Annotated in this window: 54 protein-coding genes, 2 tRNA genes and 3 pseudogenes (1 of these 59 cut by a window edge); 30 read left to right on the top strand and 29 right to left on the bottom strand. The window is 72.1% G+C overall.

Translation table 11 applies throughout. The features are described 5' to 3' along the window. Positions 1 to 32 precede the first annotated feature (32 nt). Positions 33 to 1,244, top strand: a complete 1,212-nt coding sequence (locus tag D0D15_RS03190; protein ID WP_094006140.1) for a cytochrome P450 — start codon at positions 33 to 35, stop codon at positions 1,242 to 1,244. Here the strand turns inward: D0D15_RS03190 and D0D15_RS03185 are convergent. Further along, positions 1,228 to 3,549, bottom strand: coding sequence for an ATP-binding protein (locus tag D0D15_RS03185; protein ID WP_094006141.1), 2,322 nt, complete (start codon positions 3,547 to 3,549; stop codon positions 1,228 to 1,230). The genes D0D15_RS03190 and D0D15_RS03185 overlap by 17 nt on opposite strands. A 183-nt stretch (positions 3,550 to 3,732) precedes the next feature. Here D0D15_RS03185 and D0D15_RS03180 point away from each other — a divergent pair, with 183 nt between their 5' ends. After that, a complete protein-coding gene (locus D0D15_RS03180) occupies positions 3,733 to 5,157 on the top strand; it encodes an FAD-binding protein (protein WP_094006142.1) in 1,425 nt (474 codons plus the stop codon). Beyond that, on the top strand, positions 5,154 to 5,741 hold the full coding sequence (locus D0D15_RS03175) for a TetR/AcrR family transcriptional regulator (RefSeq protein WP_094006143.1): 588 nt from the start codon (positions 5,154 to 5,156) through the stop codon (positions 5,739 to 5,741). The genes D0D15_RS03180 and D0D15_RS03175 overlap by 4 nt, the downstream gene beginning before the upstream one ends. Before the next feature lie 83 nt (positions 5,742 to 5,824). Here D0D15_RS03175 and D0D15_RS03170 read toward each other — a convergent pair whose 3' ends face one another. Beyond that, on the bottom strand, positions 5,825 to 6,433 hold the full coding sequence (locus D0D15_RS03170) for a helix-turn-helix domain-containing protein (protein WP_094006144.1): 609 nt from the start codon (positions 6,431 to 6,433) through the stop codon (positions 5,825 to 5,827). Between the two features lie 91 nt (positions 6,434 to 6,524). On the opposite strand from D0D15_RS03170, the gene D0D15_RS03165 reads away from it, so the two are divergent. The 4 genes and pseudogenes from D0D15_RS03165 (at position 6,525) to D0D15_RS37735 (ending at position 9,512) form a co-directional block, all read left to right on the top strand. Further along, positions 6,525 to 7,343: an MBL fold metallo-hydrolase gene (locus D0D15_RS03165; protein WP_094006145.1), complete on the top strand. Its 819-nt coding sequence runs from the start codon at positions 6,525 to 6,527 to the stop codon at positions 7,341 to 7,343. Positions 7,344 to 8,095: 752 nt separating this feature from the next. Further along, complete coding sequence (locus D0D15_RS03155) at positions 8,096 to 8,512, top strand: hypothetical protein (RefSeq protein WP_094006146.1); 417 nt, start codon at positions 8,096 to 8,098, stop codon at positions 8,510 to 8,512. A 67-nt stretch (positions 8,513 to 8,579) separates the two neighbouring features. Beyond that, a pseudogene (locus tag D0D15_RS37740) lies at positions 8,580 to 8,996 on the top strand (E3 binding domain-containing protein); the annotation flags it as partial. Positions 8,997 to 9,194: 198 nt separating this feature from the next. Continuing rightward, complete coding sequence (locus D0D15_RS37735; protein WP_233157320.1) at positions 9,195 to 9,512, top strand: 2-oxo acid dehydrogenase subunit E2; 318 nt, start codon at positions 9,195 to 9,197, stop codon at positions 9,510 to 9,512. A 308-nt stretch (positions 9,513 to 9,820) separates the two neighbouring features. Here the strand turns inward: D0D15_RS37735 and D0D15_RS03140 are convergent. Next, positions 9,821 to 9,893, bottom strand: a tRNA-Lys gene (locus D0D15_RS03140). A 173-nt stretch (positions 9,894 to 10,066) separates the two neighbouring features. On the opposite strand from D0D15_RS03140, the gene D0D15_RS03135 reads away from it, so the two are divergent. Then, the gene (locus D0D15_RS03135; protein WP_094006147.1) at positions 10,067 to 11,266 is read left to right on the top strand and encodes a L,D-transpeptidase; all 1,200 of its coding nucleotides are present in this window, start codon (positions 10,067 to 10,069) and stop codon (positions 11,264 to 11,266) included. A gap of 518 nt (positions 11,267 to 11,784) precedes the next feature. Here the strand turns inward: D0D15_RS03135 and D0D15_RS03130 are convergent. The 4 genes from D0D15_RS03130 to D0D15_RS03115 form a co-directional block, all read right to left on the bottom strand. Further along, positions 11,785 to 11,860: transfer RNA gene (locus tag D0D15_RS03130), tRNA-His, on the bottom strand. Positions 11,861 to 11,932: 72 nt separating this feature from the next. Then, positions 11,933 to 12,541, bottom strand: coding sequence for an oligoribonuclease (gene orn, locus D0D15_RS03125; RefSeq protein ID WP_094006148.1), 609 nt, complete (start codon positions 12,539 to 12,541; stop codon positions 11,933 to 11,935). 84 nt (positions 12,542 to 12,625) lie between these two features. Continuing rightward, positions 12,626 to 13,546, bottom strand: coding sequence for a S1C family serine protease (locus tag D0D15_RS03120; RefSeq protein WP_425266770.1), 921 nt, complete (start codon positions 13,544 to 13,546; stop codon positions 12,626 to 12,628). An 82-nt stretch (positions 13,547 to 13,628) separates the two neighbouring features. Next, positions 13,629 to 14,408: a ribosomal RNA small subunit methyltransferase A gene (locus D0D15_RS03115; RefSeq protein WP_233157313.1), complete on the bottom strand. Its 780-nt coding sequence runs from the start codon at positions 14,406 to 14,408 to the stop codon at positions 13,629 to 13,631. A gap of 238 nt (positions 14,409 to 14,646) precedes the next feature. Between D0D15_RS03115 and D0D15_RS03110 the strand changes: the two genes are divergently transcribed. The 3 genes from D0D15_RS03110 to D0D15_RS03100 all read left to right on the top strand — a co-directional run bounded on the left by D0D15_RS03110 (position 14,647) and on the right by D0D15_RS03100 (position 18,076). After that, positions 14,647 to 15,594, top strand: a complete 948-nt coding sequence (locus D0D15_RS03110) for a DNA-3-methyladenine glycosylase family protein (RefSeq protein ID WP_094006150.1) — start codon at positions 14,647 to 14,649, stop codon at positions 15,592 to 15,594. A 460-nt stretch (positions 15,595 to 16,054) separates the two neighbouring features. Further along, positions 16,055 to 16,783, top strand: a complete 729-nt coding sequence (locus D0D15_RS03105; protein ID WP_094006151.1) for a M50 family metallopeptidase — start codon at positions 16,055 to 16,057, stop codon at positions 16,781 to 16,783. Between the two features lie 51 nt (positions 16,784 to 16,834). After that, a complete protein-coding gene (locus D0D15_RS03100; RefSeq protein ID WP_094006152.1) occupies positions 16,835 to 18,076 on the top strand; it encodes an aldehyde dehydrogenase family protein in 1,242 nt (413 codons plus the stop codon). 61 nt (positions 18,077 to 18,137) lie between these two features. On the opposite strand, the gene D0D15_RS03095 is transcribed toward D0D15_RS03100, so the two are convergent. From D0D15_RS03095 to ccrA, 4 genes are all read right to left on the bottom strand, one after another. Further along, complete coding sequence (locus D0D15_RS03095; protein WP_115944222.1) at positions 18,138 to 19,091, bottom strand: adenylate/guanylate cyclase domain-containing protein; 954 nt, start codon at positions 19,089 to 19,091, stop codon at positions 18,138 to 18,140. 6 nt (positions 19,092 to 19,097) lie between these two features. Further along, positions 19,098 to 19,547 (bottom strand): universal stress protein, encoded by a 450-nt coding sequence (locus D0D15_RS03090; RefSeq protein WP_017984484.1) that lies wholly within the window; start codon positions 19,545 to 19,547, stop codon positions 19,098 to 19,100. A 557-nt stretch (positions 19,548 to 20,104) separates the two neighbouring features. Next, positions 20,105 to 21,166: a coiled-coil domain-containing protein gene (locus D0D15_RS03085; protein WP_094006154.1), complete on the bottom strand. Its 1,062-nt coding sequence runs from the start codon at positions 21,164 to 21,166 to the stop codon at positions 20,105 to 20,107. A 14-nt stretch (positions 21,167 to 21,180) separates the two neighbouring features. Further along, the gene (gene ccrA, locus D0D15_RS03080) at positions 21,181 to 22,518 is read right to left on the bottom strand and encodes a crotonyl-CoA carboxylase/reductase (RefSeq protein ID WP_094006155.1); all 1,338 of its coding nucleotides are present in this window, start codon (positions 22,516 to 22,518) and stop codon (positions 21,181 to 21,183) included. Positions 22,519 to 22,696: 178 nt separating this feature from the next. On the opposite strand from ccrA, the gene D0D15_RS03075 reads away from it, so the two are divergent. Together D0D15_RS03075 and D0D15_RS03070 are read left to right on the top strand one after the other, a co-directional pair. Further along, positions 22,697 to 23,071, top strand: coding sequence for an SPW repeat protein (locus tag D0D15_RS03075; protein ID WP_094006156.1), 375 nt, complete (start codon positions 22,697 to 22,699; stop codon positions 23,069 to 23,071). Between the two features lie 82 nt (positions 23,072 to 23,153). Beyond that, positions 23,154 to 23,744: a TetR/AcrR family transcriptional regulator gene (locus D0D15_RS03070; protein ID WP_094006157.1), complete on the top strand. Its 591-nt coding sequence runs from the start codon at positions 23,154 to 23,156 to the stop codon at positions 23,742 to 23,744. Here the strand turns inward: D0D15_RS03070 and mce are convergent. Continuing rightward, complete coding sequence (mce, locus tag D0D15_RS03065) at positions 23,741 to 24,184, bottom strand: methylmalonyl-CoA epimerase (RefSeq protein ID WP_094006158.1); 444 nt, start codon at positions 24,182 to 24,184, stop codon at positions 23,741 to 23,743. The genes D0D15_RS03070 and mce overlap by 4 nt on opposite strands. Positions 24,185 to 24,302: 118 nt before the next feature. Between mce and D0D15_RS03060 the strand changes: the two genes are divergently transcribed. Together D0D15_RS03060 and meaB are read left to right on the top strand one after the other, a co-directional pair. Then, positions 24,303 to 25,490, top strand: a complete 1,188-nt coding sequence (locus D0D15_RS03060) for an acetyl-CoA C-acetyltransferase (protein WP_094006159.1) — start codon at positions 24,303 to 24,305, stop codon at positions 25,488 to 25,490. Next, positions 25,490 to 26,458: a methylmalonyl Co-A mutase-associated GTPase MeaB gene (gene meaB, locus D0D15_RS03055; RefSeq protein WP_094006160.1), complete on the top strand. Its 969-nt coding sequence runs from the start codon at positions 25,490 to 25,492 to the stop codon at positions 26,456 to 26,458. The genes D0D15_RS03060 and meaB overlap by 1 nt, the downstream gene beginning before the upstream one ends. Here meaB and pdxR read toward each other — a convergent pair. Then, entirely contained in the window at positions 26,438 to 27,796 is a 1,359-nt protein-coding gene (pdxR, locus tag D0D15_RS03050) for a MocR-like pyridoxine biosynthesis transcription factor PdxR (RefSeq protein ID WP_094006161.1), read from the bottom strand. The genes meaB and pdxR overlap by 21 nt on opposite strands. Positions 27,797 to 27,841: 45 nt before the next feature. On the opposite strand from pdxR, the gene D0D15_RS03045 reads away from it, so the two are divergent. Further along, the gene (locus tag D0D15_RS03045; protein ID WP_094006162.1) at positions 27,842 to 28,306 is read left to right on the top strand and encodes a carboxymuconolactone decarboxylase family protein; all 465 of its coding nucleotides are present in this window, start codon (positions 27,842 to 27,844) and stop codon (positions 28,304 to 28,306) included. Continuing rightward, positions 28,303 to 29,013 (top strand): isocitrate lyase/PEP mutase family protein, encoded by a 711-nt coding sequence (locus tag D0D15_RS03040; RefSeq protein ID WP_094006163.1) that lies wholly within the window; start codon positions 28,303 to 28,305, stop codon positions 29,011 to 29,013. The genes D0D15_RS03045 and D0D15_RS03040 overlap by 4 nt, the downstream gene beginning before the upstream one ends. Positions 29,014 to 29,058: 45 nt before the next feature. Here D0D15_RS03040 and D0D15_RS03035 read toward each other — a convergent pair whose 3' ends face one another. From D0D15_RS03035 to D0D15_RS03010, 6 genes are all read right to left on the bottom strand, one after another. Further along, a complete protein-coding gene (locus tag D0D15_RS03035; RefSeq protein WP_094006164.1) occupies positions 29,059 to 30,033 on the bottom strand; it encodes an ABC transporter substrate-binding protein in 975 nt (324 codons plus the stop codon). 34 nt (positions 30,034 to 30,067) lie between these two features. Further along, positions 30,068 to 31,102 (bottom strand): ABC transporter permease, encoded by a 1,035-nt coding sequence (locus D0D15_RS03030; protein WP_094006165.1) that lies wholly within the window; start codon positions 31,100 to 31,102, stop codon positions 30,068 to 30,070. Positions 31,103 to 31,190: 88 nt separating this feature from the next. After that, positions 31,191 to 31,958, bottom strand: coding sequence for an ATP-binding cassette domain-containing protein (locus D0D15_RS03025; protein WP_094006166.1), 768 nt, complete (start codon positions 31,956 to 31,958; stop codon positions 31,191 to 31,193). Beyond that, positions 31,958 to 32,983 (bottom strand): class I mannose-6-phosphate isomerase, encoded by a 1,026-nt coding sequence (locus D0D15_RS03020; RefSeq protein WP_094006167.1) that lies wholly within the window; start codon positions 32,981 to 32,983, stop codon positions 31,958 to 31,960. The genes D0D15_RS03025 and D0D15_RS03020 overlap by 1 nt, the downstream gene beginning before the upstream one ends. Continuing rightward, positions 32,980 to 33,963 carry a LacI family DNA-binding transcriptional regulator gene (locus D0D15_RS03015; protein ID WP_094006168.1) on the bottom strand — a complete coding sequence of 328 codons (984 nt, stop codon included), beginning with the start codon at positions 33,961 to 33,963 and terminating at the stop codon, positions 32,980 to 32,982. Before D0D15_RS03015 ends, D0D15_RS03020 begins: the two co-directional genes overlap by 4 nt. A 104-nt stretch (positions 33,964 to 34,067) precedes the next feature. Beyond that, positions 34,068 to 35,306 (bottom strand): retropepsin-like aspartic protease, encoded by a 1,239-nt coding sequence (locus D0D15_RS03010; protein WP_094006169.1) that lies wholly within the window; start codon positions 35,304 to 35,306, stop codon positions 34,068 to 34,070. A gap of 86 nt (positions 35,307 to 35,392) precedes the next feature. Between D0D15_RS03010 and D0D15_RS03005 the strand changes: the two genes are divergently transcribed. The 3 genes from D0D15_RS03005 to D0D15_RS02995 all read left to right on the top strand — a co-directional run bounded on the left by D0D15_RS03005 (position 35,393) and on the right by D0D15_RS02995 (position 37,679). Then, positions 35,393 to 36,055 (top strand): response regulator transcription factor, encoded by a 663-nt coding sequence (locus D0D15_RS03005; RefSeq protein ID WP_094006170.1) that lies wholly within the window; start codon positions 35,393 to 35,395, stop codon positions 36,053 to 36,055. Continuing rightward, positions 36,046 to 37,185, top strand: coding sequence for a sensor histidine kinase (locus D0D15_RS03000; protein WP_244214931.1), 1,140 nt, complete (start codon positions 36,046 to 36,048; stop codon positions 37,183 to 37,185). Before D0D15_RS03005 ends, D0D15_RS03000 begins: the two co-directional genes overlap by 10 nt. 131 nt (positions 37,186 to 37,316) lie before the next feature. Beyond that, a complete protein-coding gene (locus tag D0D15_RS02995; RefSeq protein WP_094006171.1) occupies positions 37,317 to 37,679 on the top strand; it encodes a DUF3817 domain-containing protein in 363 nt (120 codons plus the stop codon). 96 nt (positions 37,680 to 37,775) lie between these two features. Here the strand turns inward: D0D15_RS02995 and trxA are convergent, their stop codons facing one another. Then, positions 37,776 to 38,690 (bottom strand): thioredoxin, encoded by a 915-nt coding sequence (gene trxA / locus D0D15_RS02990; protein ID WP_198958260.1) that lies wholly within the window; start codon positions 38,688 to 38,690, stop codon positions 37,776 to 37,778. Positions 38,691 to 38,760: 70 nt separating this feature from the next. After that, positions 38,761 to 39,060 carry a thiamine-binding protein gene (locus tag D0D15_RS02985; RefSeq protein ID WP_020420187.1) on the bottom strand — a complete coding sequence of 100 codons (300 nt, stop codon included), beginning with the start codon at positions 39,058 to 39,060 and terminating at the stop codon, positions 38,761 to 38,763. A gap of 77 nt (positions 39,061 to 39,137) precedes the next feature. Here D0D15_RS02985 and D0D15_RS02980 point away from each other — a divergent pair, with 77 nt between their 5' ends. Beyond that, entirely contained in the window at positions 39,138 to 39,638 is a 501-nt protein-coding gene (locus D0D15_RS02980; protein WP_094006173.1) for a MarR family winged helix-turn-helix transcriptional regulator, read from the top strand. Between the two features lie 4 nt (positions 39,639 to 39,642). On the opposite strand, the gene D0D15_RS02975 is transcribed toward D0D15_RS02980, so the two are convergent. Further along, entirely contained in the window at positions 39,643 to 41,079 is a 1,437-nt protein-coding gene (locus tag D0D15_RS02975) for a neutral zinc metallopeptidase (RefSeq protein ID WP_115944221.1), read from the bottom strand. A 38-nt stretch (positions 41,080 to 41,117) separates the two neighbouring features. On the opposite strand from D0D15_RS02975, the gene glgP reads away from it, so the two are divergent. Next, complete coding sequence (glgP, locus tag D0D15_RS02970) at positions 41,118 to 43,676, top strand: alpha-glucan family phosphorylase (RefSeq protein ID WP_094006175.1); 2,559 nt, start codon at positions 41,118 to 41,120, stop codon at positions 43,674 to 43,676. Between the two features lie 180 nt (positions 43,677 to 43,856). Here the strand turns inward: glgP and D0D15_RS02960 are convergent, their stop codons facing one another. The 3 genes from D0D15_RS02960 to D0D15_RS02950 are packed head-to-tail and all read right to left on the bottom strand — an operon-like array spanning position 43,857 to position 46,609. Then, a complete protein-coding gene (locus D0D15_RS02960; RefSeq protein ID WP_233157315.1) occupies positions 43,857 to 44,555 on the bottom strand; it encodes an SDR family NAD(P)-dependent oxidoreductase in 699 nt (232 codons plus the stop codon). Continuing rightward, positions 44,552 to 45,439, bottom strand: a complete 888-nt coding sequence (locus tag D0D15_RS02955) for a dihydrodipicolinate synthase family protein (RefSeq protein ID WP_094006177.1) — start codon at positions 45,437 to 45,439, stop codon at positions 44,552 to 44,554. The genes D0D15_RS02960 and D0D15_RS02955 overlap by 4 nt, the downstream gene beginning before the upstream one ends. A gap of 3 nt (positions 45,440 to 45,442) precedes the next feature. Next, positions 45,443 to 46,609, bottom strand: a complete 1,167-nt coding sequence (locus D0D15_RS02950; RefSeq protein WP_115944220.1) for a mandelate racemase/muconate lactonizing enzyme family protein — start codon at positions 46,607 to 46,609, stop codon at positions 45,443 to 45,445. A 59-nt stretch (positions 46,610 to 46,668) separates the two neighbouring features. Between D0D15_RS02950 and D0D15_RS02945 the strand changes: the two genes are divergently transcribed. From D0D15_RS02945 to D0D15_RS02930, 4 genes are read left to right on the top strand one after another with little or no spacing between them, the layout of a single operon-like run. Further along, positions 46,669 to 47,472 (top strand): IclR family transcriptional regulator, encoded by an 804-nt coding sequence (locus D0D15_RS02945; protein WP_094006179.1) that lies wholly within the window; start codon positions 46,669 to 46,671, stop codon positions 47,470 to 47,472. Next, positions 47,469 to 48,401, top strand: coding sequence for an NAD-dependent epimerase/dehydratase family protein (locus D0D15_RS02940; RefSeq protein WP_094006180.1), 933 nt, complete (start codon positions 47,469 to 47,471; stop codon positions 48,399 to 48,401). The genes D0D15_RS02945 and D0D15_RS02940 overlap by 4 nt, the downstream gene beginning before the upstream one ends. Positions 48,402 to 48,432: 31 nt before the next feature. Then, complete coding sequence (locus D0D15_RS02935; protein WP_094006181.1) at positions 48,433 to 49,749, top strand: MFS transporter; 1,317 nt, start codon at positions 48,433 to 48,435, stop codon at positions 49,747 to 49,749. 29 nt (positions 49,750 to 49,778) lie between these two features. Beyond that, positions 49,779 to 50,933, top strand: a complete 1,155-nt coding sequence (locus D0D15_RS02930) for a glycoside hydrolase family 16 protein (RefSeq protein WP_094006182.1) — start codon at positions 49,779 to 49,781, stop codon at positions 50,931 to 50,933. Here D0D15_RS02930 and D0D15_RS36840 read toward each other — a convergent pair. The 4 genes and pseudogenes from D0D15_RS36840 to D0D15_RS02905 all read right to left on the bottom strand — a co-directional run. Next, positions 50,930 to 51,028, bottom strand: a pseudogene (locus tag D0D15_RS36840) (rhodanese-like domain-containing protein); the annotation flags it as partial. The gene D0D15_RS02930 and the pseudogene D0D15_RS36840 overlap by 4 nt on opposite strands. A 119-nt stretch (positions 51,029 to 51,147) precedes the next feature. Then, a pseudogene (locus D0D15_RS36835) lies at positions 51,148 to 51,252 on the bottom strand (rhodanese-like domain-containing protein); the annotation flags it as partial. 310 nt (positions 51,253 to 51,562) lie between these two features. Further along, on the bottom strand, positions 51,563 to 51,955 hold the full coding sequence (locus D0D15_RS02910; RefSeq protein WP_094006183.1) for a rhodanese-like domain-containing protein: 393 nt from the start codon (positions 51,953 to 51,955) through the stop codon (positions 51,563 to 51,565). Then, on the bottom strand, positions 51,955 to 52,491 hold the full coding sequence (locus D0D15_RS02905; protein WP_094006184.1) for a cysteine dioxygenase: 537 nt from the start codon (positions 52,489 to 52,491) through the stop codon (positions 51,955 to 51,957). Before D0D15_RS02905 ends, D0D15_RS02910 begins: the two co-directional genes overlap by 1 nt. A gap of 300 nt (positions 52,492 to 52,791) precedes the next feature. Between D0D15_RS02905 and D0D15_RS02900 the strand changes: the two genes are divergently transcribed. The 4 genes in view from D0D15_RS02900 to D0D15_RS02885 are tightly spaced (at most 45 nt apart) and all read left to right on the top strand, a layout consistent with a single transcriptional unit that may run on beyond the window. Continuing rightward, entirely contained in the window at positions 52,792 to 53,556 is a 765-nt protein-coding gene (locus D0D15_RS02900; RefSeq protein ID WP_249467515.1) for an ABC transporter ATP-binding protein, read from the top strand. A 45-nt stretch (positions 53,557 to 53,601) separates the two neighbouring features. Continuing rightward, positions 53,602 to 54,381: an enoyl-CoA hydratase/isomerase family protein gene (locus D0D15_RS02895; RefSeq protein ID WP_094006186.1), complete on the top strand. Its 780-nt coding sequence runs from the start codon at positions 53,602 to 53,604 to the stop codon at positions 54,379 to 54,381. 1 nt (position 54,382) lies between these two features. Beyond that, the gene (locus D0D15_RS02890) at positions 54,383 to 55,336 is read left to right on the top strand and encodes a class I SAM-dependent methyltransferase (RefSeq protein WP_094006187.1); all 954 of its coding nucleotides are present in this window, start codon (positions 54,383 to 54,385) and stop codon (positions 55,334 to 55,336) included. Beyond that, a protein-coding gene (locus tag D0D15_RS02885) for a class I SAM-dependent methyltransferase (RefSeq protein ID WP_094006188.1) crosses the window boundary here: on the top strand, positions 55,337 to 55,799 show its 5' end (the start). The gene runs 683 nt beyond the window's last position; only the first 463 of its 1,146 coding nucleotides appear in the window; the start codon lies at positions 55,337 to 55,339; its stop codon lies beyond the right edge, outside the window.

Raw genomic sequence — 55,799 nt, 5'->3', positions numbered from 1 at the left:
CCGAGCTGGGCGAGTGTGGATTGTTGACCCACGTGAGCCAGACCAGTGACCCGGCCGTCGCCGATCTGGTGCGGGAGCGGGCCCGCACCTTCGACCACCTCGACCCCGCCCAGGCCGCGACCATCCACGAAACCCTGGCGCAGTTCCGGAAGTCCTGCCCGGTGGCGCACAGCGAGGCGCACGGCGGCATGTTCGTGGTCACCCGGTTCGACGACCTCCGGCACGTCGCCAAGCACGGGGACACCTTCTCCTCCGCCGCGGAGGTCGGCGCGGTCGTCGTGGCGCCGGAGACCGGCGAGGTGATCGCGCCGCTGTTCGAGCAGGACCTGCACGAGCACGCCGGCTGGCGACGGCACCTGCAGCCGTTCTTCACCCCGCCCGCCGCGGCGGCCCACGAGGACTACATCCGCCGCGTGTCCCGGGAAGTCGTGGCCGGGCTGGCTCCACGCGGGCAGGCGGACCTGGTGCCGGAGCTGTGCGCGAAGATCCCGCCGCTGGTGATCGCGTCCCTGCTGGGCCTGCCGGAGGAACAGCGCCCGACGCTGGCCGCGCTCGTGCACGGCCTGGCCGCGGCCGACAGCCCGCGCACGGCGGAGGCGATCGGCCGCGAGTACACCGAGTTCCTGCTGGCCCACATCCGGTCCCGCCGCGGGAAGACCGGGTCCGACGTGCTCACCTCGGTGGTCAACAGCGAGATCAACGGCAGGCTCGCGAGCGACCACGAACTGCTCAAGTTCACGTTCCTGCTCATCGCCGCCGGCAACCTGACCACCACCGACCAGCTGGCCAGCATTCTGCTGGAACTCGCCGAGCGGCCGGACCTGCGGCGGCGCGTGGCCGCCGATCCCGGGTTGATCCCGCAGCTGGTCGAGGAAAGCGTGCGGCACGAGTCCGCCGTCGCGGCGACCGGCCGCACGGTGGTGCGCGAGACGGAACTGGCCGGCGTCCCGCTCCGCCCCGGTGACCGGATGCTGCTGACCTGGGGCTCGGGCAACCGCGACGAGGACCACTTCCCGGACGGCGACGAGTTCCGGCTGGGCCGCCCGCGCCGGCCGCACCTCGGCTGGGGCGCGGGCGCGCACCGCTGCCTCGGCCTGCACGTCGCCCGCGTCGAACTGCGGGTCATCTGCGAGGAGTTCCTCGCGGCGATCCCGGACTTCGCGCTGCCGGAGGGCTTCGTGGCCGAACGCACCTACGGCGTCATCCGCGGGGTGAAAGCGCTTCCCGTCACGTGGCCCGTCTAGCGGGCGCGGCGGTCTGCTGGGTGTACCAGGTGGCCAGCTGCGCCCGCCGGTTCATGCGCAGCTTGGCGAAGATCTTCGTCAGGTGCGTCTCGACGGTCCGCCGCGAGACGGCCAGCTCGGCGGCGATCTGCGGATTGCTGAGCCCGGCCGCGACGAGCGCGGCGACCCTGGTCTCGGCCGCGGTGAGCGCCCGCAGCGTCACGTCCGGACGGACGTCGACGGTGTTCACCTCCACCGGCCGCAACGCGAGGTCGTAGACCTCCTCGGTGCTGAGCTGGGTGCCTTCGGCGTAGGCGGCGCGGAAGGCGGCCTCCCCGATCGCGGCCACGATCCGCTCCTCGGCCAGACGCCGTTGCCGCCGGAACGGCACCAGCCCGCCGAGCCCGACGCCGTGGCGCTGCTGCAGGCCGAGACAACCGCCGAGCAACCGGGCGGCCTCCCGGGGCTGCCCGGCCCGCGACCGCCACCACGCCCCGGCCTCGACGGTCCACGTCGAACCCCACCGATCGCCCATCTCGACCTGCGGGCGCAGGCACTCGTGCAGCACGTACCGGGGGTGCGTGCGCGCCGGGAGCCCTTGTGTCCACAGTGCCCAGCTGGCCGCCCACGGCGACTCGTGCGCTTCGGCGTCGGCCAGGCATTCGTCGGAGGCGGCGTCGGCGATCTCGGACGGCCCGAGCAATCCCGCCGCCACCGACAGGATCAGCGCCGCCATCTGACCGTCCCCGGCCATGCCGGCCGCGCGGAACCCGTCGCGGGCCCGCCGCAGCAGCGGCAGGCCCGCGGTGTCGCCCAGGCTGAGCACCCGGTAGGTGCCCTCGACGTAGAGCACCGGTGGCGCGTCCTCGGCGCCGAGTTCCCGGGCCATCGCCAGGCACGCGTCACGGTAGTGCTCGCCGCGGGACCGGTCGCCGATCGCGGTCAGCGTGAACCCGAGCGAGGCCAGCGCGGCGACTCGGACCATGCTCGGTTCACCGGGCCCGGCGCGCAGCAGGTTTTCGATCCAGGCGCACGTCGTGGCCTGCTGCGCGTAGAAGAACGGGATCCGCGTGCGCATCACGTCGGTCACGATCGCCAGCCCGGTCTCCACCTCGCCGGAGCCGGCGCACCAGTCGACCGCGGCGCGGATGTTGGGCATCTCGCGGTAGACCCTGGCCAGCCACTCCAGCTCCTGCGGCCCGAACCACTGCGCGGCCGCGTCCGCCACGAGCCGCCGCACCCACCCGCAGTGCGCGTCGCGCACCCGCCGGGTCTCCCCGAGCGCGTCCAGGTGACGCAACCCGTACTCGCGCAACGGCTGCAGCTGCGTGTAGCGCCCGTCCGGGCTCATCAGCACGATCGACTGCCGCACCAGGCCCTTGACCAGCGTCATCACCTCACCGGTGCCGACCGCGTCGTCGCCGCCGCAGACTTCCTCGGCCGCCTCCAGGTCGAACCCGCCGGAGAACACCGCCAGCCGGGCCCACAGCCGTTGCTGCGCGGGACTGCACAGCGCCCACGACACGTCCAGGGCCTGGGTGAGGGTGCGGTGGTGCGGTTGCGTGCGGCGGGCGGTCGCGGTCAGCAGCCTGCCGCCGTCGAGCCGCTGCAGGATCTTGTCCGGGGACAGGCCGGAGCCCATCTGCGCGGCGATGAGCTCGATGACCAGCGGCAGGCCGCCGGACCAGCGCGCCAGCTCGACCGCCGCGGCGAAGACCGGCCCGTCGTGCGGGATGGCGGGGTAGCCGGCGGCGGTGGCGCGCTCCAGCAGCAGCACCACGGCCTCGCTGGTGTGCGCCCGTTCCGGGGAGGCGTGGACCTCGGGGATGCTCACCGGGGGCACGGTGATGATCCGTTCGCCGACCAGTTCCAGCCGGTGCCGCGAGGTGGCCACCACGCTGAGGCCCGGGACCTCGTCCAGCAGCGCGACCACCACGTCGGCGACCGCGTCGAGCAGGTGCTCGGCGTTGTCCACCACCAGCAGGGCCCGCTGCTCGTGCAACCGCTCGACGAGCACCTGCAGCGCCGGCCGCTGCGAGTGGTGGTCGGTGATGCCCAGCGCCGTGACGATCGACTGCGCGACCGCCTCCGCCGCGTTGCTGGCGGGATTGAGGTCGGCCAGGTGGACCACGGCGGTGACGTCGAACGCGCTGCCGGTGCGCTGGGCCAGCGTCACGGCCAGCCGGGTCTTGCCCACCCCGGCCGGGCCGGTCAGCGTGATCAGGCGGACGTCGTCCCGCAGCAGCCCGGCGAGCGAGCGCAGCAGCTCGTCCCGCCCGACCAGACTGGTCAGCCCAGCGCTCGCCAGCTCCGCTCGCCTGATCACCGCCGCCCCACAAGGTTAAACGCCGTTCAACCGGTCGCGGTGAACTGTAAGGGACGCCCGCGGTCGCTGTCACCCCTCGTGGCCTCACGTACGTGAGGCCGGGCCAGGTTTGTGGAACGCCCGGATGTGCCGGAGCCGCCGTCGCGCCACGGTGGAGTTCCGGACGACGCGAGAGGAAGACCGATGACCCGCACAGCCATCGGCTGGGACCCCGGCGGCCGCGAGTGGACCACCCGCCCGTCCGGGGCCGCGGTCCCGGCGCCTCCGCTGGCCGGTGACCTGCTCGTCGACGACGCCGCGCGCGAGGCCGCCTCCCGTGACCTGGGCCGGCTCGTGACCCGACGGCCCAGCGCGGTGCTGCGGCCGGCCGAGGTGGACGACATCGCCAAGATGGTCCGGCTCTGCCACGACCACGCCATCCCGGTCGCCGCCCAGGGCACCCGCCACCAGACCAACGGGCAGGCACTCGCGCCGGACGGTCTGGTCATCGACATGACCAGCCTGAACACGATCCACCGGGCCGACGGGGACCGCGCCGACTCCGACGCCGGGGTGCTGTGGTCGGATCTGGCGGCCACGCTCGCCGGATCGGGGCTGCGCTTCGCGGGCGGGCTGACCGGGTACGTGCCGCTGTCCGTCGGCGGCACCCTCAGCGCGGGCGGGATCAGCCCGAACTTCGAGGCCGGGGCGCAGATCGACTTCGTCGAGCGGATCCAGGTCGTCACCGGCCGGGGCGAGGTCGTGTGGGCGTCGGAGGCGGAGAACCGGAAGCTGTTCGCGGCGGCGCTCGGCGGGCTCGGGCAGGCCGGGATCATCACCCGCGCCGAGCTGGTGGTGGCGCCGATGCCCGCGCGGGTGCACTCCTGGGTGCTGCCGCATCCCGGCATCGACGGGGCGTTCGCCGCGATGCGCGCGTTGATCTCCGGCGGGCTGGCGACCGAGGTCTACTGCATGATCGTGCCGCCGGGGCCGACGTTCCTGGTGCACGCGGCCTGGTACGAGTACGCGGACGGCGCGCCGCCGCCGGACGTGCCCGGCCGGCTGGGCTGGGCCGGTCCGGTGCAGCACGAGGTGTCCGGCTACCTGGACCACGTGCTGAAGTATTCGGCGATCATCGACCAGTGGCGGCAGGCCGGCTGGGACGAGCGGCGGAAGCCGTGGTTCGACGTGTTCCTGCCCGGTTCGCGGGTCCGGGAGTTCGTCGGCGCCACCCTCGACCGCATGACCCCGCTGGACTGGTCCGCACCGCACGGCGAGGGTTTCGTGTTGCTGTTCCCGCACCGGACGAGCGCGTTCCGGCGGCCCCGGCTGCGGTTGCCGCGGCCCGAGCCGGACGGGCTGGTGTGGCTGTTCGACGTGCTCAACGCCGCCGAGCACGACGCGGACGCCGGCTACGCGGAGGCGATGCTGGTGCGCAACCGGGAGTGGATCGCGGACGCGACCGCGGCCGGCGGCGTGGTCTACCCGATCGGCACGCACGGTTTCACGGCCGCGGACTGGCAGCGCCACTACGGCGACGACTGGGAGGACGTGGTGCGGGCCAAGCGGCTGTTCGATCCGGCGTTGATCCTCGCGCCGGGCCAGGGGATCACGGCCGCGGTGCGATGACGCTGGCCGGGAACGCGCGGATGAACAGGCAGCGGGTCTCGCTGCACCGGGCGGGGATCACCCCGGAGCTGGTGCTCGACGAGGCGGTGGCGCTGACCGCGGACAAGGGCCTGCGTGGCTGGCGGATGCGCGAGCTGGCCGACCGCCTGGGCGTGTACCCGGCGGTGGTCTACCACCACGTGGGCGCTCGCGGCGCGATCACGGCCGCCGTGGTCGAACGGATCGCCGGGCTGGTGCTGGTCCCGCCAGGCGGTCGCGGCTGGCGGTGCTGCCTGGCCGATCTGGCCCGGGAAATCCACTCGGTGCTGGGCCGGTATCCCGGGGTGGCCTGCGAAATCGCGCTGCAGACCGCGCGGAACGGCCCGCCGCCGGCGATCGGGGTGCCGCTGGTCGTGGCGCTGGAGGAAGCCGGAATCCGGTCGCGGGCGCCGGAGGTGGCGCGACGGGCGGTCCGCGCGCTGTGCTGGCAACTGGCGCAACAGGACGAGCTGCACCAGACGATCCCGGCCGAGTGCCTGGGACGGCTGTGGGACCAGGACGTGGCACTGATCCTGAACGGACTGGCGGCCGACCTCGGCGGCTGATTGCCACGGTCCGATGTGGACTCCCGGGCCCGCCGCAGCCGCACGATACCGCTGTGACAGGCGGGCCCGCCCGGGAATCTCGATCAGCTCCGGCGCGTGATGACCATGATGTATTCGCAGGGAGCGTCCGTCCGGTTGGCGAACCCGTGGTCCGCGTCGGCCTGGAAGAACAGGGAGTCGCCGCTGTGCAGGGTCTCGCTGATCCCGCCGATCGCGACCGTGAGGGTGCCGTCGAGCACCACGAGTTGTTTCTCCGTGCCCGGCGGATACGCGGGCAGCAGCCCGGTGGAGACCTGCGCGGGGAGGTGGTGGACGATCATCTCGGCTCGCCCCGCGCCCGGGGCCGCTGACACCATGTGCCGCTCGAAGCCGGTTTCCGGGTCACGGAACACGGGGCGTTCGTTCTTGCGCATGACCACGGCCACGCCAGACGAGGCGGCAGCCGGCGCACCGACCAGGTCCGAGAGCGACGCGTCGAGCGCGTGGGCGATCCTCGACGCGACGCCGATCGTCGGGCTCTTCTCGCCGCGTTCGACCTTGGACAGCATCGCCCGGCTGACCGATGACTGCGCGGACAGCTGCTCCAGCGTCAGGCCCGCCTCCTCGCGGAGCCGCCGCACGTTGCCGCCGAACGCGCCGGCCAGGTCGTCACCGTGCTGTGGTCCGGCCGCGTTTCCGTCTTGCTCGACCACCGTGCTCCTCGATCCATGGCTACTTCGCTGCGGACAGTGTAGGGTCTCTTCTAAAGAAGACAGATTCTTCTATTGGAGACATGGGGGTTTCATGCGTTTGATCTCGAGTGGCCGCCACCACGCCACCTTTGATTTCGGTGATCTGCAGGTGATCTCGTTGCGGGACGGGTACATCGACATGCCGCCGACCCGGCTCCGCGACGAGGACGGGTGCGCGCTCGATGAGCTGCCGGCCGCCGTCCCGCTGGCCGGCGACAACTTGCGGCTGTCGGTCAACGCTTTCTACGTCACCGACGGCACGCGATCGGTTCTCATCGACACCGGCGCGTCCAACGTCTGGCACGACCCCACGATGGGGTTGATCTACGACGCGCTCGACGAAGCGGGAATCGACCGAGCGGATGTCACCGATGTCGCCATCACCCATAGGCACGAAGACCACGTGAGCGGCCTGATCGCGCCGGATGGTGCAGAGGCGTTCCCCGGACTCGAGCGCGTGTGGATCGGCGCGGGCGACACCTCGGTGTTCACGGGACGGCTCGCGCCGATCCGCGACCGGGTCGTGCCCGTGTCGGAGCAGGTCGCGATCAACGACTGGACCACCGCGATCCCGACACCGGGCCACACGCCCGGGCACACCGTCTACGAGGTCAGGAGCGACGCCGGCCACCTGCTCGCCTGGGGCGACACCGTGCACGTGCCCACGCTCCAATTCGAGCAGCCGAACGTGTCCTGGGAGCTCGACGGCGACCAGTCCCAGGCCCGCGCCGCGCGGGCGGCGCTCCTCGACCGACTGACCCAACCAGACCACTTCGTAGCCGGCGCTCACCTCGACTCACCGGGCATCGCGCGCGTAACCCCTTCCGGCGACGGTTATGCGCTGGAATACCTGGCACCACAGATCGGCTGACCGAGCCTGTCGGCCGCGCTCGCGATGGCGGCCAGGAGGGCGAGCACCATCAGCAGCCCTGACCGGCCGATCCGCTCCCGGCCGTTCGGTCCGCCAGGACCGGGTCGAGCCCCACCAGCCACCGGTCCGGGGCTGCCGCCGCGCAGCGCGCCTAGGGAGTCTCCGGTAATTGATCTACCTGTAGGCATGGCTGATCTTGGGTGGTGGTGGGTCGGGGTGAGTTGACGGATCGGGGCGCCATGGCGTGACCTGCCTGAGTTACGGTCTTTGGAAGACCGCCCGCGCATGAACCGTTGCGGTTGTGGACCGCGGATGGCATCTGGCGGCCGGTCCCGGGGCGGACTGAGCACGAAGATCCATCGTGCGGGTCGATGGGCGCGGGTTGCCGATGCGGATGCTGCTTACCGGCGGCCAGGCCGGCGACAACCCGCCACTGCTGCCGCTGCTGGATGGCGGCGGGCGTCCTCCCGCTTCCGATGCCGAGGCCTACCGGCAGCGAAACGTGGTCGAACACTGCTTCAACCGGCTCAAACAGTTCCCCGGCCTGGCCACCCGCGATGCCACACGCGCCGCCTGCCACCAGACCGAACTCACCACCGCCGCCATCGTCCTCTGGCCCCGAAGACTTACCGGACACTCCCTAGGCCGGTCGGGTGAAGATGGTCGATTCTCGTGCCCAATCCTCGCCGGGCGCCCACGCTGCAACCGAGCCTCGCCACCCGGGCGGGCCACCACTGGGGAAGGACCCACCCATGCCGACACGAACGAAGGCTGCCCTGTGCGCGGTCGCCCTGGCCGGGCTGGCGCTGGCCACGCCGCAGGCGACCGCCGCGACCTACCCCACCAACCCGTTCAACGTCTCCTACGGCGCCACCTACGCCGCCGGCACCATGACCTGGTACGCACGGGCCGTGCGGCTCGACGGCAACTTGCGATCGCTGAGCAGCAGCGGCTGTCGCAGGGCTTACGCGGTCGCCTACACCGCTGACCTCGCCCAACTGGACGAGCGCAGCACCAGCGCCCAGTGCGGAGACCAGATCAAACCCTTCCAGATCGACCTCACCGCCGACGTCGCCGGCGGCGCCGCCATCGTCTCGGTCTGCCTGCTGGACGGCGGCGGCGCGCCACTCGGCGAATGCAAGGCCTACGCCCGCTCCGACGCCAGCTGATCCGCGGCAGCCGGAACCGGAGGGGAAGGGGGAGGGTCAGCGCGCGAACCGGTCGCGCTGCGCCTGGGTGGGCGTGCGGTCGGCTCGCGTGGGCGCGGCACCGCGTGGCGGTGCACGAGGTGTTTGGGTTCGCGGGACTTGCCGCTCACCTGGCGGGCCTCCACAAGGCGCGGAAGTGCGCGTTGCCTTCGCTGAGTTCGGCCACCAGGTTCCGCAGAGCGGGATCCGGTGGGCCGAAGCCCGCGGCTACCCCGCAGGTTCGCCACGGTCGCTTGCGCGGTCCTCGTGCCCGCAGGCAGCGCGGTGCCCATCGGTGCCCCGATCGCCCGCCTCGACGACGGCAGCGGCGACCAGCCACCGACCACACGCGACACACCGGCACCGGTGCCCGCAGCACCGGCCGTGTCGCGCGGGAAACAGCCGCCCGGCGGCCACGCCCCTCGTGCGGCGGCTCGCCCGCGAACACGGGATCGACCTCGCCGGGATCACCGGCAGCGGACCGCGGGGACGCATCGTGCGGTTCGACATCGAAGACCGCTACCGCTCCCGCCGAACCCGTCGCCGACGCCGACGCCGTCCGCCACGCCGTGGCGACCCGTCTTGCCGACAGCGCCACCGTGCCCCACTGCGGGCGCACCCGGGGATCGACGCCTCGTACTCCCCGGAGGGCCGCGGCGAAACCGTGCTGCACGAGGGAATCCACGTCGGGATCGCGGTGTCGTCGCCGAGCGGCCTGGTGGTGCCGGTGGTCCGCGTCGCCGACCGGTCCCCGGTCACGGTCACGGTCAGCAGCCTCGGCATGTTCGGGGTCGACCAGTTCCCCGCCATCATCAACCCGCGCCAGGGCGCCATCCTCGCGTTCGGCGCCGCACTCGGTGAGCCGTGGCGCATGCGGTACACGATCACCGCCGATCACCGCATCATCGACGGCGCGCTCGCCGCTCAGTTCCTGGCCACGCTCACCGGCCTGCTCGAACACCCGTTGCGCGTCATCGAGTGAGGAGCCCGGACCACCGCGCGAACGCGCCGACCTCGGCGAGCCCCCTGCGCCGAGGGGATGCGGGCGATGAGCCGCTGGCACGCCAACTCGCCGACGTTGGGCTGGGACAGGCTGTCCGGCAGAGCGACGGTCGGGCAGGACGGTGGCGTACGACCGCCGCAGCGGGGCGGCACCGCCGGACCAGCTGTCAGATCGCCCCGCAGCCTGTCGGCACGACAGTGAGAACGGAGCCGGCTGCGGTCACCACCCGAAGGCGCGCCCGATCCAGAAAAGCAGAAAACCCCAGGCCCTAGGACCTGGGGTGACTGTGCGCCATCAGGGACTCGAACCCCGAACCCGCTGATTAAGAGTCAGCTGCTCTGCCAGTTGAGCTAATGGCGCTGGCCTCGGCCGCCTGGTCTCCCTGGCGACGGAAAAAAGATTAGCACGCCCGCGGGAGGCCGTTCACGGGGGTCCCCTCTCGTGTTTCGGCAGGTCTTTGCCCCTCGTCTCGGCGAGATCGGGCAGACTGGGCGCAGGAGAACGAAGCGGGCGATCTTCACCGGATTGGGGGCATCATGCGGCGTTCGGTGGTTGCGGGCAGATGGGCTTGCCTGGTGCTGGCGGCCGGGTTGCTGGCCGGCTGCACGGCGGAGGCTGGCAACGGCGGTACCAGCGGTTCAGGGGCGTCAGCCTCGGCTTCGGCGGAAGCTGCTCGGCCGGCGTCGATCGCCGTGGTTCCGTCGTCCGGTGCCGCGGACGTCGCGCCAGGTGAACCCGTTTCGGTGACGGCTACCGGCGGCAGGTTGACCGAGGTCACGCTGCGCAACCCGGAGGGTGAGGCCGTTCCGGGTGCCTTGTCGGCGGACGGCACGTCGTGGGAGTTCGCCGACGGTCTCGGCTACGGCAAGCAGTACACGCTGACGGCGGTCGCGGTGGGCGGGGACGGCAAGCAGGTCACCTCGACCTCGACGTTCACCACGGTGGCGAAGCCGCGGAAGACGATCTCCGTCTCGTTGAACATGCAGGACGGGGAGACGGTCGGCGTCGGGATGCCGTTGATCTTCACGTTCAACTCGAAGGTGGCCGACCGGTCGGCGGCGGAGCGGGCGCTGAAGGTGGTGACCGAGCCGGTCACCGAGGGCGCGTTCCGCTGGATGAGCGACAGCATGGTGATCTGGCGGCCGAAGGACTACTGGCAGCCGGGCACGAGGATCTCCGTGGAGGCCGCGATCTACGGCAAGCCGCTGGGTGGCGGCGCGTACGGGCTGGAAGACCGTGCGGCGAAGATCACAGTGGGTGACAAGGTGGTCGTGGTCGCCGATGGGGCGTCGCACCAGGCGAAGGTGATGGTGAACGACGCCGAGGTGCGGACGTTGCCGATCTCGATGGGCAAGCCGGGTAACACGACGCCGGTGGGCACGTACACGGTGATGAGTGAGCACAACGGCTACACCATGGATTCCGGCACGTACGGTGTCCCGGCCGACACTCCGGGCGGTTACCGGACGTTCGTGAAGTACGCGGTGCGCTTGTCGAACAGCGGGATCTTCTACCACTCGGCGCCGTGGTCGGTGGGTTTGCAGGGGCGCCGGAACGTGTCGCACGGCTGCATCAACCTGTCGGACGCGAACGCGAAGTGGCTGATGGACCTGTCGAAGAAGGGCGACCTGTTCACGGTCACGAACAGCGGCGGCCAGCCCCTGGAACCGACCGACGGCTGGTCGGTCTGGCAACTCCCCTGGACAGCCTGGACAACCCCCACAAGCAGCTGAAGGCGCGACGCCCCGACGAGGTCGCGCAGCGCTCGCCAGGGCGAGGAAGCTCGCGCCCTGGGGCTGCGGGGACCTCTGGAGGAATGACGAACCCCACCCAACGGCCCCCACGAGGTCGCCCAGCGACCGAGTAGGGGACCCCGCACCAGCCCACGCCCGATGAGGTCGCCCAGCGACCTCGTCCGGGCCACGCTGGTCCCCGCCATTCGTGCTCAGCGCTCGCCGGGGTGAGGAGCTCGCACCGTGGGGGTCCGGGGGCTCGGCCCCCGGAGGAAATGACGAACCCCACCCGGCGAGGCCGCGAAGCGACCAGCCCCAGGCCACTCGCACCCGCGCCCGCCGAGGCCCGATGAGGTCGCCCCAGCGACCTCGTCCGGGCCACGCTGGTCCCCGCCATTCGTGCCCAGCGCTCGCCGGGGTGAGGAGCTCGCACCGTGGGGGTCCGGGGGCTCGGCCCCCGGAGGAAATGACGAACCCCACCCGGCGAGGCCGCGAAGCGACCGAGCAGGGTGGGGCCATGGGGTGAGTGACGGGACTTGAACCCGCGACTTCCTGGACCACAACCAGGTGCTCTACCAGCTGAGCTACACCCACCACGTGGGGCGTCTTGCGATCGCCACCAGCCGGGATATCGTAGCGTGCCCGCGAGCGGGGGCACGCGGGGGGTCACTTGGTGTGTTTGAGCTGCACTTCGGCGGCCGCGGCGCGGGCTTCGTCGGTGCTGGGGCCGGGTAGGGGCACGAACGCGGTGCGCCGGTAGTAGTCGAGTTCGCTGATGGATTCCTTGATGTCGGCGAGTGCCCGGTGCGCGAGGCCCTTCTCGGGCTTGGCGTAGTAGATGCGGGGGTACCAGCGCCGCACGAGTTCCTTGACCGAGGACACGTCGACCATGCGGTAGTGCAGGTGGGCGTCGAGGGCCGGCATGTCGCGGGCGATGAATCCGCGGTCGGTGGCGATGGAGTTGCCGGCGAGGGGGGCGCTGTTGGCTTCGGGAACGTGGGTCCGGATGTAGTCGAGGACGCGTTGTTCGGCTTCCTCGAGGGTGGTGACGGAGCGGCGGACTTCGTCGGTGAGCCCGGATTTGGCGTGCATTTCGCGCACGACGTCGGGCATGCCGGCGAGCACGTCGTCATCGGCGTGGATGACGAGGTCGAGGCCGTCGCCGAGGATGTTGAGGTCGGCGTCGGTCACCAGGGCGGCGATTTCGATCAGGGCGTCCTTCGCGAGGTCCAGCCCTGTCATCTCGCAGTCGATCCAGACAAGACGGTCGGTCACCGGGAAACCCTAACGCGGGCCGCGCGCGGGGACCGTCCGGCACAGCGGAACGGGCCGCCCCGACCGCGGCCCGTTCCGGGTGTGTCAGCTGTTCTCGATCTGCGCGATGATCGTCTTGGCGTCGTCGATGGGGATGGCGAAGCCGATGCCGACGGATCCGGTGGAGGTGGCCGACGGGCTGTAGAGGGCGGAGTTGATGCCGATGACCTCGCCGTTCATGTTGACGAGTGGTCCGCCGGAGTTGCCCTGGTTGATGGAGGCGTCGGTTTGGATGGCGGTGTAGCTGGGGCTGTCGCTGGCGGTGTTGGCGGTCTGCCCGAACGGGGTCTCCGGCTCGCCGCTGGAGATGTCGGAGAGGTCGCGGTCGACGGCGCTGACGATGCCCGAGGTGACGGTGTTCTGCAGTCCGCCGGGGGAGCCGATGGCGACGACCTGTTCGCCGACCTGCACCTTGCCGGAGTCGCCGAGGGTGGCGGCGGTGAGGCCGCTGGCGCCTTTGGCCTGCAGGACGGCGATGTCGGCCTTGGTGTCCGCGCCGAGGACGCTGGCCTGGTACTCGGTGCCGTCGGACAGGGTGATGGTGACGTCGCCGACGGCGTCGGACACAACGTGCGCGTTGGTGAGGATCTTGCCGTCGGCGGTCAGGATCACGCCGGATCCGATGGCCTCGCCCTGGCGGGTCGTGACGTTGACCTGCACGACGCTCGGCAGGACCTTGGCGGCGACGGCGCTGACGTCGGTGTTCGTGGTGCTGGACACCGTGGTCGCGGACGTGGCCGTGCCCGTGGAGGTGCCGCTGTCGAGGGCCACGACGGCGGCTCCGCTGGCGCCGCCGATCACGGCCGCGGCGAGGGTGCCGGCGGTGACGAGTGCGGCGACGCGCTTCTTCTTGGGCCGCGGGGGCGTGAGCACCGGCGCGGCCGCGAGCGGCTGCTGGTAGTGGGGGTGGCTGTAGGTCGGCGGGACCCCGCCGACCTGGCTCGCCCGGAACTCGTTCTCGTTCATGCTCATGAGGTTGGTCCGCGTTCTTGTGAGAATCCTGTGGAGCGACCCGGAAATCTCCTGAGAAGATTTTCCTGAGAGTTCGTCACTCCCGGAGCCGTTTCGGCAGGGCCGGCCAGGTGCGGCCGGGGGACAGGTCGCGCGCCAGGCGTGCCCAGGCGTGGGGCGGGACGGTGGCGGCGGGTTCGGTCGGCTGGATTCCGGCGCGGCGCAGGGCGCGCCGGTCGAACAGCCGGTCCGCCGGTGCGGTGGGGTGGCGGTAGGCGCTGGACAGGACTGTCCACAGTGCTCGTTCGGCCGAGCGGGGGAACGAGTTGCGGCGGATCGCCAGGTGCGCGGAGTCGACGCGCGGTGGCGGGGAGAAGTGGTGCGGGCCGATCCGGGTCACCAGTTCGAGGTCGAAGCGGGCGGCCCACCACGCCTGTTCGAGCTGGCGGGGCACGGTCGCGCAGATCCGTTTGGCGAAGCCCCATTCGACGATCACCGCGGCACGGTGGAGCGCGGTGCGGGCGGTGAGCATGCGACGCAGGATCGTGGTCGACAGCGCGTACGGGAGATTGGCCACCAGCAGGAACTTCCTTCGGGGCAGGGGAATGTCGCGGGCGTCGCCGTGCACGACGCGAACGTTCGGCCGATCACCGAAATGGGTGGTCAGGCGGCGCACGAAGTGGTCATCTCGCTCGACGGCGAGAATGCGCGCGCCGGTGGCGGCGAGGTGACGGGTGAGGGCGCCCTGTCCGGCGCCGATCTCCAGGACGAGATCGTCACCGCCGACGGTGCAGGATTGGACGAGTTGTGCGGCGATCGCCGGTGTGGCAAGGAAATGCACGCCGGCGGACCGCCCGGCACGGGGTGCCGAGGGCATGGGAACTCCACGTCATGAGAGCGGGCAGGAAGCTCATGACGCAGCGGCCGGCGGTGGGGAACTCGGTGTGGAAGGGCAGCCACTGCGTCAGGCGCGCCGCAAGCGGGCGAACACCATGCAGGACTGCGAGAACATACCCATGGCCCCACCGTAGCGAGGCGGGCAACTGGTTTTCCCGGAATTGTCGGTGGGTCCCGCTACCGTCATCCCATCATCGTCGAACCGAAGGAGAGCAACGATGACGAGCAGTGTGACGGGCACCGTCGAGATCGCCGTGCCGGGGCCGTTCGACCTCGCGGCGGCGGCCGGTTTCCTGGAGGGGTTCGCGCCGGCGTCGCGCCCGGACGCGGCGGAGGAGCCGGGCACGCTCCGGCTGGCCTTCCCGTTGCCGGGCAGGTGGGTGCATACGGGGGTGCGGGTGCGGCAGCGGGCGCCGGGGTCCGTCGAAGTCACTGTGGTGGCGGGGCAAGCGGATGTCGAGGAGGCGGCGCGGCACGTGGCGCGGATCCTGTCACTGGACGTGGACGGCTCCGGTTTCGCGGCGGTCGGTGAGCGAGATCCGGTGGTGGGTGCGTTGCAGGCGCGGTATCCCGGGTTGCGGCCGGTGCTGTTCACGTCGCCGTACGAGGCCGCCTGCTGGGCGATCATCGGCCAGCGGATCCGGTTCACGCAGGCGGCGTTGTTCAAACAACGCATCGCTGAACGGCACGGTGAGCAGCTCGATGTCGACGGGCGTCCGTTGTGGTCGTTCCCGGCGCCGGCGGAGTTGCTGGAGATGCCCGCGCCGTCGTGGCTGCCGGAGATCAAAGTGGACCGTCTGCGCGTGGTCGCCGAAGCCGCGCTGACCGGCGTCCTCGACCCGGATGCCTTGCGCGCGGCGGATCCCGCGGATGCCCTGGACGCACTGCGCGCCCTGCCTGGTGTGGGGGCGTTCTCGGCGCAGCTGATCCTGATCCGCGGCGCAGGCCACCCGGACGTCTTCCCCACGGACGAGCGATACCTGCTCGAGGAGATGCGCCGGGCCTACGACCGCCCCGCCGCATCGACCACGGAACTCGCCTCGATCGCCGATGCGTGGGCCCCGTACCGCAGCTGGGCAGCCCTCCTGTTCCGAGTGGACCGCACCCACCACCCGATGCCCAGCGCGGCCGGGGCAGCGACGGAGGCGCCAACGCAAGCCGCCTGACACATCGCCCGCACCGTCACGTGGGCGGGAGCTGCCACCGTGCCTGGCAGAGCGCCCACGCTGCTACCTCGGTGAGAGGGGCCGCCGCGTGCGGGGATGGCAGGGCCTCGCTCTCTCACCTCGGTTGGGGAGGAGCCGCTGCATGTGAGGTGGCGGGGCCTTGCTCTGTCCCCTCGGGCGGGGAACTGACGCGTGGGCCCTGACGGGGCCTCGCTCTGTCACCTCGGCCCGGAGAGCCGTCGCACGCGGCCCGGCGGGGCGTCGCTCTGTCAACACGCCCGGGCGGAGCTGCCGCGCGGGGTCTGATGGGGCGCCGCTCTGTCAACACGGCCGGGCGGAGCTGCGGCGTGCGGCCGGGCGCGAGGCGGGTCCGGTCCCGCACCCAACTACCAGTGAAGGAGCTGTGAACGCGATGGGGGTGATTACAGGGAGTGCACCCCACATGTGGTGAGCTTCGCGCGTGAACGAGGCGACGGCAGAGTTCGACGTGCTGGCGGGTCTCTTCGGGGCGCAGCCGGATCCGTCCATTCCGGTGCCGCTGGTGACCGGCGGTGTGGCGCTCCTGCTGGTGCTGTCCGGCGCGCCCTGGCGGATGGCCCGCAACGTGGTGACGATCGTGCACGAGGCGGGTCACGCGCTGGTCGCGGTGCTGGCCGGGCGTCGCCTGCAGGGGATCAAGCTGCACTCCGACACCTCGGGCGTCACGGTCTCCCGGGGCAAGCCCGAGGGCCCGGGCATGGTGCTGACCGCCCTCGCGGGCTATCCGGCGCCCGGGATCCTCGGCCTGGCCTTCGCGAGCCTGCTGGCCGCGGGCCGCATCACGGTGCTGCTCGCGCTCGCCGCGTTGCTGCTGCTCGGCGTCCTGGTCATGGTCCGCAACGCCTACGGCGTGCTGTCCGTGGTCCTCACCGCCGGCGGGCTCGCGGTGGTCGCGCTGGTCGCCGGGCCGCAGGTGCAGGCGTGGTTCATCTACCTGATCACGTGGTTCCTGCTGCTGGGCGGGCTCCGGCCGGTCATCGAGCTGCAGATGAAACGGCGGCGCGGCGCGGCGCGGGACTCCGACGCGGACCAGCTCGCCCGGCTGACCGGCGTCCCGGCCGCGCTGTGGATGCTCATGCTCGGCGTGATCGCGGTCACGTGCCTGTTCGTCGGCGGCGTCTGGCTGCTCGAACCCGCACTGCAGCCCTGACCTGCCCGTGCGGCACACTGGAGGCTCCCAGTTTCCAGCGTGGAGGTAGCGGTGTCCGACGAGGTGGCGAAGGCTGTTGAGGAGTGCGCACGGGCGGCCAAGGCGGCGGCCCCGTCGTTGGCCACCGCGTCGGACGAGGCCATCGACGCGGCGCTGACCGCCATGGCGGACCGTCTCCTCGACGCCCGCGAGAGCGTCCTGGAGGCCAACCGGGCCGACGTGGCGCGCGCGGAGCAGGAAGGCATGAGCGCCGGACTGCTCGACCGTCTCACGATCACCGAGGAGCGGCTCACCGGCATGGCCGAGCAGCTGCGCCTGCTGGCCGGCTCGCCCCACCCGGAGCGCGCGATCCCGGTGAAGGCGCTGTCCGACCGCCTGCGGCTGGTCGAGCGGCGCCGCCCGGTGGGCGTCATCGGCGCGAACTACGAGGCCCGGCCCAACGTGACGGTCGACGTCGCGTCGCAGCTGGTCAAGTCCCGCAATGGCGGGGTGCTGCGCACCGGTTCGGCCGCGCTGGGCTCCGCGCAGCGACTGCTCGAGGTGGTCATCGCCCCGGCGCTGTCCGACGCGGGTATCGACCCCGCCGTCGTGCAGCTGGTGCCGCGCGTCGAGCGGGAGGCCGCCGCGGCCCTGGTCCGGTTCCCGGACCTGGTGCCGCTGGTCATCCTGCGCGGCAGCGGCGAGAGCACGCGCGCGCTCGCGCTGGAGGCCGCCCAGCACGGCGTCCGGACGCTCGCCCACGCCGACGGCGGTGGCGTGCTGTACGTCGACGAGGCCGCCGACGCCGGCAAGGTCCGCGACCTGGTGTTCAACAGCCTGGACCGGCTGGGCGTCTGCAACCGGCTGAACCTGCTGCTCATCCACTCCGCGGTGCACGACCAGCTGTGGCCGGTCATCTCCGAGGCGCTGGCCGCGCGGAAGGTGACGCCGTCCCTGCCGCCGCACGAGCACGCCATCGGCTACGAGTGGGCGCTCGACTCCGACCACGAGGCCACCGTGACCGTCGCGCAGGTCAGCGGCGTGGCCGAGGCGGTCTCGGTCGCCAACGAGCAGACCTCCGGCCTGGCGGCGGGCATCGCCACCGAGAACGCCGAGACCGCGACGGCCTTCCTCGACGGCTACACCGGAACCGGCGTGTTCTGGAACGCCCCGACGCGCCTGCTGGACGGCTTCAAGCTCCTCGCCGTGCCGGAGACCGGCATCAACCTGGACCGGGTGCCGGGCCCCCGCGGGCCGGTCACCTACACCGACCTGTACGTGCGCCAGTACGCGGTCCTGCCCGCGGACAACTGAGCCGGGCCGAGCGCGTCCGCCCTGCGTCAGTCGCCTGACACGGGGCGGATGCGCAGGCTGGCTAGCCGCGCCGGAGCACGTATGGGTGCAGCCGCGTGTAGCCGCGCACGGTCACCGGGCGGCGGGAGCGCACGGCGAAACCCGGCAGGTCGGCCAGTTCGCCCGCCAGTTCGCGGTCGATCAGCACCGTTCCGGGGCGCGCTACCGACGTGAGCCGCGCGGCCACGTTCACGACCGATCCGTACACGTCGCCGAAGCGGCTCAGGATCCGGCCGGCCGCCAGGCCGGCCCGCACTTCCGGCAGTTCGGCGTCGGCCGCGGTGCGCTCGGTCAGCGTCAGCGCGATCCCGGCCGCGACGGCCGGCGCGTCGGCCACGAACAGCACCTCGTCGCCGATCATCTTCACCACGCGGCCGTGGTGGTCGGCGATGACCTCGGTCGCGAGCAGCTCGAAGCTCTCCAGCACGGCGCTGAGTTCGCTCTCGGCCAGGCGCCGGGTCAGCCGCGTGTAGCCGACCATGTCGACGAACCCGACGACCTCGGTCCGCGCCTCCAGGTCCTCCTCGGGCGACGCCAGCGCCCGCCCGGCGAAGGCCGCCAGGTGCCGCCGCCACACGAAGTCCTGCACCCGCTGCAACTCCGGCAGCAGGCGCTCGACGAGCGTGACGATCTGCGCGTCGTCCCGGCCGAGGCCCTCGTTCTCGGTGATCAGCGTCCACAGCATCCGCACCTGCCACTCCGCGAGCCGCGACAGGTGCAGGCCGAGCGTGCGGGCCACCGGCGCCTCCAGGCCCTGGTCGAGCAGCCCGGAGGAGATCAGCTGGTCGGCGGTGCGCACGGCGTCGATGTCGGCGTCGGTGAAGACCACTTCGTCGTCGCCGACCGTGGCGAACCCCAGCGCACGCCAGAGGCGGGTGGCCCGTTCGATGGGCACACCCGCCTTGTCGGCCACCTCGAGCCGGGTGTAGCGGCGCTTGCCGCCGAGCAGGATGCTCTCGAGGCGCTCGGAGTCCACGCCGGCCTACGTGGTGTGCACGATCAGGACGTCGACCCCCGACTTGCGCGCCGCCTCGGACGGCACCGACCCGAGCAGGCGCCCGGTGAGCGTGTTCAGCCCGCGGTTGCCGACGACCAGCAGGTCGGCCGACTTGTCGGAGACGACCTTGCGCAGCGCCTCGACCGGCTCGCCCACCACGGCGATGGTCTCGGTCGAGCCCGCGCCTGCCTTGAGGGCGCGGTCGCGGGCGCTGCGGAGGGTGTCCTCGGCCGGCGCCGAGCCGACCACCTGGTAGGCCTCCTCGCCCAGGACGTCCTGGGCCTTCTCCACGTCCTGCCTGCTCGCCGGGTAGTAGGCGCACACGATGACGAGCGTGGCGCCGGAGTCCGCGGCCACGGCCGCCGCCCGGTCGACCGCGCGGAACGATGAATCAGACCCGTCCGTACCGACAACCACGGTCCGGTATGCAGCCATCCCAATACCTCCGGCAAGGGTGCGCGCCTGTGCGCTTTCGCAAGTGGCGCCCTAGGTTACTCGCCAGTCGGTTTCTGCGCAGCCCCGCCACCGGTGAGGTTTGCCCGTTCTTCGGCGGGCCGTGACAGCGTGCCCCGCGCGCCTCGTCACCTGGGGACAACCGCCCCGGTGACAGGTGCTCGACAGCGGAGGGCTGGTGGGAGGCGGGGCCGGAGGGCCAGTCCAGCTGGTCTGGTGCTGGCCGGAGCGGGGCGCCGTGTGGGTCCGGCCGAGGTGTCAGCTCTTCCGGGCCGCGCTGTGCTGCGAGTGGGGCGCATCCTGACCACCGGCGGGACCTGCATGACGGCAGGCCGGCTCAGGCAGTGGCTCAGTCCCCGCCTGGCCTCACTCCCTGCGGGGAGGGAGGGGTTTCCGGCCGAAGAGGGACGCCCGTCCGGATCCCTGCCGAGGTGTCACTGCCGCTCGGGAGTGGCTCGTTGTCGAGGTGTCACCGCCGCTCGGGAGTGGCTCGTTGTCGAGGTGTCACTGCCGCTCGGGAGCGGCTCCTCCGCCGGGCTTCACTGCCGTCCCGACGGTTTTCCCGCTGGGGCGGCCTCGCGTTCCTCCGGCAGCGGCTCGATCACCGGTTCGGCCTCGCCGAGGACTGAGTTGGCCTCTACCAGCACTTCGCGCGCTGCCTTGACCTGTTCGGCGATTCCGGCGCGCAGCTTGCGCAACGCCTCGACCCGGTCGGCCGCCGCGTTGATGCGGCGCGTCGACTCCTCCGTGGCTTCCCGCACGCGGCGGGCCGCCTCGTCCGACGCCTCCGCCAGGCGGGCGTTCGCCTCGGTGATCGACTCCGTCTTGCGCCGGTTGGCGTCCTCGATCGACTCGCGGCGGCGGCGCTCGATCTCGGCCTTCGCGGCGGCCTCCTCCTCCGCGACCTTCTTGCGGATCGCCGCGGCCTCGTCCGTCGCCTCGCGGACGCGGCGCTCGGCTTCCGCCTTGCTCGTCGCCTCCTGCTCCGCCAGCACCCGCATCGCCTCGGTGCGGCGCGCCGCCATCGCGATCTCGAAGTCCTCCTCGACCTGGGTGCGGCGCTGCTCGGCCTCGCGATTCAGCCGGTCGCGCTCCTCCTTGGCCTTGGTCGTGATCGACTCGGCCTCGGCGCGCGCGGTCTCCAGGACCGTGCGGTGCTCGGCCTCCATCTCCTTGCGCCGCGCGTCCAGCTCGGCCAGCAGCTGCTCGTAGCGGGCGCGCATGGCGCTGGCGTCCGACTCGGCCTTCGCCCGGATGTGCCCGGCCTCGGCCTCCGCGCGGGCCCGCGTGTCGGCCGCCTCCTCCTGCGCCAGCCGTAGCATGCGCTGCAACCGCTCGGACAGGCCCTCGACCGTCGTCGGCGGCTGGCCCAGCCGCTCGACCTGGCCGCGCAGGTTCTCGATCTCCCCGCGAGCCTGCTCGAGCTGCCGGGCGAGGTCGCCGGCCTGCGAGATGGCGGCATCCCGGTCGGCGGCGAGCATTTTCAGGTCGCTGTCCAGCCGTTCGAGGTGCTCGTCGACCTGGTGGCGGTCGTAACCGCGCTTGGCCAGGTCGAAACCCGCGCCGAGCGGTACAAGCTCTCGTTCGTCGCCAAGGCTCATACGGCCCAGACTACTTAGGCGCCGCGGAACAAATTGATCCGGTCGATGTGCTTCGACCGCTTCTCCGCGTCGCGCACGCCCAAACCCTCCTCGGGGGCGAGACACAACACACCGACCTTGCCCTGGTGGGCGTTGCGGTGCACGTCCAGCGCGGCCTGCCCGGTCTCGGTCATCGGATACGTCTTCGACAGCGTCGGGTGGATCAGGCCTTTCGCGATCAACCGGTTGGCCTCCCACGACTCGCGGTAATTCGCGAAATGCGACCCGATGATCCGTTTCAGGTTCATCCACAGGTACCGGTTGTCGTACTGGTGCAGGTATCCCGAGGTGGAGGCGCACGTGACGATCGTGCCGCCCTTGCGTGCCGCGTACACCGACGCGCCGAACGTCTCCCGGCCCGGGTGCTCGAACACGATGTCCGGATCCTCACAGCCGGTCAGCTCCCGGATCCGCGCACCGAAGCGCTGCCACTCCTTCGGGTCCTGCGTGTTCTCGTCCCGCCAGAACCGGTAACCCTCCGCGGTCCGGTCGATCACCAGTTCGGCACCCATCCGGCGGACGATCGCCGCCTTCTCCGGGCTGGACACCACGCACACCGGGATCGCGCCACCGTTGAGCGCGAACTGCGTCGCGTACGACCCGAGCCCGCCGGAGGCGCCCCAGATCAGCACGACGTCGCCCTGCTTCAGGTTCGCGCCGTTCGTGGTCACCAGCTGCCGGTAGGCGGTGGAGTTGACCAGCCCGGGACAGGCGGCCTCCTCCCAGGTCAGGTGGTCCGGCTTGGGCATCAGCTGGTTGGCCTTGACCAGCGCCAGCTCGGCCAGCCCGCCGAAGTTCGTCTCGAACCCCCAGATCCGCTGGTCGGAGTCGAGCATCGTGTCGTTGTGCCCGTCCGGGCCCTCCAGCTCGACGTTGAGGCAGTGCGCGACGATCTCGTCGCCCGGCTGCCACCGGTGCACGCCCGGCCCGGTGCGCAGCACGACGCCGGCCGCGTCCGAGCCGACCACGTGGTAGGGCTGGTCGTGGCGCTGGGCCAGCGGCGAGAGCCTGCCGTAGCGCTGCAGGAACTTGAACGTCGGGATCGGCTCGAAGATCGACGTCCACACGGTGTTGTAGTTGATGGCGCTGGCCATCACCGCGATCAGCGCCTCACCGGGCCCCGGCTCGGGCGTGGGCACCTCGTCCACGTGCAGCGACTTGCGCGGGTCCTTGTCGCGGGAGGGGATCCCGTCGAACATGGCGACCTCGTCCGCGTGCACGGTCACGCCGCGGTAGGCCTCGGGCACCGGCAGGGCGCCCACCTCGGCGGTCTCGCCGGTGAGGATCGCGTCCCGGATGTCCGTGATCGTCATGTCGGTCTCCCTGCGCTGGGTCGGAGGAGATGACATTACTGGCCAGTAACGTCCTCCGCCACTGTCCGATTTGACCGTAATCCGGGTGTGATTGACCGGCCGGCCAATCAAGGCGCACCATGGCAGTGCGGAGACCGCGCCGCGTGGTCTCCCGGATCGGGTTCGGAGGTGATCACGAATGGCTGATCGTTCGAAGCGGGCGTGGACCCGTCCGCACGACTGGGCCGAGGTCGTGCTCGGGGTGGTGGCGGTGCTGACGCCACTGTGGGCCGACACCGACACCGCGACCATGTGGACGATGATCGTGCTGGGCGCCCTCATCGCGCTGGACGGCCTGCTTTCGCTGTCCATGCCGGGCCTCGTCTACGGCGAGGGGGTCCAGGTCATCCTCGGGGCGCTGCTGTTCATCGCGCCGTGGGTGATGACCTACACGGCACTGGACGTGGCGGCGTGGTCCTCGTGGATCATCGGCGCCCTGACCGCGATCGCCGGGCTGGCGGCCCTGCCGGTGGCGAACGCGGTGCACCGCGGTGGGATGACGACCGCGCACTGAGGGCAGTCACCCCGGTCGGCCCACGACGAGCCGGTTTTCGGTTAGCGTTGTGGGCCGGCGAGCTGTACGAGAGGCGGGCGGAGTGGCGCGGACCGAACACGGGGACGACCTCCCGGCCAAGGAGCGGATCCTCCGCGCGGCCGAGGACCTGTTCGCGGAAAGCGGTTTCGACGCCACTCCGACCTCCCGGATCGCCGAGCGCGCCGGCGTGCCGAAGGGCCTGGTGCACTACTACTTCCGCCGCAAGTCCGACCTGCTGAGCGCGCTGATCAAGCGGTTGCCCGACGAGCAGATCGACGCCACCCGCGTCGTCGTGCCCGGGGACATCGCGGAGAGCCTGCGGCGGCTGGTGTCCGAGCTCGACGCGCGCCTGGCCCGGTCGCGGATGCTGTCCCACCTGCTGTGGCGGGAGGCGGACACCCACCGCGCGGTGCGGGACGCGCTGCACGACCGGTTCCAGCAGCTGGTCCGCCAGGTGCGCACGGTGATCATCGCCGCCGGGGACGGCGCACTGCCGGTGGCCGACGTGGACAGCGCGGCCGGGCTGCTGGCGCTCGCGGTCAGCTACCGGCACTCGGTGGCGCGGCACGGCGGGGACGATCCGCCGGACCTGATGGAGCGGGAGCTGAACTTCATCGCCGACGCGCTGATGGCCCGGCCCGCGCCGGGTTAGTGCGACGCGGCGGGCTCGACCAGCTCGACCAGGACGCCGCCGGCGTCCTTCGGGTGCACGAAGTTGACCTTGCTGTTCGCGGTGCCGCGCTTGGCCTTGTCGTACAGCAGGCGCAGCCCCTTGGCCCGCAGCGCCTCGGCGGCGGCCTCGACGTCGGTGACGCGGTAGGCGACCTGCTGCAGACCGGGGCCCTTGGTGTCGAGGAACTTCCCGATCGTCGAGTCCGGCCGCAGCGGCGCGAGCAGCTGGACGGCGGGGCCGTTCTCGTCGCCCGGCGCGTGCAGCATCGCCTCGCGCACGCCCTGCTCCTCGTTGACCTCGGAGTGCGTGGCGATCATGCCGAAGTTGTCCGCGTAGAAGTCGATCGCGGCGTCCAGATCGGCGACGGCGATGCCGACGTGGTCGATGGTCGTCACGAACGGCTTCAGCGCGTCATTCATAGTGGTGAGGATAAGGCTTGGCCCCGCGGTGCGTGGGTGCCGCGGCTCACACCTGTACTGGACGGCCGCTCCGGGTATCGTCGGATCGACCGCCGTCGTTCGTCTGTTGGAGGCTGTTGTGTCCGGTTCCGTCATCCTGGGTGCGGCGCGTACCCCGATCGGGCGTCTGCTCGGTTCACTGAAGGACTTCACCGGGGCGCAGCTCGGCGGGATCGCCATCAAGGCCGCGCTCGAGCAGGCCGGGGTCTCCCCGGACCAGGTGCAGTACACGATCATGGGCCAGGTGCTCACCGCAGGCGCCGGCCAGATCCCGGCGCGGCAGGCCGCGGTGGCCGCCGGCATCCCGATGGACGTGCCCGCGCTGACCATCAACAAGGTGTGCCTGTCCGGCCTGGACGCGATCGCGCTGGCCGACCAGCTCATCCGCGCCGGCGAGTTCGACCTGGTGGTCGCGGGCGGCCAGGAGTCGATGACCCAGGCGCCGCACCTGCTGCCCAAGTCGCGCTCCGGCTTCAAGTACGGCGACACCACGCTGCTCGACCACATGGCCTACGACGGCCTGTTCTGCGCCTTCGACCAGTGCGCGATGGGCGCGTCGACGGAGAAGTACAACTCCCGCTACGGCATCACCCGCGAGGACCAGGACGCCTTCGCGGCCCGCTCGCACCAGCGCGCGGTCGCCGCGACCGAGGCCGGGCGGTTCAAAGCCGAGCTGGCGCCGGTGTCGATCCCGCAGCGCAAGGGCGACCCGGTCGTGTTCGACACCGACGAGGGCGTGCGTGCCGACACCACGGCCGAGAGCCTGGCCAAGCTGCGCCCGGCCTTCGCCGCCGACGGCACCATCACCGCGGGTTCGGCGTCGCAGATCTCCGACGGCGCGGCCGCGGTGATCGTCGCCAGCCGGGCCAAGGCCGAGGAGCTGGGTCTGGAGCCGCTGGCCGAGATCGGCGCGCACGGCGTGGTCGCCGGGCCGGACGCGAGCCTGCACGAGCAGCCGTCCAACGCGATCAAGGCCGCGCTGGCGAAGGCGAAGCTGGACGCGAGCGCGCTGGACCTGGTGGAGATCAACGAGGCGTTCGCCGCGGTCGGCCTGGTGTCGACCAAGGCGCTGGGCATCGACCCGGAGATCGTGAACGTCGACGGCGGCGCCATCGCGCTCGGCCACCCGATCGGCGCGTCCGGCGCCCGGCTGGCCGTGCACCTGGTGCACGAGCTGCGCCGCCGCGGTGGCGGTCTCGGCGCGGCCGGGCTGTGCGGTGGCGGTGGCCAGGGTGACGCGCTGCTGATCAAGGTGCCCGCGCTGTAGTGCCACTGGACGTCGGGGAGCTCGTCGACCGCGCGCGGGAGGGACAGCCGCGCGCGGTCGCCCGGCTGATCTCGCTGGTCGAGGACGCGCACCCGCGCCTGCGCGAGGTGGCCGCGGCGCTCACGCCGCACACCGGGCGGGCGCGGGTGATCGGCCTGACCGGACCGCCCGGGGTCGGCAAGTCGACTTCGACGTCCATGCTGCTGTCCGCGTTGCGCGCGGAGGGCAAGCGGGTCGGGGTGCTGGCGATCGACCCGTCGTCGCCGTTCTCCGGCGGCGCGCTGCTCGGCGACCGGATCCGGATGACCGAGCACGCGACCGATCCGGGCGTGTTCATCCGGTCGATGGCCACCCGCGGGCACCTGGGCGGGCTGTCCTGGGCGACGCCGCAGGCGGTGCGGGTGCTCGACGCCGCCGGGTTCGACGTCGTGCTGATCGAGACCGTCGGTGTTGGACAGTCCGAAGTGGACGTCGTGAAGCTGGCCGACACCACGGTGGTCCTGCTGGCGCCCGGGCTCGGCGACGGGATCCAGGCGGCCAAGGCCGGGGTGCTGGAGATCGCCGACGTGTTCGTGGTGAACAAGGCCGACCGCGACGGCGCGGAGACCGTGGTGCGCGACCTGAAGCAGATGATCGCCTTCGCGCGCCGGGAGATCCGCGGCGAGAGCTGGCGGCAGCCGATCGTGCGCACGGTCGCCGCCCGCGGCGAGGGCGTGCCGGACCTGGTCAAGGCGCTGTCCGAGCACCACGACTGGCTCGCCTCGCACGGGGAGCTGGCCCGCCGCCGCGCCGAGCGGGCCGCGAGCGAGGTGGCCGCGATCGCCCTGCGCGAGCTGCAGGCGCGGCTGACCGACCTGCACGGCGGCGGGCACCTGCCCGCGGTGGCGAAGAAGGTCGTCGACCGCGAGCTGGACCCCTACACCGCCGCGGACGAGCTGCTGGCCGCGCTACGGTCCGACCGCGCGTAGCCCGTCCACCAGCGCCTCCACCGCGGGGCCGAACGCGTGCTCCGCCGGGGTCGCGTAGCCGATCACCAGCCCGCCGGGGCCGGAGCCCATCCAGTAGCGGCTCAGGTGGTCCACCGCCACCGACCGGCGGCGCAGCGCGCGCAGCACCGCAGCCTCGCCGGGCACGCGCAGCACCAGGTGCAGCCCGGCGGAGATGCCTTCCGGCACGAACTCCGGCGGCAGTGCCGCGAGCAGCCGGTCCCGGCGGCGGCGGTAGGCGACGCGGCGCTGCCGGACGTGCCGGTCGTAGGCGCCGGAGTTCAGCAGGTCGGCGAGGACCAGGTGGTCCACCACCGGCGACCGCCAGCCCAGCGCCGCCATCGTGTCGCGCACCGGGCCGACCAGGCGCCGCGGCAGGACCAGCCACCCGATCCGCAACGCCGGCGCGAGCGTCTTGCTGACCCCGCCCGCGTAGACGATCCGCTCCGGCGCCAGCGACTGCACCGCCCCGACCGGCTGCCGGTCGAACCGGAACTCGCCGTCGTAGTCGTCCTCGATCACCAGGCCGCCCGCCGCCGCCCAGCCGGCCAGCGCGGAGCGGCGCTCCGGCGCGAGCGTGACCCCGAGCGGGTACTGGTGCGCGGCCGTCACGACCGCCACCGGACTGTCCAGTTCGGACACCCGGATCCCGCGCTCGTCCACCGGCACCGGCACGATCTTCGCGCCGCCCCGGGCCGCGCCCTCGCGGAACTCCGGCAGCGACGGGTCCTCGAAGGCGATCTCGTCGAACAGGTGGCCCAGCACGCCGATCGCGTGCGAGTAGCCGCCGCACACCACGATCCGGTCCGGCTCCGCGAGCACGCCGCGGCTGCGCGCGAGGTACCGGGCCAGTGCTTCGCGCAGCGCGGCCGGCCCGGCCGGATCGCCGTAGTCGAACGAGCCCGCGGGCATCGACTGCACGACCCGGCGCGTGGCGGACGCCCACGCCGCACGCGGGAACGCCGACAGGTCCGGCCGCCCGGGGAACAGGTCCCAGCGCGCGTCCCGGAACCAGGCGGAGGTGGGCGGCCCGGACTTCTCGCGTGGTTCGGCCGGGGTGCGCGTGTCCGCGGCCACCCGGGTCGGCGCGCCCTGCCTGGTGCGCAGGTACCCCTCGGCGGTCAGGTCGTTGTAGACGCGCGTGACGGTGCCGCGGGCGATGCCGAGGTCGGCCGCGAGCGCGCGCGTGGACGGCAGCGCCGTGCCGGGGGCGAGCCGGCCTTCGCGGACGGCGCGCCGCAACGCGTCGGCCAGCCCGCGCCGCCCCTCGGACGGCGACCAGTCGAGATGCAGATCGGAACTGGACCACGAACCTGTCACGAAACTGGACCATACCCGTGGGCCAGCGCGGGTTAGTTTGGTCGTATGACCGAGCGACTCCAGTTGTCCGCCGCGCTGCCCGAGGCCTACCAGTCGATCCTCCACCTGCACACCGTCGTCGAGAAGGCGGCCGCGGACGCGGGACTGGACCAGCGGCTGATCGAGCTGGTGAAGATCCGCGCGTCGATGCTCAACGGGTGCGCCTACTGCCTCGACCTGCACGCCCGGGACGCCCGCAAGCTGGGGGAGAGCGAGCGGCGGATCCTCATGCTCAGCGCGTGGTGGGAGACCGACCTCTACACCGAGCAGGAGCGGGCCGCGCTCGCGCTGACCGACGCGATGACCCGGCTGCCGCAGCACCAGGACGTGCCCGACGACGTCTACCAGCAGGCGACCAGCGTGTTCACGCAGGAGCAGTACGTCGCGGTCGCCTGGGCGGCGACGGTGATCAACGCCTTCAACCGGCTCGGGGTCACCAGCCACAAGCCGCTCCCGGCGAACCCCCGGTGACCGCCGAGGCGCTGCGGGCGCTGCACGTCCCGGGCGACCCGCTGATCCTGCCGAACGCGTGGGACGCCGACACGGCGCGGCTGGTCGAGGAGGCCGGGTTCCCGGTGGTGGCCACGTCCTCGGTCGCGGTCGCCGCCGGGCTCGGCTATCCGGACGGCGAGGCCGCGCCCGCCGGGGAGATGTTCGCCGCCGCCGCGCGCATCGCCCGCGCGGTGTCGGTGCCGGTGACGGTGGACGCCGAGAGCGGCTACGGGCTGTCCGGGTCCGAGTTCGCCGCGCGGCTGCTGGACACCGGCGCGGTCGGCTGCAACTACGAGGACACCGACCACCCGCGCGGCGGCCTGCGACCGGTGGACGAGCAGGCGGCCCGGCTGGCGGCGGTGCGCGAGGCCGCGGGCCGGGACCTGGTGATCAACGCCCGCATCGACGTGTTCCTGGGCGCCGCCGACCCGCGTGCCGTGCTGCCCGAGGCGATCGAGCGGGCTCAGGCGTACCTCGCGGCGGGTGCGGACTGCGTGTACCCGATCCTGTTGCGGGACCGCGAAGTCCTGGGCGAGTTCGTGCGGGCGGTGAGCCCGGCGGCGGTCAACGCCAACGGTCCCGTCGCCGAACTGGCCGGGCTCGGCGTCGCGCGGGTCTCGCTCGGCGCCGGGCTGTGGCGCGCGACCCGCGGGTGGCTGACCCAGCACCTGAAGACGCTGCGGTGACGCCGGGGAGGTGCGTACCCCCAGGGGCGCACCTCCCCGGCTCCCTCAGCAGGACTGCTTGTAGAAGTACTGGCTGTGGGCGTCCATGTTCGCCTTGGTGAGGGAGTGCAGCGGCGCCGTGAGGTTGCGCGTCACCGGCCTGCCCTCCAGCGCGGCGACCGCCTGCTGGACGCCCTGCTGCCCGATCATCGCCGGGTCCTGCGCGATCAGCGCCTGGTACTCGCCGTTGCGCAGACCCTCCACTTCGGACGGGCTCGCGTCGAACCCGACCAGCTGGACCTGGCCCGCCTTGCCGGCGCCGCGCAGGCCCGCCGCCGCGCCCTCGCCGGTGTTGAGGTTGGTCGCGAAGATCCCCACCAGGTCCGGAGTGGACGCCAGGGCCGCGGTCACCTTCGACATGGCCTCCCCCGGCTCGTTCTGCGTGAACTGGATGCCCACCGACTTCAGGTTCGGGTACTTCTTCAGCTGCTCGGAGAACCCGGCCGCGCGCGCGTTCGTCGTCGAGGTGCCCGCGATCGTGTCCAGCACCAGCACCGATCCGGACTTCCCGCCGACCAGCTGCGCCAGCGTGTCCGCCGCGAGCTGACCGCCCGCCGTGTTGTCCGACGAGATCGACGACTGCGCCACGCTGGTGTCCTTCAACGACGTGTCGACCTCGATGATCTTCACCCCGCGCGCGGCGACCTGCTGGATCGGCGCGAGCATCGCCGTGTCGTCGGTCGGCGCGATGAGCAGCGCGGCCGGTGGGTTCGACCCCAGCGCGTTGACCTTCTCCGTCTGCAGCGCGGCGTCGAACTTCTGCGGCGCCGAGGTGTCCAGCGTGTAGCCCAGCTTCTGCGCCTCGGCCTGCGCGCCGCACTGCATCGAGATGTAGAACGGCTCCGCCTGCACGCCAGGGATGAGCGTGAGCCGCTTGTTGTTCTCCACCGGCGCGCCGCCGGAGCCGCCGACCTGGCCGGACCCGCAGGCGGCCAGCAACACCGCGGCCGCCGCCAGTCCGGCGATCCTCGCGAACCTCATCCGATCCCTCTCCCTACCTCGTTGTATTGGGATTTCACCGGGAATTGCGTGCGCGGCGGCGCCGCTGGTCGAACCACACCGCGGCCACCAGCACCGCGCCGACCGCGATCATCTGCCAGAAGTCCTGGACGTGCGTGATGTTGAAGCCCTTCTTGAGCACGGCCGGGATGAACACCCCGATCACCGTGCCCAGCACCGATCCCACCCCGCCGAACAGGCTCGTCCCGCCCATCACGGTCGCGGCGATCGCGTTGAGGTTGTCGTTGGTGTGCGCGGTGATCGTGGTCGAGGCGTAGTAGGCCAGCGACAGGAACCCCGCGACCCCCGCCAGGAACCCGGTCAGCAGGTACACCTTGAGGAGGTGCGCGGTCACCGCGATCCCGGACCGGCGCGCGGCCTCGGCGTTCGACCCGACGGCGTAGGTGTAGCGGCCGAAGCGGGTGGTGTGCAGCAGCCACGCGCCGATCAGCGTGATCACCGCGGCCACCAGCACCAGGTTCGGGATGCCGCCGAACGACGTGCCGTAGCCGAGCGTGCGGTTCAGCGTGGTGGGCACGCTGCGCACGTCGGAACCGCCGTTGAGCAGGTACGCCGCACCCAGCGCGGCGCCCATCGAGCCGAGCGTCACGATCAGCGGCGGGATCTTCGCCACCGCGATGAGGAACCCGTTGATCAGCCCCCACGCCGTCCCGGCCAGCACCGCGGCGATCAGCCCGACGGTGATCACGCCCCACCCGGCGGCGCTCGCGTTGCCGCCGGAAAGCGCCTCCATCGTCTTGCCGCAGACCATGCCGGAGAAGATCAGCACCGAGCCGACGGACAGGTCGATGCCGGAGGTGATGATCACGAACGTCATCCCGACCGACAGCACGAGCAGCACCGACGTCTCGATCAGCAGCGTCTGGAACGTGAACACGGTGGCGAACTCGTTCGGCGCGAGCACGGTGAACACCGCGATCAGCGCGAGCAGCACCAGCGCGATCCAGAACGTGTTGGCGCCGATCAGCCGCTGCCCGAGGGACCGCTTGCCGATCCCGCCGCTCACCTCGGTCTGCACCGCCGTGCTCACGCCGCCTCCTTGGCGGACGCGGCAAGCCGCGGCGGTGTTTCTGCGTCGGCGAGCGTGGTGTTCGATGATTCGGACCTGCAAGCAGTCCTCATGCCGCCTCCTCGTGGGTCAGTGCGCCGGTCATCGCCGCCACCAGGTCCTCGAGCTTGGTCTCGGCCGCCACGAACCGGGCCACGCGCGTGCCCAGCCGCAGCACCTCCACCCGGTCGGCCACCGACAGCACCTCGGGCATGTTGTGGCTGATCAGCACCACCGCGATGCCCTCGTCGCGGACCCGCCGGATCACGTCCAGCACCCGTTCGCGCTGCACCACGCCGAGCGCGGCGGTCGGCTCGTCCATGAACACGACCTTCGACGCCCACACCACCGACCGCGCCACCGCGACGCTCTGCCGCTGCCCGCCGGACAGCGAGCCGATCGGCACGTCGGTGCTCTGCAACGTCACCCCGAGCCGTTGGAACTCCTCGACCGCGCGCCGCCGCATCTCGGCCTTGTCGAGCATCCCGAGCCGGCCGAGGATGCCTTTCCGGCGGATTTCCCGGCCGAGGAACAGGTTCGCCGCCGGATCGAGTTCCGGGGCGACCGCGAGGTCCTGGTACACCGTCTCGATGCCCAGCCGCCGCGCGGTCACCGGTGAGTCGAGCGACACCGTCCTGCCGTCCAGCCGGATCTCGCCGGAGGTCGGCTGCTCCGCACCGGACAGGCACTTGACGAGGGTGGACTTCCCCGCGCCGTTGTCCCCGATCAGTGCGGTCACCTCACCCGCGCGGGCCTGGAAGGAGGCGCCGCGCAGGGCCTCCACCGAGCCGTAGTGCTTGACCAGGTTCCGCGCGTCCAGCAGGACGGTGTCGCTCATCAGCGCGCTCCGGGCGCCGGGGGACGACAGCGGATGACGGTCAGGTCGCCGGCCAGTTCGAGCTGCCCGGCCGCGTGCGGCACCACCAGCGTCTCGCCCTTCGCCACGGCGATCTCCCCGCCGTGCTCGGTGCGCAGCGTGCCCTGCCCGTCGAGCGCGACGAACACGGCGAACGACGGGTCGAGCGCGAGGGCGGGGGACGGGCGCAGCTGGTCGGCGCGGAAGAACTCCGCCGACCCGGCGGCCAGCAGGTCCACAGTGGACCCGGGCTCGTCCGCGGTGTGCTTGACGATGCTCGCCAGCCGGTCGTCGTCCCAGCCGGAGGTGTCCAGGGCCCGCAGCGCGGTGTCGAACCCGAGGCCGAGGTGCCCCTGGTCCGGGTCGTCCAGGAAGTTCCGCCACTCGATGGTCAGCGAGAAGTCGGTCGGCTGCTGGAGTTCGACGACGAACACGCCCGCGCCGATCGCGTGCGGCAGGCCGGCCGGGATGTAGACCGTGTCGCCGGGGCGGACCGGGACGCTGTTCAGCGCGCTGAGCATCGCGTCGGTGTCCTGCTCGCGCACCCATTCGCCGACCGTGGCCGGGCTGACGGTCTCCCGGAAGCCGGGGTGGACGCGCGGGTCGTCGCCGCTGGTGCCGACCACGATCCAGGCCTCGGTCTTGCCGAAGTGCGAGTCGAAGTGCTCGCGCGCGAAGGCGTCGGTGGGGTGGAAGTGCACCGGCAGCCGCTGGCCCGCGTCGAGCAGCTTGACCAGCAGCGCGGTGGAGTCGTGAAACGCGGCCACGTGCTCGGCGCCGAGCCAGGACTTCGGGTCGTCGCGGACGGCGTCCCGCAGCCAGCGGCCGTCGGGCAGCCGGGTCAGCCCGGCCTCCTCCTGGCCGAAGCGGGTCGTGGTCGAGGCGACCCAGTCTTCGGGACCGAACGCCGAGTCCTGAGTGGATGCTCCGCGGAGTTCGGCGATGGCCGCGCCGCCGCGGTAGAACTGGGCCGGCTGGTTGGCCGGGAGCTTGATCGGGGCGGTCACGGGGCCACCTCACCGGAGCCGCGGGGAACGAGGTGCACGGGCAGGACAACCTTTCTCGGTGCGGAGGCATCGCCGTTGATGCGGGCGAACAACAGCTCGGCCGCCGCCGACCCGAGACGGCTCACGTCGTGCGCGACGACGGTCACCGGCGGGTCGAGCAGGTCGGCCAGTTCGAAGTCGTCGAAACCGACGACGGCCGGGCGCGGCGTGACGTGGGCCAGCGCCCGCAGCAGGTGGACGGTGACGCGGTTGTTGCCGGCGATGATCGCGGTGGCCGGATCGGGATCGGCGAGCAGGCGGGCCACCGCGTCGGCGACGCTCTGCCGGGTGGGCGGGCGCAGGATCGCCAGGCGCTCGTCGAAGCGCAGCCCGGCGCGGGCGCACCCCTCGCGGTAGCCGCGCAGGCGCTCGGCGGCGGTGTAGATGTCCGGCCGGTCGCCGACGAAGGCGATGCGGCGGTGCCCGTGCCGGGCCAGGTGGGCGACCGCCTCGACGGTGCCGCCCAGGTTGTCGACCAGCACGGTGTCGGCGGCGATGTCCCCGGCCGGGCGGTCCACGAACACCACCGGCGTGCCCGCGCGCATCTCCGGCAGCAGGTAGCCGTGCTGGGTGCCGGCCGGGACGATGAGCAGGCCGTCCACGCGGCGGGAGCAGAACTCCAGGGCCAGCTCGCGTTCGCGCTCGGAGTCCTCCTCCGACGAGCCGGACAGCACGTGCCGACCGAAGGTGGTGGCGACCTTCTCGGCCGCGCGGGTGAGCTCGGAGTAGAACGGGTTGCCCACGTCCTCGACGACCAGGCCGATCGTGCCGGTGGTCGAGCCGCGGCGCAGGTTGCGGGCGCCGAGGTTGCGCCGGAACCCGAGCTCGTCGATGGCGGCCAGCACGCGTTCGGCGGTCTCCGGGTGCACCGCCGGCTCGTCGTTGACCACCCGGGAGACCGTCTTGATGCTCACCCCGGCCAGCCGGGCGACGTCGTTCATCGTGGCGCGCCGCGACGCCTTCCCCGGACCCGGCGACAACGTTGTCATAGCGGGTGGATTTCACACCACCGGGCGGCGGTGTGTCAACCGCCGCCCGGCCGGGGTCACCGCTCCAGGTAGCAGTTCATGCGGGTGTAGTCGAAGGTGAGCGCGAAGGGCTTGAAGAACTCGTGGGTGAAGTTGGCGACGATGTCGAACCCGAACATCGCCGACTGCCCGGGGCCGGGCGTGCCCATGACGGGACCGTCGCTCGCCGATCCGCGCACGTCGTGGGCGACGGCCCGGCCCATCGAGACCCGCTCGGCGACGATCGGGTAGACCGGTCTGCCGTTGAGCTCGCCGGGGTTGGCGTGGTCCACCGCGATGCCCGCGCGCTCGGCGATCTCGACCGTGGTGTCCAGGCCGTGGGCGATGCCGCCGGTGTCCAGCGTGATGATCTTCGGCCCGTGGTCGTTCAGGCTGCCCATCGAGCACGGGTAGTGGTCACCGGCCAGCCACAGCGGCAGCCGCTCGCCCCGGGGCCGGAAGGTCGTGTCCTTCCGGCGCAGCACCAGGGCGCGGCCTGCGTAGTCCATCGTGGTCAGCAGGTGGTAGAAGACCGTCGTGCCGATCACGCCCGCGGGTGTCGTGCCGTCCGGCCGCGGCGGCTTGCGCTGGTTCGACCACTGCATAGGGATGTTGCGGATCTCCAGGTCGCCGAAGCGGATCGACTCCAGGATGCCGAGGTGGAGGGTGACCGGCTGGCCGCCGGCGAAACCGGACACCGTGGCGACCGAGCGCAGACCCAGCTCGTCGGCGACCGCCTGGTCCAGGTCGAGGGTGCCGTAGGTGTCGAGCACGAACCGGCGCGGCTCGCCGCCGTTGACCGAGGCGTCGATCGTCGGCAGCGGATCGAGGTCCTGGAACGGGAGCCGGACCGCCTGCGCGCCGCGGACTTCCCATGGCTTGCCGTTCAGCTGCGCGTAGAGCTTGCCGAACGGTGAGCCACCCAGCAGCGGCACGGCGCGGTCGTGCCGGTCCTGCCGCACGAAGCACTCCACCAGCTTCCGGGTGGTGTCGGCGTCGCCGGGATTCAGTTCCAGCGCGCGGGAGAGGAACTGCTCGGCGTCCGGGAAACGGTTGTGCAGCAAGGCGATGTAGCCGCGCTGGGCCGCCGCCCTGGCGTTCGCGGGGTCCTTGCGGAGCAGCTTGGCGTAGCCGCGGTCGGCGGCGTCGAACGACCCGGCCCGGAACAGCTGGTCCGGATCGGCGCTGGCGGCGCTCGCGAGCCCGGAGGTCATCAGGGGGACGGTCGCGGCGGCCAGACCGGCCTGCCACAGGAAATCGCGTCGGCGGAGAGTCATGCCGCAACACCTACCGAGCGGACCCGATGATCAGCCGATGCCCGAGCCATACGCGATCCATATCCACCCGCGGCCAAGATGGCCAAGTGCGGGTTCTGGTGGTCGAGGACGAGGCGGCCCTGGTCAAGTACCTCGTCGCCGGCCTGCGCCGGCACGGCTTCGCGGTGGACGTCGCCGCGGACGGCGCCGCCGCCCTGGAGAAGTGCGCGGTCACGCCCTACGACGTGGTCGTGCTGGACCGCGACCTGCCGGTGGTGCACGGCGACACCGTGTGCCGCCGCCTGGCCCAGGACGGCACGGCGCGGATCCTGATGCTCACCGCCTCCGGCTCGGTCGCCGACCGCGTCGACGGCCTCGGCCTCGGCGCCGACGACTACCTGGGCAAGCCGTTCGCCTTCGCCGAGCTGGTCGCTCGCGTCCAGGCGCTGGCCCGGCGCAGCACCCCGGCCCGCCCGCCGGTGCTGCGGGCCGCCGGCGTGGTCCTCGACCCCGCGCGCCGCACCGCCGAACGCGACGGCCTGCTGCTGCACCTCACGCCCAAGGAGTTCGGCGTGCTCGAACAGCTCCTGGCCGCGGGCGGGGACGTGGTGAGCGCGGAGACGTTGCTGGACAAGGTGTGGGACGAGCACGCCGACCCGTTCACCAACGCCGTCCGCATCACCGTGGGCACGTTGCGCCGCAAGCTCGGCGACCCGCCGGTCGTCGAGACCGTGACCGGCGCCGGCTACCGGATCAGCCGGTGCACCTGAGCGCTCGCGGCCGCCTCACGCTCCTCTACACCGGGCTGGTCCTGGCCGCCGGTGTCGTGCTGACCGCGCTGACCTACCTGCTGCTGCGCTCGAAGCTGGAGCGGCGGATCTCGCTGCTCATCATCCGCACGCCCGACGATCCCACGCCGGCCCCGCCCGACCTCACCGGAACCGCCGACCAGGTGCGGGACGTGGCGCTGTCCGAGTTCCTCGGCCAGGCCGCGATCGCGCTCACCGTGGTGGTCCTGCTGGCCGCGGTGCTCGGCGGGCTGGTGGCGGGCCGGGTGCTGCGCCCGATCCGCGCCATCTCGGCGACCGCGCGGCGCCTGTCCGCGGAGAACCTCGCCGAGCGCGTCCCGGTCTCCGCGCCCGCGGACGAGCTGGCCGGCCTGGCCACCACGATCAACGGGATGCTCGACCGCATCCAGCAGGGCATCGCCGAGCGCGACCGGGTGCTGCACAGCCAGCGCATGTTCACCGCGAACGCCGCGCACGAGCTGCGCACCCCGCTGACCACCGTCCGCACCGCGATCGACGTCACACTCGACGGCGACCCCAGCCGGGCCGAGCTGCTGGCGATGACCGGCGACATCGCCACCGCGGTCGAGCACAGCCGGCGCACCCTCGACGGCCTGCTGGTGCTGGCACGCAGCCAGACCGGTTCGAATTCGCGCCAGCGGGTGGACCTGGCCGCTCTGGCGGCCGCGGCGCTCGACGGCGCGGCGGCCGCCCACTCGCTGCACGTGCGGTCCGAGCTGGCGCCCGCGCTCACCGACGGCGAACCCGTGCTGCTGGAACGACTGGTGGGCAACCTCGTCGACAACGCCGTCCGCTACAACCACCCCGGCGGCCGGATCGAGGTGACCACCGGCAGCGCCGACGGGCAGGTTGTGTTGTGCGTCTCGAACACCGGGAGCGTGGCGCCGGACGATGCGCAGCGGCTGCTGGAACCGTTCGTCCGCGGCGCGGGCGCGCGCGTGCGCGGCGAATCCGGCGCGGGGCTCGGGTTGTCGATCGTGCACGCCGTCGCCACCGCCCACGGCGGACGCGTGACGCTGGAAGCCCGGCCGTCCGGCGGACTCCACGTGACGGTGTGGCTACCGGAATCCTCTGTGGACGGCCGCTCGTGATGATGATCACGACCCCCGGAGTTCCAGTGAGGACCATCACGCCTCACACTGGGTACCGAAGCGTCCGACAGCGTGGTTGACGTAACCGGAGTCGGACGTTTTCTCATGTGCTTCTCACAAGGAGGAAAGCAGTGACCAGCAAGGCCGCTCTCGTGTTCCGCGTGGCCGCCGTCGCCGAGGCGCTGTCCTGGGCGGGTTTGCTGATCGGGATGTTCCTGAAGTACGTCGTCGACGCCCCGAACGAGGGCGGCGTGCCGGTGCTCGGCATGGTCCACGGCGTCGTCTTCGTCGTGTACCTGATCGTCACGCTGGCCGTGTTCAAGCCGCTGGGCTGGCGCCCGCGCGTGGTGATCACCGCGCTGCTCGCCAGCATCCCGCCGCTGTTCACCTGGTGGTTCGAGACGTGGGCGCTGCGCACGGGCAAGCTGGACGGCCCGGAGCGCCTCACCTACGGCGGCACCGGCCTCATCGTCCGGGACACCGTCTCCGCCTGATCTCCCACGCGAAAGCGCCGCCGCCACGACCTGTGACGGCGGCGCTTCGTGCTGTCGTCAGGCGGGCTCCCCGCGGCGCGGGGAGCCCGCCTCGTCTCAGAACAGGGCCGACGCGAGGTTCCGGCGTGCCGCCGCGACGCGCTCGTCCGCCGGGTCGAACAGCTCGAACAGGCTCACCAGGTGCTCGCGCACGCGGTTGCGGTCCGGGCCCGCGGTGCGGCGCACCGCCTCGATGAGCCGGGCGAACCCGTCCTCGACCTTGCCCGTCGCCACCTCGTAGTCGGCCGCGGCGAACTGGGCCTCCAGGTCGTCCGGGGAGGCGTCGGCGCGGGCGACCGCCGCCGGGTCGGCCTCGGCGGCGCGGGCGGCGAACCGCACCTGCGCCAGACCGGCCTTGGCCAGCTCGTTGGCCGGCTCGGTGTCCAGGATCCGCTGGTAGGCGGCCTCGGCGGCGGCGAAGTCACCGCGCTCGAACGCGGCCTCGGCCTCGGTGAAGCGCGGGTCCTCGGCCTCCTCGGCGCCACCGGCGCCCGACGGCGGGATGCCCGGCAGCTTGCCCTTCAGCGCCTCCAGCAGCTGGTCCAGCCACTGCCGGATCTCGTTCTCGGGCAGCGCGCCGGAGAACGCGTTGACCGGCTGCCCACCGGCGATCGCCACCACCGTCGGGATCGACTGGACCCCGAAGACCTGCGCGATCCGCGGGTTGGCGTCCACGTCGACCTTCGCCAGCACCCAGGCGCCGCCGGACTGCTCGGCCAGCCGCTCCAGCACCGGGCTCAGCTGCTTGCACGGCCCGCACCACTCGGCCCACAGGTCCACCACGACGAGCTGCTGCAGCGACCGCTCGACCACCTCGGCCTGGAACGTGGCCTCGGTGACGTCGATGACCGCGGCACCGGCGCCGCCACCCCCGGCCGGGGCGCCACTCGACGGCGGCGGGGCGTTGCGCTGGGCCTCGGCCCTGGCTTTGAGCGCGGACAGATCCACCGCGCCGGACAGCGCGGCGGACATGGCGGCTGACTTCGCTGCTGATGCGCGTGGATTTGTCACGCTTCCATCCTGGCATGTACTGTCCGGCGGTTCACCGGAGGTGCTCCTCCAGCCGCTCCACTTTCGCCTCCAGCTGACCGCTGTCGAAGCCCGGCCGGATGTCGGCCTTCAGCACCAGCGACACCCGGGCCGCCCCCTCACCGGCCGCCTCCACCGCCCGCTTCACCACGTCCATGACCTCGTCCCAGGACCCCTCGACGTTGGTGAACATCGCGTTGGTGGAGTTCGGCAGGCCCGAATCGCGGACGACCTTCACCGCCCTGGCGACCGCTTCGCTGACCCCGCCGTCCGGGTCACCGCCGGACGGGCTCACGCTGAACGCGACGATCATCGGCTCTCCTCACGCTTGCGACACTTTGCGCACTACCCTGCCCCCTCGGTCAAGAACCCGCTGGTAGCTTCCCTGCCATGAACCGCCCGCTGCCTTTCGACCCGATCGCCCGCGCCGCGCAGCTGTGGGAGGACCGGATCGGGCCGTCCGCGACGATGGCGGCGGTCACCGGCGTGATGCGCGTGCAGCAGATCGTCCAGTCGGCCGTCGACGGCGCGCTCAAGCCCCACGGCCTGACCTTCGCCCGTTACGAGGCGCTCGTGCTGCTGTCGTTCGCCCGCCGCGGGGCGCTGCCGATGCGGGTGATGGGCGAGCGGCTCCAGCTGCACCCGACCAGCGTGACCAACATCGTGGACCGGCTGGAGAAGGACGGCCTGGTCAAGCGGGTGCCGCACCCGACCGACCGGCGCACCACGCTGGTGGAGATCACCGACGACGGTCACGCCCGGCTGGAGGAGGCGACGAAGGCGGTCACCGCGATCGACTTCGGGCTCGTCGGCCTCACCGCGAAGCAGACCGAGCAGCTGTCCGAGCTGCTCACCAAGGTGCGCAAGGCCACCGGCGACTTCATCGGCTGACGGCTCAGCCGTATTGGGTGCTGCACGGCCCCGAGCCCTGCAGGTACCCGGTGCGCATGGCCTCGACGCGGTTGAACCCGCTGGCCGCCGGCTTGCCCTCGACGTCGGCCGCGACCAGCGAATCCGGTCGCAGCAGGTCCGAGATCGCCTCGTCCAGGTCGCCCGCCGACAGCCGCATCTGCTGACCCTCCTGCGCGGCCACCGCGGCCCACGCCCCGACCAGGCACGCGGTGCGCAGCCCGGCGTTGGCGTTGTCCAGCGACGCGCCGACACCCTTCTGGATGCCCATCGCGTACCGGGACGCGACCTCGGAGAACGCGGCGAAGTCGCCGTGCCCGCCGCTGCTGGACCCGGTGAACTCGCCCTCCTGGTCCACCGGCTGCCCCAGCTCGGCCAGCACGGGCAGGTCGATCCGCACCGTGTGGTCGCTCGTGCAGTACGTCGCGGGCGGGGTGGACGTGCCGTTGGGGCAGGACGCGCCGCCGTCGACGATCTCCGGCGCCTGCACCTTGGCACCGGCGAAGGCCGCGTCGAGGCTGTCCTCCAGCAGGTCGATCGCGTCCTGGTCGACCTCGATGTCGCCGTCCCGGTCACCGGTGTCGAAGGGCCGCTCGGTCAGGCGCGGCTGGATGTTGTCCAGCGTCATGCCCGCGCACTCCCGGGGCCCCTGCTCGAAGCCGATCTGGAAGGCGTAGGTCCGGTCGAACCCGGTGCCGTGCGCGGACCGGTCGGTCGCCGCGGTGCCCGCGCTGTCGCGCACCAGGAACAGCGACGACAGCGCCGAGTTCAGCCCGTCGGAGGTGGACACCGCGAAGTACTTGCTCTTGCCCTCGGCGACCCAGCGGTAGTAGGCGCCGGCGAAGCAGTCGGCCTGCTGCTCCTTCACGATCGTGGGCGTGTTGCGGCTGATGCCGGCCTTGTCGCCGAGCCGGTACTGCACCGCGTGGCCGAACTCGTGGGCCAGCACGGTGACCACCGACAGCGGCCCGAACTGGTCCATCATCGTGGGCAGCAGCACGCCGCGGTCCCACGCCACCGAGTCGTCCATGCTGCAGTAGAAGGCGTTCGCGTTGCCCTTGGTGTCGCCGCAGCCGTTCTCCTGGTTCTCGCCCTCGGAGTCGTAGGACAGCAGCGACTTCACCGGCTCGAACTTGACGTCGAAGTTGCCCGGCAGCGCGTCGGCCCAGTAGTCCTCGACGTCGGCGATGGTGGCGACGGCCACCCGGTCCGCCTCGGTGCTGCTGACGTTGGTCACTTCGAGGTCCGGCTCGGGCGCGGTCGGCTTGAGCCCGCTCTGGAAGTGCGTGATCGGCAGCCCCGCGACGTCACCCTCGGACACCGAGGCGCTCTTCCCGTCGCTGCAACCGGCCAGCCCCAGCGCCACCACCCCGGTCAGCGCCACCAGCGATCGCCGCACCCCGGCCCCCTCGATGTTCGTCACGCTTGTCGCAGCGCACCTTACCGATATCGTCGATCCCCATGAGAGCAATCCGCCGGTTCACCGTCCGCGCGAGCCTGCCCGAGCCGCTGGCCGGGTTGCGCGCGCTGGCCACCAACCTGCGCTGGACGTGGCACCCGCCGACCCGCGACCTGTTCGCGTCCATGGACGACGACCTGTTCCGGCGCGTGCGGGACCCGCTCCGGATGCTCACCGCGGTGCCGCCGGCGCGGCTGGAGGAGCTGGCCGGGGACGAGGACTTCCTCACCCGCGTCCGCGCGATGAGCGAGGACCTGGAGCGCTACCTCACCGAGGACCGGTGGTACCAGCAGCGCCCGCAGGGGGAGCAGTCGCCGGACGCGATCGCGTACTTCTCGATGGAGTTCGGCGTGCACGAGGCGCTGCCGAACTACTCGGGCGGCCTCGGCGTGCTCGCCGGTGACCACCTCAAGGCCGCCTCCGACCTGGGCGTGCCGCTGATCGGCGTCGGCCCGCTGTACCGGTCGGGGTACTTCCGGCAGTCGCTGTCGCTGGACGGCTGGCAGGTCGAGCACTACCCGGTGATCGAGCCGAGCGCGCTGCCACTGGAACTGCTGACCGGCGAGGACTCCGAACCGGTGCTGGTGCACGTCGCGATGCCCCGCGGGCGCGACCTGTACGCGCAGGTGTGGCAGGCGCAGGTCGGGCGCGTGCCGTTGCTGTTGCTGGACACCGACGTGGAGGCCAACGACGAGGACCTGCGCCGCGTCACCGACCGGCTCTACGGCGGCGACGCCGACCACCGCATCCGCCAGGAGATCCTGGCCGGCATCGGCGGCATGCGCGCGGTGCGGCGCTACTGCGAGCTGACCGGCCACCCGCAGCCGGAGGTGTTCCACACCAACGAGGGGCACGCCGGGTTCCTCGGCCTGGAACGGGCCCGCGAGGTGATCGGCGAGCACGGGCTCGCGTTCGACGAGGCCCTGTCCGCGGTGCGCGCGGGCACGGTGTTCACCACCCACACCCCGGTGCCGGCGGGCATCGACCGGTTCCCGGTGGACCTGGTGCAGCACTACTTCGGCGACGGCCGGCTGCTGCCCGGGCTGGAGCTGCCGCGGATCCTCGCGCTCGGGGCCGAGGACAACCCGGGCATGTTCAACATGGCGCACATGGGCCTGCGCCTGGCGCAGCGGTCCAACGGCGTGTCCCAGCTGCACGGGCGGGTGTCGCGGCGGATGTTCGCGCGGCTGTGGCCCGGGTTCGACGACGCCGAGGTGCCGATCTCGTCGGTCACCAACGGCGTGCACGGCCCGACGTGGGTGGCGCGGGAGCTGACCGCGCTGCTCGACGGCAAACACAGTGACAACAGCGTGTGGGGGCGCAGTGGTGAATCGGGCAGGCTGCCCAGCCAGATGGGCGTGTCCGACGAGGAACTGTGGGCGCTGCGGCGGGACCTGCGGCAGAAGCTGGTGCTCGAGGTGCGGCGGCGGGTGCGCAACGCGTGGCTCCAGCGCGGGGCCTCGGCTCTGGAGCTGGGCTGGGTGAACCAGGTGTTCGACCCGGACGTGCTGACCGTCGGGTTCGCCCGCCGCGTGCCGACGTACAAGCGGCTGACGTTGATGCTGCGCGATCCGGAACGGCTGCGGGCGCTGCTGCTCGACGACGAGCGGCCGATGCAGATCGTGGTCGCGGGCAAGTCGCACCCCGCCGACGAGGGCGGCAAGGCGCTGATCCAGCAGGTCGTGCGGTTCACTGATGACACTGCGATCCGTCGACGAATGGTGTTCCTGCCCGACTACGACATGTCGATGGCGCGCTACCTCTACCGCGGTTGCGACGTGTGGCTGAACAACCCGACGCGGCCGCTGGAGGCGTGTGGCACGTCGGGCATGAAGTCGGCGCTCAACGGCGGGCTCAACCTGTCCATCAAGGACGGTTGGTGGGACGAGTGCTACGACGGCAGCAACGGCTGGGCCATCCCGACCGCGGACGGGATCACCGACCCGCTGCGCCGGGACGAGCTGGAGTCGGCCGCGTTGTACGACCTGCTGGGGCAGCAGGTGGCGCCGCTGTTCTACGAGCGGGACTCCGCGGGCGTGCCGCGCGGGTGGATGTCGATGGTGTGGCACACGCTGGACGTGCTGGGGCCGCGGGTGCAGGCGTCGCGGATGGTGCGCGAGTACGTGGAGACGGCCTACCACCCGGCGGCGGTGACCAGCGCGGCGGCGGCCGCGGACGGCTACGCCGGCGCCCGGTCGCTGGCGGAGTACCGGCGCCGGGCCGACGCGGTGTGGCGGCAGGTGCGGGTGCTGGACACCGAGCTGACCGTGGAGGCGCAGGAACGCCTGGTGGTCGGCGACGAGGTCCGCGTCCGGGCGAAGGTGGACCTGGCCGGGCTGGCACCGTCCGAAGTGGAGGTCCAGACGGTGGTCGGCCGCGTCGGCGACACGGATGAGCTGGCGGAGCCCATGACGGTGCCGATGCAGCCCTCCCAGGAGGGCGAGTACACCGCGACGCTGCGCCTGCCCCGGGCGGGCTCGCTCGGGTACACCGTGCGGATCCTCCCGAGGCACGACCTCCTGGCGACCCCGGCCGAGCTGGGCAAGGTGGTACTGGCCTGACCGCAGAACTCGCGCGCGGGAGCGCAGAACTCGCGCGCGGGAGCGCAGAACTCGCGCGCGGGAGCGCAGGACTCGCGCGCGGGAGCGTGGGACTCGCGACAGGCGCGAGTTGAACGTTCGCGCGCGCGAGTCCCACCTTCCGGCGCGCGAGTTGACCGTTCGCGCGTGCGACATCTGCGCTCAGAGGAACCGGGCGCGCAGGTCCGGGCGCAGGAACGCGGCCGGCGAGGCGATCGACAACCCGCCGTCGACCGGGAGCACCGCGCCGGTGACGAACGACGCCCGCGCCGACGCCAGGAACGCCACCGCGTCGGCGACCTCCCGCGGCTCGCCCGTGCGGCGCAGCGGGTAGCCCTCCGCGACGGCGGGCAGGTCCGCCGAGCCGATCATCCCCGGCGCGACCGCGTTGACCCGGATCCCGCGCGGCCCGTACTCCAGCGCCAGCTGCCGCACCAGCCCGTCCACCCCGGCTTTCGCCGCCGCGTAGCCGGGGAGGCCGGGCGCGGCGAGGAAGCCGTTCACCGAGGTCACCGCTACGATGCTGCCCCCGGCCGGCATCACCCGCAGCGCCGCCCGCGCCGGGTAGAAGGCCGCGTCCAGGGTGTTCGCGATCGCCGAGCGCCACTGCTCGTCGGTCGCCTCCGCGGCGGCCGCCACCGGTTGTGCCGCCGCCGCCAGCACCAGCACGTCCAGCCGCTCCAGCGCCGCCACCGCGGCCTCCGCACCCGCCGGGGTCGCGCAGTCGGCGACCACGAACGAGTCGAACGCCGGGTCCGAGACCGGCTCCAGCCCGGCCCCGGCCACGTGGTCGTCCGGGAACGCCGCGGCGATCGCCCGCCCGATGTCCGAGCCGCCGCCGACGACCAGCACGCCTCTCATCCGCGCCACGCCGGCAGCGCCAGCTCGTCGAGGATCTCGGTCAGCGCCTTCTCCGTGCCCAGCTCCAGCGGCCGCGCCGGCAACCGCACCGCGGCCGACTCGATGACCCCGCGCCGCCGCAGGACCTCCTTGTGCACGGCCCACGCCTGCCCCGGCCGGACGCCGAGGTGGATCAACGGCAGTAGCCGGGTGAACGCCGCCCGCGCCTCGGCCCGCCGCCCGCTCGCCAGATCGTCCAGAACGGACCGCAGCGGATCGGCGAACTCGCACGCCGGCATGGTGCCGACCGCGCCGTTGTCGTACTCCTCGATCAGCGCCTGCGCGTTCTGTCCACCCAGGACGGTCAATCCGGTGCGCTCGCGCACCGCGGCCACTTTGGACGGCGTCGGCGGCGCCTCCACCTTGATCGAGGTGATGCCGGGGACGCCGGTGAGCACAGCCACCGTCGCCACGTCGATCGCCACACCGGTGACCCCGGGCGCGTCCTGGATCATCACCGGCACCCCGGCCGCGGCGACCTCGGTGAAGAACTCGACGACCTGCGCCGGCGACGGCTTGGCGAGGAACGGCGGCAGCACCATCACCTGGTCCGCCCCGCCGTCGCCCGCGGCCCGGACCTGTTCCAGCGCCGTCACCGTGCTGGTGCCGTTGACCCCCGCGATGACCGGCAGCGAAGTCATCGCCCGCACCTCGCGCAGGATGACCGCCCGCTCGGCCGCGGTGAGCGCGAACCCCTCGCTGGCCATGCCGAACACGGCGAGCCCGTCGACCCCGCAGGACAGCTGGAACTCCACCAGCGACCGCAGCGACGGCAGATCGAGTTCGCCGCGAGCGGTGAACGGGGTGGCCAGGATGGGGATGAGACCGGTGGGTGTGTCCGGCACGGGTCAGTTCTCCTTCGCGAGTTCGGTGATCTTCTCGGCGTCCACGTCGATGCCCAGGCCGGGGCCGGTGGGCACGGCGAACCCGGCCGGCCCGGCGGTCAGCGGGCTGCGCAGGATGCTCTGCGCGACCGGGATCGTGTCCGGCTGGTACTCGAAGAACGGGGTGTCCGCACTGGCCGCCGAGACGTGGATCCCGGCCGCCAGGGCGATCCCGAGCCCCACGGAGTGGTGGCACGCGACCGGCACGTGGTGGGCCGACGCGAGTTCCGCGATCGACATCGCCTCGGTGATGCCGGTGCGGGCCACGTCCGGCTGTGCCAGGCGCAGGGCCCGGCGGCCGAGCCAGTCGGCGAACTCGTACCGGTTGCGCATCGCCTCGCCGACCGCGACCGGCGTCCGGATCCGGGCGGCCAGCTCGGCGTGCCCGTCGACGTCCTCGGGCACCAGCGGGGCCTCGAAGAACAACGCCTTGCGCCGGTCCAGCTCCTGGCCCAGCTCGGCGGCTTCGCCGATCCGGTACGCCCAGTGCGCGTCCACCGCGATCCGCATCGACGGCGCGGCTTGCGCGACCGCGTCGAAGGTCGCCAGATCGGCCTCGATGCCCTTGCCGAGCGCGAGCTTGACCAGCGTCGCGCCCTTCCCGGCCCACTCGGCGGCCAGTGCGGCGCGCTCGGCCTCGGTCGGGCGGGGCAGGCCGGAGACGTAGGCCGGGACGTGCGTGCGGACCGCGCCGCCGAGCAGGTCGGCCACCGGCAGGCCGGTCAGCTTGCCGTAGAGGTCCCACAGGGCGATGTCGACGGCGGCCAGCGCGTCGGCCTGGTGCCCGACCAGGTGTCCGCGCTCGCGCATCAGGTCCCGCAGGCCGAGCCAGAGCGGGCGGACGCCGGTGATCTCGTGGCCGGTGAGCCACCCGGCGAGCATCCGGTCGACGATCGCGGCCGGCACCTCGGGCGCGACCGGCGCGAGCGCCTCACCCCAGCCGGTGGTGCCGTCCTCGGCGGTGACGCGGACGAGCATCGTCTCGAACCGGCCGGAGTAGAGGCTGCGCCACGGCTCCCGCACGACGTAGCCGCGGTCCTCGCTCAGCTCACTGCCGTCCTCCAGTTTGCCCAGGTAGGCCTGCGGCCCGGACAGCTTCACGACGTACGTGCTCACCTCGGCTATGCGCATGGTTACCAATCTTTGCATGGGACTTGCGTAATGTGCAAAGTCTCCGCATACTTCGTGTCATGGTTTCGGAAAGCGGTGGCAATCAGAGCGTGGAGCGGGCCTCGGCCGTGCTGAACGCCTTCACCTTGGGCCGGCCCGCGCTGCGGGTGTCCGACGTGGCGGCCGAGGTCGGGCTCGGCATCTCCACCACGTCCCGGCTGCTCGCGACGCTGGAGTCGGTCGAGCTGGTGCGCCGCGATCCGGTGAGCCAGCTCTACGAGCTCGGCCCGGCGGTGCTGACGATGGCCGGCATCGCGCTCAACAACGACCCCATCTACCGGCAGGCGCGTCCGGTCGCGCAGCGGCTGGCCTGGGAACTGGGGCTCGGGGCGAACGTGGCCGTGCGGCGCGGCGCCGAGCTGTTCTACCTGCTCAACGTCGAAGGTCAGCTGGCGCAGAAGTCGTTTTCGCTGATGGGGCAACGCAACCCGCTGCACGCCACCGCGATGGGCAAGAGCCTGCTGCTCGGCCTGTCGCCGGAACAGCGCCGGGACCTGCTGGGCCCGGAGCCGCTGCAGGGCTTCACCGGGCACACCATCACGACGTTCGAGGCACTGGACGCCGACCTGGCCCGCGTGACCGGCCGCGGTTACTCGACCGAGATCGAGGAGCTGGCACTGGGCCGCGCGTGCATCGCCGCGCCGGTGCGGGACCACACCGGCGCGGTCGTCGCCGCGATCTCGCTGTCCGGGGCGCTGTCCGCGATCGCGCTCGACGAGCGGGAGGCCGACCTGGGCCGCACCATCGTGGAGGCGGCCGACAGCGTGAGCATCGGCCTGGGCTACCTCGGCCCGGCGCACACGCCGGTGCGGGAGGTCCGATGAGGATCGCGGTCACCGGCGCCGCGGGACGCCTCGGCCGCACGCTGACCGGACGGCTCGCGGAGCGCGGCCACACCGTGGTGCCCATCGACGTCGCGCCGCCCGTGAGCCTGCCACTGTCCGATCGGGACGGTCTGATCGCCGCGTGCGCGGACACCGATGTCGTCGTGCACCTGGCCGCCCGGATGTTCTGGCAGCGCACCGACGACGCCGCGCTGTTCGAGACCAACGTGCTCGGCACCGCGAACGTGGCCGAAGCGGCGGCTCTGGCGGGCGCGAAGCTCGTGCTCGCCAGCACCGGCGAGGTCTACCCCGAGGGCAACCCGGTCTACCAGCCGCTCGACGAGGACCACCCGCGCGCGCCGACGAGCGCGTACGGGCTGACCAAGAAGCTCGCCGAGGACACTGTGGACTTCTACCGCCGCACGCGCGGGCTGGAAGCCGTGGTGCTGCGGTTCTCCCACTTCCAGGACGCGGCCGAGCTGCTCGACCCGAACAGCTTCTTCTCCGGCCCGCGGTTCTTCCTGCACCGCAAGATCGAACAGCAGCGGGCGTTCGGCAACGCGGCCGCGGTCGCCGCCCTGGAACCGCACGACGACGGCACGACCAAGCTGGTGCTGTCGCGGGGCGAGGACGGCACGCCGTTCCGGATGGGCATCCTGGACACTCGTGACCTGGCGAGCGGTGTCGTCGCCGCCGTCGAAACGCCGGGCCTGGACGGCGAGGTCATCGGGCTCGGCGCGGACGATTCGGTCGATTTCGACTGGCTGGTCCCGGAGCTGGCGCACCGAGCCGGACTGAACTATGTGGACGTTCGCCTGCCCGGTCCGGCCGTGCACTACACGACGTCCAACGCGAAGGCCCGCGAACTCCTCGGCTTCACCGTCGAATTCCCCGTCTCCCGCATGATCGCGGAAGCGGAACCGCGCTGATCCCCACTCCGACACGGACAACGAGGTCGTCATGTCTGAACAGGTCGCTGTGCCCGAAACCGTGAGCGCCGACCCGGTGCCCCGCCGGAAAGTGCTGCTCGCCGCGGGCGCGGGACACTTCGTGGAATGGTTCGACATGGGTATCTACGGCACCCTGTCGACCGTCATCGCCGCGAACTTCTTCGCCGCCGGTGACCCGGCCGCGGCGTTGCTGTCGACGTTCGCGGTTTTCGCAGCCGGGTTCGTGATCCGGCCGCTGGGCGGGTTGTTCTTCGGGCCGCTCGCCGACCGGATCGGGCGGCAGCGGGTGCTCGCGATCGTCGTGCTCACCACGTCGCTGGCCACGTTCGCGATCGGCGTGCTGCCCACCTACCACGCGGTCGGCGCGCTCGCGCCACTGCTGCTGGTGGTCGCCCGCCTGGTGCAGGGTTTCGCCGCGGGCGGTGAGACCTCCAGCGCGGTGACGGTGCTGTACGAGTACGCGCCCAAGCACCGGCGCGGGTTCTTCTCCAGCTTCGCCGACACCTTCGGCTTCGCCGCGTTCGTGTTCGGCTCGGGACTGGCGCTGCTGCTGACCGCGTCGTTCGGGGACGCCACGATGACCTCGTGGGCGTGGCGGCTGCCGTTCCTGCTCGCGCTCCCGCTCGGCCTGGCCGGTCTCTACCTGCGGCTCAAGCTGCAGGACACGCCGGAGTTCCGCGAGCTGGAGGCCAAGGGCGAGGTCACCGAGAGCCCGGTGCGGGAGACCTTCCGCACCGGCGGCAAGGCGATGCTGGTGCTGGCCGGGCTGGTCGTGATCAAGGGTGTGGCGCACTGGACGCTGCAGACGTTCATGCCGAGCTACCTGCAGACGACACTGCACTTCACGAAGGTGCAGTCGTTCATCGCCTCGACGGTGTGCCTGGCCGTGGTCGCCGTCGCGGTGCCGTTCGCCGGTGCGTTGTCCGACCGGATCGGCCGTCGTCCGCTGCTGATCGCCGGCACCGCCGGGTTCATCGTGCTGACCTGGCCGTCGCTGCTGCTGATGTCGCTGGGCAACACGTTCCTGGCCGTGCTCGGCATGGTGGTGCTGGGCCTGCTGATCGCGGCCTACGACGGCGCGGTGTCGGCGACGATGGCCGAACTGTTCCCGCCCCGCATCCGCTCCGGCGCGATCGCGATCCCGTACAACATCGCGGTGTCGCTCTTCGGCGGCACGGCTCCCTACATCGCCACCTGGCTGATCTCGGCCAGCGGCTACCGGCTCTCCCCGGCGTTCTACGTGATGCTCACGGCCGCGATCACGCTGGTCACGGTGCTGCGCGTGGTGCGGGAGACGGCCGGCCCCAAGGCGCGCGTCGTGGCCTGAAGTTCCCCATCGGTCAAGGAGGACCCGCAATGCCGAGGTATGCCCTGATCCCCGCCGTGCTCGTCGCGGCCGCCGTGGTGACCGCTCCGGCCGCCACCGCGGCCGGGCCGGTCACCACCCCCGCCGGGCCCGGCTACACGCTGGTGTTCGCCGACGAGTTCAACGACTCCACTGTGGACACCGCCAAGTGGAACTACCGGACCGACCAGAAGGTGAAGAGCGCGCAGCTGCCGGCGAACGTCACCGAGGGCGGCGGGGTGCTGACGCTGAACCTGCGCAAGGAGCAGGTCGGCAGCTACGCCTACACCGCGGGCGGGGTGGTGAGCAAGCAGTCCTTCCGCTACGGCTACTACGAGACGCGGGCGAAGACCCCCGTCGGTTCCGGCTGGCACACGTCGTTCTGGGCGATGGCCGGTGACGGGAGCACCACGTTCAACCCCGACCGGCGCACCGAGATCGACCAGTTCGAGATCAACTCCAGTGCGCCCGGCAGCATCAGCCAGGGCGACAACGCGTGGAAGCCGGACGGCACGAAGACCGATGTGGGTCGTAAGTGGACCGTGCCGGGGTTCGACACGTCGGCCGGGTGGCACACCTACGGTTTCGACTGGACCGAAAGTCGCGTGGCGTTCTACGTGGACGGCGTGCTGACGAACACGGCGGCCTACCCGCCGAGTCTGGACACGCACGACTACGTGAACGTCTGGCTGACCTCGATCGCCTACGAGACGGTCGACGAGAGCAAGCTGCCGGCGACCGCGCAGTTCGACTACGTCCGGTACTACCAGCGCGAGTACTACGTCGACAACGACACGCCCGCCGGCTACGGCTACTCGGAGACCGGCACGTGGCAGGACAGCTCGCTGTCCGGCTTCACGGTGGGCAACGGCTCGCGCTACAGCCAGACCCCCGGTTCGACGGCGACCTGGCGGCCGAACCTGCGCGCCGGGGGAAGTTACGACGTCTGGATCTACCGGGTCCCATCGTCCGGCAACGACCCGGCGGCGCGCGTGGCGGTGGTCCACAACGGAGTGACGAGCACGGTCACCGCGGATTACACGAGTGGCGGCTGGCTCAAGCTCGGCACGTGGGACTTCCCGGCGGGCACGTCGAGCGCGGTCACACTGACGGCGGGAGCCGCGACCGCCAGGGCAGACGCGGTGAAGTGGGTCCCGGCGGGTTAGGGTACCGCCGGCGTGCCGCCCGGCTGTACCGGCAGCCCCGCGGCACGCCAGGCGCGGAACCCGCCGACCAGGTCCGTCGCCCGGATCGAGCCAAGTTCCTCCCGGCGGGTTAGGAGCGCGGGCGTGCCGGCCCAGGTGATCGGCACGCCCGTACCGCGCCGGGGAACGCGGGCATGCCGCTGCGCGCTCCGATGCACGGCGACCCGGCACCCCGTCAGGGCACCGCGGGCGTGCCGCCCGGCTGCACCGGCAACCCGGCCGCTCGCCAGGCCCGGAACCCGCCCACGAGGTCGGTCGCCCGGCTCAACCCGAGCCGGCGCGGCCTAGTGGACCGCGGGCGTGCCGCTCGGTAGCCGCGCCGCGCCAGGCGGGGAGCTCGCCGCCGGGTCCGTCGCCTGGCCCAACCAAGTTCCCCCCGGGGTCTAGGGCATCGCGGGTGTGCCGCCGGCTGCACCGGCAATCCCGCCGCGCGGCAGGCGCGGAATCCCCCGACCAGGTCCGTCACTCGGCTCAACCCAAGGTTCCGCCCCGCGGCCTAGTGGCCCGTGGGCTTGCCCCCGACAGCCGCGCCAGGCGCGGAGCCCGCCGCCAGCTCCGTCGCCCGGCCCCACCAAGTTCCCCCCGGCGGCTCAGGGCACCGCGGGCGTGCCGCCCGGCTGCACCGGCAACCCGGCCGCCCGCCAGGCCCGGAACCCGCCCACGAGGTCGGTCGCCCGGCTCAACCCGAGCCGGCGCAAGTCAGCAGCCGCCAGGCTGGACGCGTAGCCCTCGTTGCAGACCACGACCACCGGCAGGTCCGGGTGCACGCCGGGCAGCCGGTGGTCGCTGGCCGGGGCGAGGCGCCACTCCAGGTGGATCCGCTCCACCGGCACCGCGCCCGGGATCTCGCCCTCCGCCTCGCGGTAGCCGATCGGCCGGATGTCCACGATCAGCCCGCCCTCGGCCTGCAGCCGCCACGCGTCGGCCGGCTCGGCCCGCTCCAGCGTGGACCGGGCCGAGGCCAGCATCTCCTCGACGTCCATCAGGCCACGATGCCGGGCAGCGGCGGGATCTCGGCGGGCACGTCGGCCAGACTGGCGTACTCGCGCGTCGGCACGAGCGGCGGCGAGTACGCGTGGATGCTCGCCGACGGCGCCGCGCCCGCGCCAGTCACCTGGTGCGCCCGCCCGGCACCGAATCCGATTCCGTCGCCCGCGACGTGCGTGCGCTGCCGGACGGGTCCGCCCGGGTAGCGGTACTCCTCGGACAGCTCGCCGCGGAGCACGGTGAACGAGCCGGCCGCGCCGCCGTGGTCGTGCGGCTTGGTGCCCTGCCCGGGCAGCCAGGTCAGCACCCACAGCTCGATGCCCTCGGTCAGGGCGAGCCGCGCCCACCACCGCTGGTCGGCGTCGAAGTGCAGGAACCGGCTGATCTCGTCGCCGAGTTCGAGCGTGACGGTGCGGGTCAGGCCGGCGAGCTGGGTCGGCGTCCACAACAGCCGCTCGGGGTGCAGCAGATCCTCGAGCGCGCTGCCGATCAGACGGGGGTGGATCTCGGACGAACGCAGGACGGAGGTCACGGAAAACTCCAGGGGTTGGTCGCGATCATGGGGCACGGCAGGACGCGGCACGGCTCAGCGACCGTGCCGCGTCGGGCTACACCCGCACGACGCGACCAGCACCAGGTCCACGGCACGGTTGCGCCAGAAGCGGCGCCGCGGGTACCGGGAGGTGCTCACGAAGCGCATCGTGCCACGGGATCCGGCTACCCGCTGTGACGTCTCACCAAGTGGTACGGGGGCGGCGGGACTCCGGCGGCGCCCGGCGGCCACAATGGGCTCGTGAGCGAGCCGAACGACCTTGACGATCTCGTGGTGCGGATGGCCGGGGTGGGGGTCCGCCGCGGGACCAACGACCTCCTGGCCGGCCTCGACTGGACGGTGGAGCTGGACGAGCGCTGGGTGGTGCTGGGTCCCAACGGCGCCGGCAAGACCACCCTGCTCCGGCTCGCGGCCGCCGAGCTGCACCCGACCACCGGATCGGTCCACCTGCTGGGCGAGCAGATCGGCCGCACCAACATCTTCGACCTGCGCCCGCGCATCGGGTTCACCTCCGCGGCGATCGCCTCGCGCGTGCCGGGCGACGAGAAGGTCAGCGATGTCGTGGTCAGCGCCGGCTACGCGGTGATCGGCCGCTGGCGCGAGCAGTACGACACGATGGACACCGGCCGCGCCGAGGAGCTGCTGGGCGTCATGGGCATCCGGCACCTGGCCGGGCGCGACTACGGCACCCTGTCCGAGGGCGAGCGCAAGCGCACCCTCATCGCCCGCGCCCTGATGACCGACCCCGAGCTGCTGCTGCTCGACGAGCCCGCCGCGGGCCTCGACCTGGGCGGCCGCGAGGACCTGGTGGCCCGGCTGTCCGAGCTGGCGCTCGACCCGGACGCGCCGGCCATGGTGCTCGTCACACACCACGTCGAGGAAATTCCGCCAGGCTTCACCCACGCGCTGCTGCTGCGCGAAGGCCGGGCAGTGGTAGCGGGCCTGATCGACGACGTGCTCACCGCCGAGAACCTGTCCAAGACGTTCGACCAGGACCTCGTCCTCGAACGCTCGGGTGACCGCTTCTTCGCGCGTCGCCGGTAAGGTCACCCCTACCAGCCGGTAGGCACGATCAAGGAGGAGGCCAGCGTGGGCGAGTTCGTACGGCTCGAGGTGGACGGCGGGATCGGCACGATCCGGCTGGAGCGGCCCCCGGTCAACGCGATCAACGGCCAGGTCACGGCCGAGCTCGCGGTGGCCGCGCAGGAGGCGGCCGAGCGGTCCGACGTGCGCGCGGTGATCCTCTACGGCGGGGAGAAGACCTTCTGCGGCGGCGCCGACGTCAAGGAGATGGTCACCCGCTCCTACGTCGAGATGCGGTCCTTCGGCGCGAAGCTGCAGAACACGGTGGCCGCGGTCGCCGCGATCCCGAAGCCGGTCGTCGCCGCGATCACCGGGTACGCCCTGGGCGGCGGGCTCGAGCTGGCCCTGGGTGCGGACTACCGGATCGCCGGCGACAACGTGAAGGTCGGCCAGCCGGAGATCCTGCTCGGCATCATCCCCGGCGCGGGCGGCACGCAGCGGCTGTCCCGGCTGATCGGCCCGAGCAAGGCCAAGGACCTGGTGTTCACCGGCCGCTTCGCCAAGGCCGAGGAGGCGCTGTCGCTGGGCATCGTGGACCAGCTGGTCGCCCCGGACGACGTCTATTCGGCCGCGCAGAAGTGGGCCGGGCAGTTCGTCAACGGCCCGGCGGTCGCGCTGGCGCAGGCCAAGGCCGCGATCGACGGCGGTCTGGACATGGACCTGGCCAGCGCGTTGAAGCTGGAGACGCAGCTGTTCACGGCGCTGTGGGCGACCGAGGACCAGACCGCGGGTATGACCTCCTTCGTGGAGAACGGCCCCGGCAAGGCCACCTTCGAAGGGAAGTGACGTGACCACGGACCCCGCGCCGAACCCGCACGCGACCGAGGAAGAGGTCCAGGCGGCGTACTCGGACCCCAAGCTGGCCAACATCCTCTACCACGACTGGGAGGCCGGCACCTACGACGAGAAGTGGTCGATCTCCTACGACGAGCGCTGCATTTCCTACGCCACCGACGTGTTCAACGCCGTCGCCGGTGAGGAGGGCCAGCCCTACCCGACCGCGATGGAGCTGGGCAGCGGCACCGGCTTCTTCCTGCTCAACCTGATGCAGGGCGGTGTGATCAAGAAGGGGTTCGTCACCGACCTCTCGCCGGGCATGGTGGAGGTCGCGCTGCGCAACGCCCGCAACCTGGGCCTGGATGTGGACGGCCGGGTCGCCGACGCCGAGCGCATCCCGTACCCGGACGACAGCTTCGACCTGGTGGTCGGGCACGCGGTGCTGCACCACATCCCGGACGTGCCGGGCGCGCTGCGCGAGGTGCTGCGGGTGCTCAAGCCGGGCGGCCGGTTCGTCTTCGCCGGTGAGCCGACGAAGATCGGCAACTTCTACGCGCGCAAGCTGGGCCAGCTGACCTGGTGGCTGACCACCAACGTCACCAAGGTTCCCGCGCTGAGCGGCTGGCGGCGCCCGCAGGAGGAGCTGGACGAGTCCTCGCGCGCGGCGGCGCTGGAGGCCGTGGTCGACATCCACACGTTCGACCCGTCGGAGCTGGAGCGCATGGCGCTGGGCGCCGGGGCGGTCGACGTCCGTGCGGTCACCGAGGAGTTCTCCGCGGCGCTGGCCGGGTGGCCGATCCGCACGTTCGAGGCGGCGGTGCCGCAGGAGAAGCTGACCGTGCGGTGGCGGATGTTCGCCTACCACCTGTGGCTGCGGCTGTCCGCGCTGGACAAGAAGGTGCTGTCCAAGGTCCTGCCGCGCGAGCTGTTCTACAACGTGATGATCACCGGCACCAAACCGTAAGTGCCCTACGCGTTCACCCTCGACGACGTCGCCTTCCTCCGCTCGGAGGAAGGCGCACGTGCGTTGGCCTCCTGTGACGCGTTGCCGCTGACCGACCGGGTCGCGGACGTGGCCGCCGTGCGCAAGCTGGTGGGCGAGCGGTTCGCCGCGGTGCTGGAGACGGTGCTGCTGCGGCGCAGGGGCAAGCTCGACCCGTCCTGGCTCTACACCGGTGACGCGCTGCAGCAGGCGAGCGTGCCCGCGGTGGCCCGGCACCGCGCCGAGCGGCTGGCCGGGCGCGATGTGCACGACGTGACCTGCTCGATCGGCGCCGACCTGGCCGAGCTGGCCCGGGTCGCGCACAGGTGTGTTGGTTCCGACCTGGACCCGGTGCGGCTGGCGATGGCGCGGCACAACTGCCCGGGGGTGCCGCTGGTCCGGGCCGACGCGTTGCGGCCGGTCAGCCGGGACGCGGTGATCGTCG

This window comes from Amycolatopsis thermalba (assembly GCF_003385215.1).
Taxonomy (GTDB): domain Bacteria; phylum Actinomycetota; class Actinomycetes; order Mycobacteriales; family Pseudonocardiaceae; genus Amycolatopsis_E; species Amycolatopsis_E thermalba.
The sequence above is the reverse complement of the archived record's forward strand: the minus strand, read 5'-3'. Positions and strand labels throughout refer to the sequence as shown.

Excerpts from the sequence above, each read along its gene's own strand:
- D0D15_RS02980 (WP_094006173.1), top strand. The coding sequence starts at position 39,138 with ATGAACCGCCCGCTGCCTTTCGACCCGATCGCCCGCGCCGCGCAGCTG.
- D0D15_RS02910 (WP_094006183.1), bottom strand. The coding sequence starts at position 51,955 with ATGGACGTCGAGGAGATGCTGGCCTCGGCCCGGTCCACGCTGGAGCGG.
- ccrA (WP_094006155.1), bottom strand. The coding sequence starts at position 22,518 with ATGACGATCACGGACATCCGGGACGCGATCCTCACCGGCGAGACCGCC.
- D0D15_RS03045 (WP_094006162.1), top strand. The coding sequence starts at position 27,842 with ATGACCGAGCGACTCCAGTTGTCCGCCGCGCTGCCCGAGGCCTACCAG.
- D0D15_RS02935 (WP_094006181.1), top strand. The coding sequence starts at position 48,433 with ATGTCTGAACAGGTCGCTGTGCCCGAAACCGTGAGCGCCGACCCGGTG.
- D0D15_RS03015 (WP_094006168.1), bottom strand. The coding sequence starts at position 33,963 with ATGAACGACGTCGCCCGGCTGGCCGGGGTGAGCATCAAGACGGTCTCC.
- D0D15_RS03175 (WP_094006143.1), top strand. The coding sequence starts at position 5,154 with ATGACGCTGGCCGGGAACGCGCGGATGAACAGGCAGCGGGTCTCGCTG.
- D0D15_RS02940 (WP_094006180.1), top strand. The coding sequence starts at position 47,469 with ATGAGGATCGCGGTCACCGGCGCCGCGGGACGCCTCGGCCGCACGCTG.
- D0D15_RS03110 (WP_094006150.1), top strand. The coding sequence starts at position 14,647 with ATGACGAGCAGTGTGACGGGCACCGTCGAGATCGCCGTGCCGGGGCCG.
- glgP (WP_094006175.1), top strand. The coding sequence starts at position 41,118 with ATGAGAGCAATCCGCCGGTTCACCGTCCGCGCGAGCCTGCCCGAGCCG.
- D0D15_RS03090 (WP_017984484.1), bottom strand. The coding sequence starts at position 19,547 with ATGGCTGCATACCGGACCGTGGTTGTCGGTACGGACGGGTCTGATTCA.
- D0D15_RS03025 (WP_094006166.1), bottom strand. The coding sequence starts at position 31,958 with ATGAGCGACACCGTCCTGCTGGACGCGCGGAACCTGGTCAAGCACTAC.
- D0D15_RS02900 (WP_249467515.1), top strand. The coding sequence starts at position 52,792 with ATGGCCGGGGTGGGGGTCCGCCGCGGGACCAACGACCTCCTGGCCGGC.
- D0D15_RS02945 (WP_094006179.1), top strand. The coding sequence starts at position 46,669 with ATGGTTTCGGAAAGCGGTGGCAATCAGAGCGTGGAGCGGGCCTCGGCC.
- D0D15_RS03115 (WP_233157313.1), bottom strand. The coding sequence starts at position 14,408 with ATGCCCTCGGCACCCCGTGCCGGGCGGTCCGCCGGCGTGCATTTCCTT.
- D0D15_RS03035 (WP_094006164.1), bottom strand. The coding sequence starts at position 30,033 with ATGAGGTTCGCGAGGATCGCCGGACTGGCGGCGGCCGCGGTGTTGCTG.
- D0D15_RS02950 (WP_115944220.1), bottom strand. The coding sequence starts at position 46,609 with ATGCGCATAGCCGAGGTGAGCACGTACGTCGTGAAGCTGTCCGGGCCG.
- D0D15_RS03165 (WP_094006145.1), top strand. The coding sequence starts at position 6,525 with ATGCGTTTGATCTCGAGTGGCCGCCACCACGCCACCTTTGATTTCGGT.
- D0D15_RS03155 (WP_094006146.1), top strand. The coding sequence starts at position 8,096 with ATGCCGACACGAACGAAGGCTGCCCTGTGCGCGGTCGCCCTGGCCGGG.
- D0D15_RS03120 (WP_425266770.1), bottom strand. The coding sequence starts at position 13,546 with ATGAACGAGAACGAGTTCCGGGCGAGCCAGGTCGGCGGGGTCCCGCCG.
- D0D15_RS03075 (WP_094006156.1), top strand. The coding sequence starts at position 22,697 with ATGGCTGATCGTTCGAAGCGGGCGTGGACCCGTCCGCACGACTGGGCC.
- D0D15_RS03180 (WP_094006142.1), top strand. The coding sequence starts at position 3,733 with ATGACCCGCACAGCCATCGGCTGGGACCCCGGCGGCCGCGAGTGGACC.
- trxA (WP_198958260.1), bottom strand. The coding sequence starts at position 38,690 with ATGTCCGCCGCGCTGTCCGGCGCGGTGGATCTGTCCGCGCTCAAAGCC.
- D0D15_RS02985 (WP_020420187.1), bottom strand. The coding sequence starts at position 39,060 with ATGATCGTCGCGTTCAGCGTGAGCCCGTCCGGCGGTGACCCGGACGGC.
- D0D15_RS02960 (WP_233157315.1), bottom strand. The coding sequence starts at position 44,555 with ATGAGAGGCGTGCTGGTCGTCGGCGGCGGCTCGGACATCGGGCGGGCG.
- D0D15_RS02930 (WP_094006182.1), top strand. The coding sequence starts at position 49,779 with ATGCCGAGGTATGCCCTGATCCCCGCCGTGCTCGTCGCGGCCGCCGTG.
- D0D15_RS03010 (WP_094006169.1), bottom strand. The coding sequence starts at position 35,306 with ATGACTCTCCGCCGACGCGATTTCCTGTGGCAGGCCGGTCTGGCCGCC.
- mce (WP_094006158.1), bottom strand. The coding sequence starts at position 24,184 with ATGAATGACGCGCTGAAGCCGTTCGTGACGACCATCGACCACGTCGGC.
- D0D15_RS03085 (WP_094006154.1), bottom strand. The coding sequence starts at position 21,166 with ATGAGCCTTGGCGACGAACGAGAGCTTGTACCGCTCGGCGCGGGTTTC.